Source organism: Litchfieldia salsa, assembly GCF_900104555.1.
Taxonomy (GTDB): Bacteria; Bacillota; Bacilli; order Bacillales; family Bacillaceae_L; genus Litchfieldia; species Litchfieldia salsa.
Map to the genome: position 1 here is coordinate 11,231 of NZ_FNJU01000015.1, position 57,671 is coordinate 68,901.

Here is a 57,671-nt window from a genome sequence, read left to right on the forward strand (position 1 = left end):
TCAAGCTTCGGACAGGAATCTTGCTAGTGAATGCAACCGAGTCTGAACCTGGTCAAGCTTCGGACAGGAACCGTGCTAGTGAATGCAATCTGAGTCAGAACCTTGTCAAGCTTCGGACAGGAACCGTGCTAGTGAATGCAACCTGAGTCTGAACCTGGCCTGACTTCAGACGTAATTGTGAATATAAATGCAAGCGAGTCCGATCTGTTCTGTCATCGGATGGGAATAGTTAATTCAAAGTTATTCAGTTTTTGTATGTCATTAAGGCTATCCACAAGGCTACTTGAGAGTAATCACTTTTGTCCGGATTTATATAACTACCTATGATCACAATTCTTGTTAAACGAATATAATCATATTCATTTAACCATTTAAGAATATTTAAATCAAAATCTGTTTGGGTGTCTACTCTAGGAGTCTTAATTAAAAGAAAATGTCATGATCATACAATCCTCTCACATCATTTTGATGGTTTGTTCATAAAGTGTTATAAGGATAAGAAGGAGGAGATTCAAAAGTGAGAGAGGAAGAGCGTAAGGCACTTGAGTATGCGATCGATGAAATTACTGAAATTGCAGATGGCTTTGGTCTTGATTACTATCCAATGAGATATGAGATTTGCCCAGCAGATATTATCTATACTTTTGGTGCTTATGGGATGCCCACCCGTTTTTCACATTGGAGTTTTGGGAAACAATTTCACCGAATGAAACTTCAGTATGATCTTGGATTGAGTAAAATTTATGAACTCGTTATTAACTCTGACCCGTGCTATGCGTTTTTATTAGACTCAAATTCTCTAATTCAAAATAAGCTAATCGTAGCTCATGTACTAGCCCATTGTGATTTCTTTAAGAATAATTACCGTTTTAGTAATACGAAACGAGATATGGTTGAAAGTATGGCAGCAACTGCAGAACGAGTAAAGCATTATGAACATCTATATGGTACAGCTGAAGTTGAGTCATTTCTAGATGCAGTCCTTGCCATCCAAGAACATATTGATCCCTCTTTAATGCGACCAAAGCTAGCATGGAGTCTGGATGATCTTGAAGAAGAGGAAGATAATGAACAATCGAAATCAGATTCTCCATATGATGACCTATGGTCTTTAGATTCAAGAAACCAGCCTAAGCCAAAAAAAACAAAGAAGAAGAAAAAGCTACCTCCACAACCTGAAAAAGATATCCTGTTATTTATTGAAGAATATAGTCGTGAACTTGAAGATTGGCAGCGTGACGTTCTAACTATGATGCGAGAAGAAATGCTCTATTTCTGGCCACAGTTGGAAACAAAAATCATGAACGAAGGCTGGGCATCGTTCTGGCACCAACGAATCATACGTGAAATGGACTTAACGTCAGATGAAGCGATTGAATTTGCAAAGTTAAATGCAGGTGTTGTTCAGCCATCACGTACACAGATTAACCCTTACTATTTAGGTTTGAAAATCTTCGAAGACATTGAGGAACGTTATGATAATCCAACAGCTGATATGATTGAGCGGGGTGTGAAACCAGGATCTGGTCGAGAGAAGATGTTTGAGGTACGTGAAGTTGAATCAGATATCTCGTTTATTCGTAACTACTTAACAAAAGATTTAGTGATGCGTGAGGATATGTACTTATTCCAAAAGCAAGGTCGTGACTATAAAATTGTAGATAAGGGCTGGGAGCAAGTACGTGATCAGCTAGTGAGCATGCGTGTTAATGGAGGGTTTCCATATATCACAGTCAATGACGGAGACTATATGAAAACAGGAGAGCTTTACTTAAAGCATTGGTATGAGGGCATCGAGCTTGATTTAAAATACCTTGAGAAGGTCATGCCATACCTTCACCAACTTTGGGGTAGACCTGTTCATATGGAGTCGATGATTGAGAATAAAAGTGTTGTGTTTACGTATGATGGGAAGAGTGTTACTAGGAAGTATGTATAAGGATTGGGGAGCTGCTGAGGGATCAGTGGCTTTTTTTTAATGAATCTGATTATTTGAAAGGTTACACTTAAACTAATGGTCAGTAATGTGAAATAAGCAAGTTGAAGATGCTTAGTAGACTAAATACTGCGTAGCTAGGAACATCTAGTTTAATTGACTTTATGAAATGCACTTTTACCATAGAAGCGCGGTAGATTAACATCACACAAACAAGTATAATCGTATTAATAAAATGCTTTTAAAAAGGAAGATTAAATTGAAGAATCAATTTTCAATTGGAGAAATGGCTAAACTACATAATACCACGATTAAAGCCCTTCGATATTATGATGAAATTGATTTATTAAAACCTATACATACGGATGTAAATAACGGTTATAGATATTATTCAACAGAACAATTCGAACATTTGAACACAATCCATTATTTAAAGGAATTAGGTTTTTCTTTAAAGGAAATTAAAGGACATCTGGATCACAGGGATATCGACAGTTTTTTAAATCTATTAGAGGAGCAAAAACGTTTAACGGAAGAAAAAATTAAAGAACTAACACGAATTAACCACAGGTTTCAAAATCGAATCAAGGACATTAAATTGGCGCGAGAATCAAAGGAATTGGGCATTCCATTTATAAAGGAAAAGGAAGAGAGAAAAATAGTAAGATTAATGGAGAGAATTAGTTCAGAACCAGAGCTGGAAGTTTCATTGAGGCGACTAGAGAGCCAGTCCAAAAGAAGTTCTTCTATTTTCATTGGAGGAGTAGGTCTTACTGTAAGTATGAATGATTTACTAATCAACAACTTTACTCAATATAACTCGATATTTATCTTAGCCGAAGAAGATGATATTCAGGGTCCTTTAGTAGCAACTCTTCCAGAAGGAATGTATGCCTGCATTTTTTATAACGGCAATCATAGCGAATCCCCAGAACATTATAGATCCTTATTAAAGTTCATTCGAGATAACGGTTTTGAAGTGAGCGGTGATTCCATTGAAAGAACAATCATTGACCATTATATCTCTCGCAGTAAAGAAGACTATCTGACAGAAATACAAATACCAATAAACTGTTGACCCTCCTCTTACAGGAGGGTCTATATTTTTAGATAGGAAAAATATTAATAGGAGAGATGACTATGTTTGGAACGATATTCAATGTAATAATGATACTACTCGGTAGCATTGTGGGCAGTATTCTCAAAAAAGGGATAAAAGATGAGTATCATAACATTTTAATGCAGGCCATGGGGTTAGTTGCGTTAGGGTTAGGTATTAATGCACTAGTACAACACTTACCTTCCAGCCAATATCCTGTACTATTTATTGTCAGTTTAGCTGTAGGGGGAGTACTTGGTCAAAGGTTGGATTTAGAAGCAAAATTTAATGCCTTAGTTAATAAATATTCAAAGGGTAACTTAGCCGAAGGGTTAGCGACTGCGATTCTGTTATTTTGTGTTGGAACTCTATCTATTTTAGGTCCTATAGAGGCAGCGTTAAACAGGGATTATACGTATTTGCTTGCTAATGGGATGTTGGATGGAATTACTTCAATTGTTTTAGCATCCACATTTGGCATTGGTATTGCTATTTCAGCAATTGTTTTATTTTTTTGGCAAGGTTCTATTTATTTAATTGCTACTTTAATAGGAAATTATATTAATCAAGATCTTTTGAACGAAGTATCGATTATAGGCGGAATATTGATAATAGCATCAGGTTTAAGTATTTTAGGGATTAAGAAATGTAATACCTTAAATCTTCTACCATCCATCATGATTCCTCCTTTGGTATTTTGGGTCATGCATTTATTCGAATTATAATGTTATAAAAGATTTACATTTAATTAGAGAGATGAAATAAGTCATTACTGCGTAGTACAAATCTACGGTTCAATATTTTTTAAGGGCGATCACTTTTGAAGTGATCGTTTTTCGTCAGGCAATCGTGCTGGACTTGCTAGTGAATGGTTACAAGAACGTGGGTTTAAAATTAAAAATATGACAGGCGGTATGAGTGAATGGATGAATAGTTAAGTCAGGAAGCGGAAGAGAAAGTTTTTAACAGATTGACAAAAACAATGGTGAAAAGTTATTATATATGCTATTTTATGAACATAAAAAGATATAATCATAAATATTTTAAAGAAAAAGGGAGAGAATCAGTTGGTTTATAAAATAGTACGTAGTTTGGTTCGTTGGTTTTTGCATTTTCGTTTTAACGTAACAATAAAAGGAAACGAAAATATTCCAGAGGGTGCGGTTATTTTGGCGATGAATCACCAGACAAACTGGGACTCACTCTTGGCTGGGACACACACCCCGAGGAAAATGTATATTATGGCAAAGGAAAGCCTATTTCGAAATAAATTCGCTGCGTGGCTCATTACCGAAATGGGGGCATTCCCTGTGAATAGAGAAAAAGCGGATATTAAATCGTTAAAGCATACATTAAAACTATTAAAAGATAAAAAAATTTTTTCCTTGTTTATCGAAGGGTCCAGAAGCCAAACCGAGGATATGCAAGACCCGAAAAAAGGAATCGGCTTTATTGTCTCAAAAAGCAAAGCACCAGTAGTTCCTACTTACATATATGGGGTGCGAAATAGATGGGGAGGGAACGCAGGAGTTATATTTGGGAGACCGATGTATTTTGAAGGGGAGACAGACTATGAGGAAATATCGAAACAAGTAGCCGCAGGGATACAAAAGTTAAAAGAAAATCTTCCAACATAAATTCTTACAAAGAAAGGAAGCGCCGTATTCATAGACCGCGCTTTCTTTTATTTACCTTTGCCAGTTGTTTTTACTTTCCTCGAACGTAAATAGATGCTTCTGAAAATAACATTTACTGCGTAGTACAATTGACCAAGATTTAAATATACTCAACCATGACTATAGGAAAGTAGTTATATTTTTTGGTGAATGTCTGGAAGAAGAGGGTATGGAAGTATACATAGATGAGGGTTTAATGGATTGATGATTTTGGATAATGAGATCTTAATTTGTATAACAATCTTCAGCAATTAAAGCGCTAATAATTAAGATTGTTAGTTTCATTAATATGTGTTTGAACCTTTACTGTGCAGTAAGTATCTTCGGTTTTCTGTGCCTTTGCGCAAGAATTAATTTAGATACGAGGGAGTATAGTTTAAGTAGGGAAAAAAAATTAAAAGGAATTTGGAAATAAGGACATTTCCAAATTCCTTTTGTCTACAATGGAAATCAGATAAATAACTGTATTTTTCATTTCTTAATCAATTGTTTTTTTTTATTTCATCTAAATAACTGTATACGGTAACTTTTGAAATACCAAGCTTTTCTGCCACTTTATCTACAGATCCCTTGATTAAAAAAATCCCTTTTTCATCCATAAACTTTATTAATTTAATTTTTTCTTTTCTTTTTAACTCTTCGGTTCCGTAATTGGCAATAATGCGATCTATTAAATCGTCTGCGATTTCTACTACATTTTCCATAAGTTCTGCATTTTCTTCTTCAGTTTCTTTTTCTTCTTGTCCAATACCAATAAAATCATCTAAAAATTCCTTAAAATGAATCATGCTTTCCAAATTATAATTAACACAAAGTGCCCCAATAACTTTTTCGTTCGAATCTCTAATTAAAGCAGTAGATGATTTAATTTCCTTGCCATCGTCGGTACGTATTTTATAACCTGCTAAATAATCGTTCTCAAATTTACTAGATAGCAGCACTTGCTTCACCAGGTGATCGAAAGCCTGTCCAACTTTTCTTCCTGTTACATGATTATTAACAGCGTAAATCACTGAGTTTTGAGGAACGGTTAAGTCATGAATGACGACCTCACAATTCCGTCCAAAGGTCTTAGCGATTAAGTTAGCGATTGGGATGTACTTTTTTAACTCTTTATTATTGATGTTCATAGGATGGTCCCTTCTTTATAAATGATATCTATTAATTCGAATCATTTATAACACGAAATTTATATAATTTTTTATACAAACATCTATATTATGTTGACTTTTATATAATTTTTTATATAATTTTAGATAAATACTAATGATTTAATTCAATTTTATATATTTTTTTATATGTTTTCAATTTAAAAATATATATAAGTTTTTTTTTTTGAGTTGAATAGTCATATCATCCTTTGTGATATTTACAATTAACTTAAACGGATTACTACTTCGCTCATCGATTAGTTGCTAAAAAAGTTTATTAAATCTTACTTAGCCAATTGCAGCCATGATTAAACTCACTATCACAAGCTTATCAAAAAATAAAAAGGAGCCGATAAAATGAAATATGTTGAGTTAGATACACCTGCACTTTTAATTGATAGAGAAATAATGATGGATAATCTTCGCTTCATGCAAAATTACGCTAATGAACATAAAGTACATTTACGTCCACATACCAAAACTCATAAAATGCCTAGGCTTGCTAGATTACAAGAAGAATTAGGAGCAGTTGGAATTACAGTAGCAAAAGTCGGTGAGGCTGAAGTTATGGCTAAAAACGGCTTGAAAAACATCTTTATTGCCAATGAGATTGTTGGAAAATCAAAAATTCAACGAATTAGAAAATTAGCTGAGACCATTGATATTTCGTTTGGTATAGATAATATTTACCAAGTCACTGAAATTGAAGAAGTATTCAAAGGAGCAGAGAAAAAAGCCAAGGTTCTTATTGAAATTGAAGTAGGGGAACAACGCTCAGGGATTATTGAAGAAAGTGATTTCAGAACATTATTAGAATACGTAAAGGCTTGTAAACATGTTGAACTTATAGGGATTTTTTCACATGATGGGCATTCCTATAAAGCTGAAAACATTAATGAATGTAAAGAACTTTATCTTGAAAGTGTAAACCGAACCTTGCACTTTGCAAGAATAGCAGAAGAGATGGGAGTTATACCAGAAGTAGTAAGTATTGGTTCGACTCCTCCTTTCATGCTTAATTTCGAGATACCAAACGGGGTTACTGAAATTAGGCCTGGTACCTATATTTTAATGGATTCCTCACAGGCAAACGTTATTGGCACATATGAGCGATGTGCAGCATCGGTCCTTACAACAATCATCAGTAAACCTACTAATGAACGGGTGATTACAGATGTTGGGGCAAAAGGGATTACAGCCCAAACAAGAAATGAGGGTCATACAACAACAAATGGTTTGGGCCGTGTAAAGGAATTTGAAGATGTCTATATTCACGGTGTTTTCGATGAACATGCGATCATTTATAATGAAGATTTCCGTAATCAAGTAAATATTGGAGATAAAGTACAAATTATCCCAAACCATATTTGTCCGGTTTGTAATTTATATGAAAAAGCTTACTTGCTCTCCAAAGGCGAAGTTGTTGAAGAAATCCCTATCGACTGCCGGGCAAAACTGCAGTAAATAAATTGTATACTGTTTCGATAATTAGATTTCTTATAGTTTTGGAATGATGAATCAATTTATTCACAAAAATTAATAATGCAAAGGATGAGTACCAATGATCGATTTAAATGCAATGGGAAACACTGAGCTTCTACTTCTTAACAGGTCTGAAATTGCCTCCATGATATCATCTAATGATTACTTAACGGCAATGGAGAGTGCTTTTAGAAAAAGGTCTGAAGGTAAAGCTCTAGCTCCAGGATTAATGCACGCGGATGTAGAAGACGGAGAATTTCATATTAAGAGTGGCGGACTTAAACTTGACAAGACGTATTTTGCGCTGAAAGCAAATGGCGGATTTTTCGGAAATCGTACCAAATTTGGCTTACCAAACATTATCGGATTGATTATTCTGTTTGATGGTTCAAATGGAAGACCCTTATCCATTATGGACTCAACTGAAATCACCTCAAAGCGTACTGCTGCAACAACAGCAGTGGCAGCAAAATATCTTGCCCGTTCAAACTCATCGACAGTCACTATTTGTGGCAGTGGAAACCAAGCGAGAGTTCAGCTGAGGGCTCTTATGAATGTCATTTCTTCTATCTCTCAAGTATACGTATGGGGAACTAATCAGAACAAGATAGAAACATTTTCGAAAGAAATGTCAGAGGAGCTTAAAATGAACATTGAGGCTACTGATAATTTAGCCGATGTTGCACCTAAAAGCGATATTATTATTACTTGTACTTCTGCAAAAAAATTCTTTCTGAATAAAGAGTATGTTCGCCCTGGGACCTTCATTTCAGCAGTTGGTGCAGACAGCCCAGATAAACAAGAACTTGACCCACAACTTTTGGCAAGTGGAAAACTAGTTGTGGACATTCTAGAACAATGTGCACATGTAGGAGAGCTTCATCATGCTATTGAGGCAAATCTAATGTCTGCTGGGGATGTTTATGGAGAATTTGGGGATATTGTTTCTGGTAAAATTGAAGGACGAACAAATTCTGAGGAAATTATCATTTTTGATACTACAGGTAGTGCGATTCAAGATACAGCCGCTGCAGTCGCTGTATATGAAAAGGCTATATCACTTGAAAAAGGAAAACTTTTAAATATTTACGAATAATATTTAATAGAAAATTAGAGCTTTAATAGTTCCAATATTAAGAGAACTGTTTATAGAATATTTTCCAGTGAACAAAAAACAGCACGTATCGTTGTACGAACTAATGAATAACATTTTGGCTTCAAATTGTTATTGATGCAATTGTATATATTTAATTATTTTTTCCTATCTTGTAAAAAATAGTTAATGTCATTTAAAGGGGGATTAACGATGAAACAATTTATTTGTAACAATTGTGGGAATAAGCATGATATTACACCAACTATATGGAAATGTGAATGTGGGGGAGTATTAAATATTGTAAAAGATACCCCAAAAATTGATGTTGCAGATTGGAGAAACTATCCAAACTCGTTATGGCGCTATTATGAAACCATGCCATTCGCAAAGGATTCAAAGATATGGGAATCCGTGACAATGGGAGAAGGCCAATCTCCTTTAATCGTTCTTGACCCTTTAGAGCCTAATACGTATGTAAAAGTTGACTATATGATGCCCACACTATCCTTTAAAGATCGAGGAGCAGCTGTACTGATGACGAAGGCTAAAGAATTAGGGGTATCAAAGGTCATTGCTGATAGTAGTGGTAATGCAGGAACTGCGATTGCAGCTTATGCAGCACGTTGTAATATTGCCTGTGATATTTATCTAAGCGACGAAACATCCCCGAAAAAAATTGCTCAAGTCAAAGCTCATGGTGCAACGATTAAAGAAATTCGTGGTACACGAGAAGACATTGCTGCTGCTGCCCAAAGAGCAGTAGAAGAAGAAAATGTATTTTACGCAAGTCATGTGTATAATCCATACTTTTATGAAGGAACGAAAACATATGCCTATGAAGTTTTTGAGCAATTAAAAGGTGCTCCTGATACATTAATTATTCCAGTTGGTAACGGTACACTTCTACTTGGTGCATACTATGGTTTTAAAGAGTTATTGGAAAATGGATTAATAGAAAGAATGCCGAAAGTTATTGCTATCCAAGCAGCAAATTGTGCGCCTCTTGTAAATGCCTACAAACATGGTGAGGTAACAGCGAAACCTATTACGAACGAAGGTACTTTAGCGGAAGGGATCGCCATTGCAGCTCCAGCACGTTCAAAACAAATTTTAGAAGCTGTACAGGAAACAAATGGTACATTTATTGATATTCAAGAAGATGAGATTCTAAGTGCACGGGAGAAACTTAGTGATAAAGGCTTTTATGTTGAAGTGACATCTGCGGTCAACTATGCGGGGTACTTGAAATATGAAAAGGGACAAGATGAAAAAATTATTATACCTCTTTGTGGTGCAGGTATAAAATCAAAATAAACTAAGAGGGCTATCTAGATGTTATAAAGGATTAGAAGAGATAGTATTAAAAGCATGTAAAAAGAACATCTTTACGAAACGAAGGCTGGGCATCGTTCTGGCATCAACGAATCATACGTGAAATGGACTTAACGTCTGGTGAAGCGATTGAATTTGCGAAGCTGAATGCAGGAGTTGTTCAGCCTTCACGTACTCAGATTAATCCTTACTACTTAGGCTTAAAGATTTTCGAGGACATTGAGGAACGTTATGATAACCCAACACCTGAAATGATCGAGCGGGGTGTAAAGCCAGGTTCAGGTCGAGAGAAAATGTTTGAAGTACGTGAAGTGGAATATCCGGAACTATTTAACAAAAGATCTAGTCATGCGCGAGGATATGTACTTATTCCAGAAGCAAGGTCGTGACTATAAGATTGTTGATAAAGGCTGTGAACAAGTACGTGATCAGCTAGTGAGCATGCGTGTTAATGGGGGATTCCCATACATCACCGTAAATGATTGAGACTATATGAAGACAGGGGAGCTTTACTTAAAGCATTGGTATGAGGGAAGAGCTTGATTTGAAATACCTTGAGAAGGTTATGCCATACCTTCACCAGCTTTGGGGAACCTGTTCATATGGAATCGATGATTGAGAACAAGGGTGTTGTGTTTACGTATGATGGGAAGAGTGTGACTAGGAAATATGTTTAACGATTGGGAAGCTGCTGCAGCATAATGTTCGATTAACTAAGAATATAAACGAGAATGAAAAAGCAATCGTTGTTAAACTCAGACCATTCTTTCACAAGGAAAATTTAGTGGAGATAATATTGAAAAAACAACAATCCAAACATCAAAGAAAAGAATAAATAACTAAAATAACGATTGACACCAATAATCGTGACGGAATATTAACAAAACTTAAGAAATAGCCCTACTCATTTATCGATCGAGTAGGGCTATTTTTTTTAGCACTATCCTGCCATCTTTCGGCATTCATCTGCACATTGTCTACAAATCTGAGCACATTCTTGACAATGCGTATCTTGAAATTTTTCACATTCAGTTGCACAAGCTTCACAAATTGCAGCACACATATTGCAATGTTGTTTGGCAAAATTACTATTACGGGACATAAACGCAACTGCTTGAAGACATGATTCTGCACAATCGTTTAGTGTTTTAATACAATTTACACGTGCTTGAACATCTGGTTCTTGTAAACAAGCTGTAAAACATTCTTCACATGCCTGAACACATTTAATACAAGCCTGGATACAAGCTTCAAATATGTTTGGTGATGTTGATAATACTGACATTTCTACTCCTCCAATAACCTAATTATAATTCTCACTGACTAGTTTTACTCAAATCATTAATAATATCCTTATTAAAAACTTTTAGAAATCCATTTGACTCTGTATTAAGGTACAGGGTTTATACTCTTGGTAAGGAGGGAATTTGAAATGGAAGGATTAACAATAAGTAAGGTAGCAAAACAGTCAAATATAAATCTAGAAACAGTCAGATACTATGAGAAGCGAGGTCTAATTCCTGAACCACCAAGAAGTGAATCGGGTTATCGAATCTATTCAACTGACATAGTTGACCGGATTAAATTTATTAAGAGAGCGCAAGAATTAGGTTTTACGTTGAACGAAATTGAGGAATTATTGCTTATATCAGAAGGGGGACATAATGCGCTTACGGTTAAAAATTTTACAACTGAAAAAATTAAAGAAGTAAATGAAAAAATAAATGACCTGATTCAAATAAAAAATACATTGGAAGATTTATTGAGAGATTGTCCGGCGGATGGGACGCCTACGAGCAAGTGTCCTATTATTCAAGCACTAAAAAAGGAAGGAGAGGAGATAAATGAGTGATATTAATAAGAATATTTCTCTCCAAGTAACGGGAATGACGTGTGCTTCTTGTGTAAATAGGATCGAAAAAAACATATCGAAATTACACGGAATTTTAGAAGTAAATGTGAATCTTGCAAACGAAAAAGTAAATATACAATATAATTCAAATGAAACCTCTCTTGATGAGATTAGTAATGCTATTGAAAAATCAGGTTATGGTATCCAAACAGAAACAGTCACGATGCCAATTACCGGTATGACATGCGCAGCTTGTGTAAATCGTGTGGAAAAGGGGCTGAACAAGGTTGAAGGCGTAATCAAAGCTAATGTGAATTTAGCAAATGAGAAAGCAAAGATTGAATATTTACCAGATGTGACTAAAACAGATCAGTTAATAAAGGCTGTAGAAAAAGCTGGATATGAAGCCAAACTGGAAGAAGAGTCAAAAACCGAAAACGTGGAAGCAAAAGAACGTGAATATAAGACGCAGCGACGTAAATTTATTATAGGAGCTGTATTATCATCTTTCTTCTTAATTATGATGCTCTCCGACTTTGCACACTCATTTGGTTTACATTTACCTTTTTCATTTCACATTCATCCTTGGCTACAGTTTTTACTTGCTACTCCTGTTCAATTTTATGTAGGTGGACACTTTTACAGAGATGCATATAAAGCCATTCGGGGTGGAAGTGCAAATATGGCTGTTCTTGTAGCGTTAGGGACGTCCGCTGCTTACTTTTATAGTCTGGTCTTAACCGTGATGGGAAGTAATGGACCATTATACTTTGAGGCTTCGGCGATTATTATAACCTTGATTGTTCTTGGTAAGTTAATGGAGGTAAGAGCGAAGGGGCAAACATCGGAAGCAATTAAGAAGTTAATGGGACTACAAGCAAAAACAGCACGAGTCATACGGAATAACGAAGAAATGGATGTTCCTTTGGAGGATGTTTTACAAGGAGATATTATATTCGTCCGGGCGGGAGAAAAGATTCCTGTTGATGGAGAAGTCATAGAAGGAAGTAGTTCGGTTGATGAGTCGATGTTAACTGGTGAAAGTATGCCAGTTTCAAAAGATATAGGTGATACAGTTATAGGAGCAACCATTAATAAACATGGTTCGTTTAAATTTAAAGCAACAAAAGTAGGAAAAGAAACGGCGCTCGCACAAATCATTAAATTGGTTGAAGAAGCGCAAGGATCGAAGGCACCGATTCAACGATTAGCTGATCAAATATCAGGGGTATTTGTTCCAATCGTCATTGTAATTGCTACCCTTACATTTGCAATTACAGCCTTCTTTGTAGGCTTTACGCCAGCTTTAATCAGTGCAGTAGCAGTATTAGTTATTGCTTGTCCTTGTGCATTAGGTTTAGCTACTCCCACAGCAGTAATGGTTGGTACCGGTAAAGGTGCAGAAAATGGAGTTTTAATAAAGAGTGCGGAGCATCTAGAAAGTGCTCACCGATTAACAACGATTGTATTAGATAAAACTGGAACGATTACAAAAGGTGAGCCTGAAGTAACTGATATCATTTCCATTGGTGATATGAAGGAAGATGAATTACTTCAATTGGCAGCAAGCGCTGAAAAGGGATCTGAACATCCATTAGGTGAAGCGATTGTGAATGGAGCTAGAGTAAGAGGTATAGAGCTCGAAGAAGTTAAACAATTTACTGCAATTCCTGGACATGGGATTGAAGTTAATATTGGAGACCGAAAGATATTAATTGGAAATAAGAAATTAATGACCGAAAATGATATTAAAGTTAACAGCATATTAGAGCAAATGGAAAACTTGGAGAACCAGGGTAAAACAGCGATGTTAGTTGCCATCAATGATGAATTAAAAGGATTGATTGCTGTTGCTGACACCGTAAAGGAAACGTCTGCTAAAGCAGTTGAAAAGTTAATGGAACTAGGATTAGAAGTAATCATGATTACAGGAGACAACAAAAGAACAGCACAAGCAATAGCAAATCAGGTTGGTATTACCCATGTTCTGGCTGAAGTCCTTCCTGAGGATAAATCAAGAGAAGTAGAAAAGTTAAAAAATGAAGGTAAAATTGTTGCGATGGTTGGAGACGGAATCAATGACGCTCCAGCACTAGTTGCAGCAAATATCGGAATTGCGATTGGTACTGGAACAGATATAGCAATGGAAGCCGCCGATGTTACCTTAATGAAAGGTGATTTAATGGGAATTGTAGATACGATTAAGCTCTCAAAGGCAACGATGAGAAAGATTCGCCAAAACTTGTTCTGGGCATTTGCTTATAATGTTTTATTAATTCCGGTTGCAGCCTTTGGATTATTAAATCCAATTTTAGCTGGTGCAGCAATGGCGTTCAGTTCTGTTTCGGTTGTAACAAACACTTTGTTTTTACGTCGATGGAAGCCAAATCATGTGTAACAATATAAAGGTCTGCTAATAAGTAGACCTTTTTTTAACGGTTAAGAAAGTATAAGATTTCGAACTCAGTTTTAGTGTCTAGCTCCAGGCGCCATCGGCTCGGGGTCATAAGCCAATCCATCCAGAAGGTTAAAAAGCAACCTTCAAGCTGGCTCGTCTTATGCCTGTTGCCGATAGGAGGGCGCCTTGCGCTTTTCCTATTTCTCCATATTTTCTCCAAACTTTTTCTATAAAATAAACCTATGAAACAAAAAGAAATGGTGACCTGGAAATGTATGAATTTTTTAATCAAATTAGTAATTTGTTAACCCAACCTTTTTTAAACCTTGCCCGTAGTTTTGAAAGTATTCCAATTTTGTTTGCTTTCTTATTAGGGATTGTTGGTGCTATGGCGCCTTGCCAGTTTACAGGGAATATTGGGGCTATCACCCTTTACGGGAATAAATCACTACAAAAGGGGCTCGCCTTGAATGACGTTATCCTTTTTACTTTAGGCAAAGTCGTTGTATTTTCCGGATTAGGGTTATTAGTGTGGTTTTTTGGGAGAGAGTTTCAAGCTGAAATGACATTATTTTTTCCTTGGTTTAGAAAAATAATTGGTCCTATGTTTATTTTGGTAGGGGTAGTTGTGTTAGGGATAATAAAAATGAAGTGGACATTTTCTATCCTAGAACTTCCAAAGAAATTCTTTGAAAAAGGAAAACTAGGTTCTTTTTTAATGGGTGTAAGTTTTTCATTAGGATTTTGTCCGACGATGTTCGTCTTATTTTTTATAACATTAATGCCAATTGTACTTTCTACTTCATATGGAGTTGTTTTACCTAGTCTTTTTGCTGTTGGGACATCTTTACCGTTGTTTCTTGCGCTGTTTTTAATTTGGTATTATGGGGCAAGCGGTGCAATTTTGAAAAAGGGTAGAAAAGTTGGTTTGGTGATTCAAAGGATAGCGGGTGTTATTATGGTTATTTTAGGGACTTTGGATACAATTACCTATTGGACAATATAACTTCTTCATACTTTCTTCAAATTTAAGTGGTAAAAATAAGATTGTAAGAAAGCAGGATTGTTATGAAAAAGATTATATTTATAGTTATAATGGCATTTATTTCAATATTTAGTTTTATCAATCATACTTTTGCTCACAATGGTGTGGAGGAACATTCAGAAAATATTGCTTTATCTAGTGAGTGGAATTATCTTTTAGCAGGGTTGTTAGTCATCATTTATGGATTATTTCATTTTCGGTTTTATAAAGAACAAGGTTTGAAGAAATTATACTTTTTCTTTTTATCACTTCTTGTGTTTTATCTAGCTTTAGGAAGCCCTTTACACGTACTGGGTGATCATTATTTATTTAGTGCTCACATGTTAGAACAATCATTGGTGTATTTAGTTTTACCGCCATTACTTTTATTAAGTTTACCAGATAGACTAGCAGAACCCATTTTCTCTTTTGGGTTAAAGTACAAACTACTAAGCTTTGTAAAAAAGCCGTTGATACCATTGTTACTGTTTAATGTTTTATTTTCGTTTTATCATATTCCACTCATGTTTAATGCGGTAGTTTCAAATAACCTTTTACACAATCTAACACATTTTCTATTAACCGTTACAGCCATATTTATGTGGATACCACTACTTCCAATCGTTAAAGAATTAGATCGTTTATCGGATTTACAAAAACTTGGCTATATATTTGCTGCAGGAATCTTACTGACCCCTGCCTGTGCTCTTATTATTTTTTCAGATACGGCATTCTACTCTGTTTATAGCAGTGCGCCACAATTATTTTCATATCTTCCTCCAATAGAGGATCAGAAAACGGGAGGAATCATTATGAAGGTTGTTCAAGAATTGGTATATGGAACAATGATTGGTTATATTTTCTTTAAGTGGGCAAAAAAAGAACGATTAAAAGATGAATTGTCTACTACATCCGTAACAGGAGTTGTAAATCAGTGAAAAAAGAAAAAGTTCTTATCGTTGATGATGAATGGAATATGAGGCAATTACTAACTATTCAACTTTCTTCTCACTTTGAAATAGTTACGGCTGGAAGTGGTAGGGAAGCCTTGGAGTATTTAAAAAATGAAGTGGTTGATTTAATTATTTTGGATTTAATGATGCCAGACTTGGATGGTTGGGAAGTTTGTAAAAAAATAAGAGAAACAAGTCAGCTCCCAATCCTTATGTTAACAGCAAGGGGCGATATCAAGGATAAAGTTAGCGGGTTTAATGTTGGGGCAGATGATTATCTCGTAAAACCATTTATTCCGGATGAATTATTGGTCAGATCAAAAGCCTTAATAAGAAGATCCTCTGTTCCAAATGGTTCAACACTACAGTCAGAGGGAATGATTGAGGTCGCTGATTTAAAAATGGATCAACATCAAAGACAAGTTTTTATTGGAGATCAACTATTAGAGTTGACACCAAAGGAGTATGATTTGATTCAACTTTTTTTATTAAATCCAAAAACAATTTTTAGCCGTGATATGCTCCTTGATCACATTTGGGGAATTCATGATGTGCTGGATATTCGTACAGTCGATTCACATGTGAAAAATGTAAGAGAAAAGTTTAGAAAAAACGACCTTTCCTTTAACCCGATTAAAACGGTTTGGGGAAAGGGATATAAATTCCAGGCTCCTGAGGAAATAAAATGAAATGGAATCGTATTGTCATAAAGTTAGGTGCAAGTATCTTAACGATTATCCTAATAATATTACTTCCGCTTGGTTTTATTATGAACCAACTATTTTCTGGCTTTTATTACAATAAAGTTCAAGATCAATTAAATGATTTATCGAATCGATATGCCAATACAATCACGTCAGTTGAAGACCAAGATATCCTTCAAATGTTTGAGGTTCTTGCAGATATGACCGATCAAGAAATTATCATTGTAAATGAACAAGGAACTGTTGTTGCAAACTCAGGACTTCCGAGCTTACCTAAAGGGTTAGAAATTCAAGAGGATGAGCTTTCTAGATTTATTAATAACTCTGTGGTTCAGAACGAACTGTACGATGAACAAACAGATAAACGTTATCTTAGTGTTGGAAAACCAATCATTTTAGATGATCAATTTATTGGTGGAATCTTTGTATTAGCTTCTGTTGAAGAAATGTACCAGTCAATCGATATGATAACAAATTCAATCATATTAGCTGGTACAGGCGCAATATTCTTAGCGATTGGATTTACATTTATTGTGTCAAGAAAGCTATCCAATCCATTACTTGAAATGGAGAAAGCGACTCGTAAGATTGCCAAAGGTGATTTAAATACAAGAGTCTCAGTTGCTTCAAAAGATGAGATTGGTTCACTTTCAAATGCGATTAATGACCTAGCATTTGAATTACAACGTTACCGTTCAAGCCGTAGGGAGTTTTTCGCAAACATTTCACATGAGTTACGAACACCTATTACGTACTTAGAAGGCTATGCCAATGTAATAGAAAATAAGCTTTATAAAACAGAAGAAGAAAAAAATAAATATTTACAGATTATCCAGCAAGAGGCTAAGCGAATGTCTAGTTTAGTCAACGATTTATTTGAACTGTCTAAATTAGAGGAAGGTAGACTGAGTTTACAGTTTGAAGAAATTGATTTAATTGAAGTGGTTGAAAATGCCGTTTCAAAAACCAAAATAAAAGCTGAACAAAAAGGGTTAACAATCGGATTTAGTCCAACTTATCAAATTCCGAGTATCTATGCCGATGGGTTAAGAATGGAGCAGATTCTTATTAATTTAATTGAAAACGCCATTCGCTATACGAAACAAGGGTCTATCATGATCTCTTTATCAAGTGATAATGACAAAGTCATTGTCAGTATTGAAGATACTGGAATTGGAATTCCTAGCGACGATATTCCGTATTTATTTGAAAGATTTTATCGTGTGGAAAAATCACGCTCAAGAGAGCATGGTGGGACAGGACTTGGTTTAGCAATCGTCAAACAACTTGTTGCACGTCAACATGGAAGCATACAAGTGAAAAGTGAAGTTGGGAAAGGAACGTGCTTTGAATTAACATTCCCAATTTATAAGGGGGAATAACGTAAAGATGAGAAAAATTGAAATTCTTTTGTCAGTTGTTTTGATTGCTGTAGGTATTGGATGTCTGACTATGTCTGGGTCGATGCTTTTCCAAGAGGATCTAAGTTTCTACTTTGAAACATTTATTAAAATTTGCTTATGGATGGGACTTCCAATTCTAATTGCTGGGGTCATCTATCTATTAATGAAAAGGAAAAGGAGATAAAAAAATATGAATTTTAGGGGAATATTTTCAATTTTACTAATTTCTATTCTTTCACTCCCAATGGGCGTTTTTGCTCACGGGACGGAAGAAGAACATCAACAAGAGGTTGCAACAAGTACATTTCTAACGTATGGAACAGTTACTTTCGCTATATTATTGCTTATTGGACTTGTTAGTTTATTTGTGATTCACAAGCAATTAAAAGGAATCAATGTAAAAAAACAAGAAGGGCGTCAAAAGAAAGATAAACTTTCCAAGTTATTAAAAGTAGGGCAATGGACTTCTGTTTTATCACTGATTGCTTTACTTATAACAGGTGGTTTTTTAATTACTTCAGGTGAAAATCCCAATGATGAATCAGTTGAGTTTATGCATATTCACGGTTTAGGCATTACAAATGATGGATCCGAAATTTATATACCAGCACATGATGGTTTAAAGGTTTACAAAGAAGGAAAGTGGGGACAAGGAGAAGGAGAACAACACGATTACATGGGATTTTCAATGGTTGATGATGGTTTTTACAGTAGTGGACACCCAGGTCCTGGATCTTCCTTGAAAAATCCATTTGGTGTGGTAAAAACGACAGATATGGGTAAGAACCTTGAGATATTAGATTTATATCAAGAAATTGATTTCCATGGTATGGCTGTTGGATACAATTCTCATGCAATCTATGTCATCAATCCAGAACCGAATTCAAGAATGGATGAAACAGGATTACATTACTCAACAGATAATACAAAAACTTGGACAAAAGCTGAGATGGAAGGGATAACTGGGCAAATTTCATCAATAGCAGTACACCCAACAGAAGAAAATATCGTGGCTTTAGGAACAAGTGAAGCAATTTTTGTTTCGAAAAATTATGGTCAAACATTTGAAAAAATGGCGGATACGCCAACAACAGCTGTATCTTTTTCACCAAACGGTGATTTATTAGCTGGAGGTTATACAAATGAGATTTCTTTATCAGTATTTAATATAGATACAAAGGAAGAAACAGTTATTTCAATCCCAGCTCTAAGTGGAGAAAATGCAGTTGGATATATCGCAGTTAATCCTCATCACGAAAGCCAAATTGTATTTACAACTTTTGAAAAAGATATCTATCTTTCAGAGGATTTAGGAGAAAACTGGGTCCAATTAGCTGATAAAGGGATAGGTATTAATCAGCAACAAACTAATCATGAATAGGGAGTGGTAGTAATGATGCGTATGGGTATGATGTTAAACATGTTATTTTATATTGTCGTGATTGGATTTGCGATTTACGGGTTTCTATTACTTGTTATGAAGCCCTTTGAAAATAAAGCAAATAATGCTCTATCAATATTAAAAGAACGATTTGCTCGTGGAGAGATTGATGCTGAAGAGTATAAAGAAAAAATGAAGGTTTTAAAAAATTAAAAAATAAAAAAGTGGGATCGTATTTTTCGTTCCCACTTTTTTCATGTTTGACAATTGTGGACGTGATTTCCTGACGACATTCCATACTTTCTCCATAATTTTAGTTTATGATTACTTTAGAAAAAGAGAGAGGGATGAAAAAATGGAAACAATTCAACCGCTTAATCGGATAGCATTTGAAATAGGACCCTTTACTGTATATTGGTATGGAATCATTATCGGTTTAGGGCTTGCTTTAGGATATATTTTAGCTACAAAAGAGGCAAAGCGTTTAAGATTAGATAAAGATATAATTGCAGATTTGTTGTTGTGGGCAATACCTATTGCTTTAATATGCGCTAGAATTTATTATGTCATGTTTAAATGGGACTACTTCTCTAATAATCCAAGTGAGATCATTGCTATTTGGCAAGGCGGAATTGCCATTCATGGAGCATTAATTGGTGCGACAATTACTGCTATTGTATTTGCGAAAAAAAGAGGAATCTCATTTTGGATACTGGCTGATATAGTAGCTCCTAGTATAATTTTAGGGCAAGCAATCGGCAGGTGGGGAAATTTCATGAATCAAGAAGCCTATGGTGGACCTGTAACACGAGAATTTCTTGAGAACTTAAACATGCCAACTTTCATGATCAATCAGATGTTGATTGAGGGACAATATTATCACCCCACATTTTTGTATGAATCGATTTGGAATTTCACCGGATTTATCATATTACTTCTACTAAGAAGAATAAATCTTCGTCAAGGTGAACTATTTTTATCTTATATTATTTGGTACTCAGTCGGACGTTTCTTTGTAGAGGGGATGAGAACCGACAGTCTCATGCTAACGGAGACTTTAAGAATGGCACAGTTAATTTCAATTTTATTAATAGTAGGTAGTGTGATTGTCTGGTATTTAAGAAGAAAGAATTTAAAATTAATCAAGTAAAGTTAAAAAAAGTAGGGCATCTCCATATTTTCTTCAAATTTAATCCCTATAATAACAGTATTAAGTTGAAAGGAGTGTTACTAAAATGAAAAAGAAAATTGCATTTGTTTCATCTTTTGCATTAGCAGCATTACTTGTAATAGGTGAATTTACTTATGCAGAGCAATCTGATGGAATGATGAACATGATGAATGGGAATGGAATGTCAAAAATGATGGAAGCTATGAATTCTCCAGAAGGACAGGAAATGATGAAAGTTTGTGGAGAATTTATGGAATCAACGAATGATGGAGAAGTGAAAGACACTTCCTTATAAACATGTTAACAAAGGACCTTCTGTATAATAAATGAAGGTCTTTTCTCAAAAAAGAGGAGGAAATTCCCTTGGAATGGTTACTGTACCTATTATGCCCTTTAATGATGTTGTTTTGTATGAAAGGAATGTTTTCAAGTGGTAAAAAGGATGGTCATACAAAACAATCTTTAACACCTTCTGATGAAATGAAAACATTACAAATACAGATACAAAATCTTCAGGAGCAAAATAGTAAATTAATGGAAGAAATGAAGTCTATTAAACAAACTCCTTCATCAATGTAATCCCTATTTCAAACAAAAGTGAAAAAGAACAAAAGGTATCATCATAATCAGACGACCTAAGATGGTTGTCTTTTTTTGTTTACTCGTCCATATTTTCTTCAAACTTTTCATTTATAGTTTTACAGGTAAGTCATGTGGTTGTGGGTTATAATAGTGAACAATATGTTTACATAGTTTTTTAGAATTTATGTTAGGTTCCTTTATAAGTTTTCACAAAATCATTGAACACTAGAAGGAAGGTTTTTTTGTTGTTGAAAAAGAGTTTAAATATAGTAATGTTTCTTTTTATCCTTCATTTCATTATTCCTACCACCACTGGGTATACCCATTCAACTTTGGAAAAAACGCACCCAGTAGATAGAGAAAAGGTAACTGAGAGTCCTTCGACGATTGAGCTTTGGTTTGAAGACCCTGTTGTCTTACATGCTGATTCTATAACATTACTAGCTAATAACGGAAGTAAAATAGAACTAAATCAAACTAATGTAGATGCAGGTGATAAAACACATATCATCACAAGTATTCCTGAGGAACTTCCTTCTGGAAAATATAAAGTAAATATTAACGTAATTGCATTAGATGGGTTTGTCATCCAAGAAAAAATAGGCTTTGAAGTGATAAAAGAAAAAGCGACACAAAAAAAGGAAGAAAAATTAAAGATTGTGAAGTATTCACCCGATGATGGTGAGATTGTAACCGGATCTCCACAAAAACTTAATCTTTGGTTTAATCAACCAGCTGAAATAACAGCTATTGGACTTTTTGATAACCTCCAACAACCCATTTTTTTATCAGAGCCCATGGTTAATACAGAAGATCCAAATCACATCATTGTTGAGATTGGTGAGGAATTATCCAAAGGAACTTACCAAGTAACTTGGTATGCCCATCCTGTAGGAGCTGATATTAACGAACCGGATATCCTTGATGTGTTTTATTTTGCTGTTGATGAATTTACCCCAATCCAACAATTAAACAAGGGTGAACCAACTAACCCATTTTGGTTTAAAAGTGCGGGGCTAAAGCAACTAGGATATTGGGTGGTGTTTATAGGCATTTCACTATTGTTTGGTGGAACTTTTCTGGTATCAATAATCGCTAGACAAAGTGATTCTAAAAAATGGTTTAGGATTACCTCTATCTTACTTTTAGTTGTAATCATTGGAGAGGCAATTATTCTTATCTTGCAAAAACAAGAATTAGAAAACCTATCATTGAGACAATTTTTATCAGTCAAGTTTGTATGGATTCCTATCCTACAAATTGTATTAATCACTTTTGGGTTAATTTATAGTAAAATAAGACTTTTCTTCTTTGGAGTAACATTATTATTAATTCCATTTATAACAGGACATGCATCGTATCCGCGTTATGGTGGTTACTTAACGATCCTAGTTAGCGCACTTCATCTATTTGCAGCATCTATTTGGATTGGTGGGTTATTTGGATTAATCACTCTTCCAAAAAAAGAAGAGATGAAAGAATGGTTGAATGATGTAATACCTAAATACTCAAGATGGGCACTTATTAGCACAACGGTATTAATTGCAACCGGTATTTTTATGACTTATAGTTACATTCCTTCTTTCTCAACTGGTAGCTTTGTCAAAAGCGAATGGGGAAAAGCCATTTTGATTAAAAGTGTTTTAACGCTAATGGTAATTATTCTCGGATATTTACAAAGAAAAACAATTAAACGTTTAACAAGCAAAGCTTTCTCTACGATTATAAGAAGGTCAAGAGTTGAAATGATTTACGGTTTACTTATATTGTTATTTGCTTCATTACTAGTGGTTTCTACACCAAGTGCTGCAGAACAAGGGGTTTACCCAATATCTAAACAAGATCAGGATAGAGAATTGAATGTGAACTTCTCACCGCTGTATCCTGGATTGAATGTTTTAACAATGGAATTTGGTACAAAGGATATTGAAAAGGTAGAAGTAACTCTATCAATGCCACCTAACTATAATGTGACTTATAATGCATTTAAAGTTAAAGATAACGTCTTTAAAATTACCGGAAATCTCCTTCATGCTGCAGGGACAATGGCGATGCAGGTTAAAGTTATAGAAACAAATGGGGAAGCAGAAGTCTTTGATTATAGGATAGTTATACCTGGGGAAATGAGGCTTAACGAATAACTATTTAACGAAAGATTTAGTCATGCGTGAGGATATGTAATTCCAAAAGCAAGGTCGTGACTATAAAATTGTAGATAAGGGCTGGGAGAGAGTACGTGATCAGCTAGTGAGCATGCGTGTTAATGGGGGATTCCCATACATCACCGTAAATGATGGAGACTATATGAAGACCGGGGAGCTTTACTTAAAGCATTGGTATGAGGGAATTGAGCTTGATTTGAAATACCTTGAGAAGGTTATGCCATACCTTCACCAGCTTTGGGGAAGACCTGTTCATATGGAATCGATGATTGAGAATAAAAGTGTTGTGTTTACGTATGATGGGAAGAGTGTGACTAGGAAATATGTATAAGGATTGGGAAGCTGCTGAGGGATCAGTGGCTTTTTTAATGAATCATAATTGAGGTTATAGAAATTGACAATAAAACGAGTAGGTGTTAAGTTTACCTTACGACCGTTCGGGAGGTAAGTGTAATGACGACATTAATTCAAATCAAAGAAGTATCTTTAAAGCACTTTGCAAAAGGTGGATATGAAGGTGCATCATTGGCGAATATTGCAGATGATGTAGGGATTAAAAAACAGTCTATCTATACTCACTTTAAAGGGAAAGACGAGCTTTTTCTACAGTTATGTAGCGATGCAAGCGAAAAGGAAATTGTATTTGTTTATAATTTTATAGAGAGTAATAAGAACCGACCAATAAAGGATTTCTTATATGACTTTCTATTGTTAAGCATAGATCGATACGAACAAAGTGATTCTAATAAATTTTGGATTCGGACAGCATTTTTTCCACCTAGCCATCTTAATGAAAAGGTGACGAAAGTTTCTTATGATTTTCTTGATAAGTTAGAAGAACTTTTAATTCCGATTATAAAAAAAGCTATGGTTGAAGGAGAAATTTGTACAGTCATTAGTGAAATAGAGGTTACAGCGGCTTTTTTAGGAATATTCGATGGAATAGTGGTTGAAATGTTATACGGAGGCCCTGAACGCCTAAAGAAGAGATTCAATGCTTCTTGGGATGTTTATTGGCGAGGGATTTCGATGTAATTAAAAGTGATGGGGTGTTATAGAATGAATAGAAATTGGATACTAGTTATAATTGCTGGTTTTATTGAAATAGTGTGGGCAATCGGATTGAAACATGCGAGTAACTGGCTTTCCTGGGTTGGTATCGCTCTACTCATCTATGTATCTTTTGTTTTACTGATAAAGGCACAAAGGAGTTTGCCTGTTGCTACGGTATATGCTACTTTCACTGGTATCGGGACAGCTGGGACAGTTGTTGTGGAGATGGTGGCTTTCGGAGTGGCCTTTAGTTGGATGAAAGTATTTTTTATACTAATCCTGCTGACTGGGGTAATAGGCTTAAAACTTGTCACAACTGAACCAGATATGAAAGAAGGTGCAGCGTAAAATGGCTTGGATGTATCTTATGCTGGCGGGAGCTTTTGAAGTAGTCGGAGTTATAGGTATGAATAAAGTAATCAAAGACAAAGACTTGAAATCATACTTGATTGTGTTCCTTGGTTTTATATGTAGCTTTAGCCTTTTGAGCCTAGCTATGAAATCTCTTCCTGCTGGAACATCTTATGCCGTGTGGACAGGGATTGGTACTGTGGGTGGAACACTAGTTGGAATGTTGTTTTATGGGGAATCAAAGGATTGGAGAAGGATTTTTTTTATAGGATTGATTATAGTAGCAGTAATTGGACTGAAAACGTCTACTTAGCCTCTGCAACTATTGACTCAACTAAAGAGACTATGTTTTGACGTTTTTAATCTCAAAAGCAAGAAGTTTGTGGACATACAAGTGCAGACTACTTATGTAGTCTGCACAGCCTCAGCCAATTAGTAACCACCATATCCACCGCCGACATATGAAGTTCCAACGATGATTAAAAGGATAAATAGGACAACAATTAGCGCAAAACCTGCACCATAACCATATCCACCTGCACTCATATCTAACACCTCCTTTATATGAGGTTAAGTTATAATATGAATAGTTTATTAAAATGGATTGGACAGTTGAATCAATAACCTTGTTATTTTTTATGTGAGGGAAGGAAGCCCAACATTAGATAGTAAAGAACATTATAAAAATCAAAATTCGGAAATATAAGCAATCTGAACATTAAATCCTAAATTAGATGTATCCAGTTTATCCCTTCCTGAAGATGATGCTTTACAAAAATTATTAAAAAACTATCTATTTTTAAAGACATTTCCACAGGAAATCATCGCTAAGACTCAATTTGGCTTAGAAGGAGTGTTATACAGTCAGTTATATTGGTTTTCGTTTTACAAACACCAATATACAGACCGTGTGGGCTATTCCGCACAGCAGGGCTTGAGCAGCAAGTCTTTCAGCTCATGGATACAAAAAAAGGATTCGAGACTGATTCTCTTATATGTATGTTGGTGCTTTTACTTATTATTTCATTCTAGTTAACAGAGAGGTTATCGCAACCTGAAATTTTGAATTAATGGTTTGATAAGATTAAAATTCTTCATAAGTTGAAGGGTCTTGATTATTGATCCTTCCATTAGGCTTTGTTAACTCTGCGATTGAGTTCATATCTGATTGAGCAAGAGCAAAATCTAAAAAATAGACATTAACAAATGTGATTTCAATACAATCACAATGTTTATGTCTATTTTTTTTATTAATTTTAGAGTACAAAGAGGGTATGATAGTGTTATAAAAAAGAGGATAGAGAGAGGATTTTTTAATGAAAAATCTGTTTACAATAGGAGAAATGGCAAAACTGCATAATATGACCATGAAAACACTGAGATATTATGATGAGATTGGATTGCTAGAGCCCATCCAAATTGATGAAAGTAATGGGTATAGATACTATTCAACCGAACAGTTTGAACAACTAAATACAATTCAGTATTTAAAGAAATTAGGGTTTTCTTTGAAGGAAATCAAGGGCCACCTAGACCATAGGGATATTGATGGTTTCTTGGATTTATTAGAGAAACAAAAGAGATTAACAGAGCAAAAAATAAAGGAACTAGAACAAGTTAACCGGAGATTTCAAAATCGTATCAACGATATTAAATTAGCGAGAGAGAAAGTGGAATTAGGTGTAGTGAGAATAGTAGAAATGAGAGAAAGGACAGTAGTAAGATTAATGGGGAAAATAGGATCAGAACCAGAATTAGAGGTTTCATTAAGGCAACTGGAGAATTTGGCAAACATGAATTCTTCCATTTTCATTGGTGGTGTCGGCCATACAGCAGAATTGAATGATATTATAAATAATAAGTTTGATAAATATAACTCTATTTTCATCATAACTGAGGAAGAAGATATCCAAAGCACTTTAGTAACAACCTTCCGTAAAGGGACCTATGCTAGTATTTATTACAGGGGCTTACATAGTGACTCAGTTCAGTATTATAAAATTCTACTTGATTATATCAAGGAAAACGATCTTCGAATAATAGGGGACTTCATCGAAAGGACCATCATTGACCATTACATATCAAAAAATAAAGAAGATTATCTTACAGAAATACAAATTCAAGTTTCCTATTGACCTTCCCCTTAGGGGAAGGTTTATTATTTGTATTGCTATTTGAAAACGACTTCCTATATGTAATTTTTCGAATAAATCATTTTACTAAAAGGAGAGAAAAAAATGACTACTATAAATAATAAGATTTGGTCACTTTCATTTATTTTCGTATTGATCTCGAATGCGTTAGTTTTTATGATTTTTGAAATGCTATTACCGACCCTTCCCTTATTTGTCACAGCTCTAGGAGGAGGAGCAAGCCAAGTCGGTTTAGTAACAGGGATTTTTATGTTATCAGCCATTTTAATCCGGCCATTTGCGGGGATTCTTGCAACTAAGTTTGATAAGAAAATACTTTTAATATTAGGAATTATCATTATTGCTCTATCTACAGGTGCCTATTATCTCTCTAGTAGCATATCAACGTTATTACTTGTTCGTTTGATTCATGGAGCTGGATTCGGTTTAGCAACAACGTACTTTGCCACACTTGCTGCTGAAATCATTCCTAAAGATCGTAGGGGGGAGGGGATTGGCTATTTTGGTGTTGGAGAAACAGTAGCTATCTCTGTAGGTCCAATGATTGGAATTATGACACTAGAATTATATGACTTTCAACGATTATTCTTTGGAGGAATGGCTGTTCTTTTCTTAGCTGATATCATGGCCATTTTTATCAAAAGAGCACCTAAAGGAAAAGAGATAGATAAACAAGTAAGTGGGAAATTTAAACTATTGGAGAAACGAGTTTTGTTTCCTGCTTTGCTTATCTTCTTAATTGGAATTTCGGCAGGAGGAATTATGTCTTTCTTTGCTTTGTATGCGATAGAGAGGGAATTTACACAAGTAGGACTTTTTTTCTTAGTAATTGCAGCAGCAAGCTTTCTCATTCGTTTACTATCGGGAAAGTTGTTTGATGTATACGGGCCATCAATTATTCTAATTCCAGGCTCCATTTTGTCGATTATCGGATTTATTATCTTGTATGTAGCAGCCAGTGATATCATGTTTTTAATCGCAGCTCTTTTTTATGGATTTGGATTTGGTGCGATTTTCCCAGCCATTCAGACATGGTGCATGAATTTAGTAGGGGAACATGAACATGAGGATGCAATGGCAACATTCTTCAACTTTTTTGACTTAGGTATTGGAGGAGGCTCCTTTATCCTTGGTCTATTTGCCACAGTGGCATCATATCAAGCAGTATACCTAGTCGCATCAATTGTGTATGGTGTGGTTCTAGTTATCTATGTTGTTTACTTTGTTGGGAAAGGGAAGTTTAATAAACATTACGGCAAAAGTATCCAAGGGGATAATCAAGCAATCTAGAACAAAAGTTAGTTTTGGTATGGAACCACTAAAGTAAAAAATAGGTTAGCAATGCTTTGCTAGCCTATCCTCCTTTATGCGTATGTATAGCCACCGTACCTTATAGTAGATCTTCTAATTTTGTATCTGAATAAATGGCGATCAGAATGACAGATTTTGTATCTCCAATATTTTTTATGATATGTGGAACACTTGCATTCCAGCTAAAAGAATCACCTTCTTCTGCGATGATAGAGTCTTCACCTTGTTCAGCTAAAACTTTTCCTTCTAGTACTAGATGACATTCTTCTCCTTCGTGTGCATGAGGTTCATCTTCTCCGATCGCAAATCCAGGAGGCGATTCAACAATCATCATTCGTAATGGACCTTTTGAGGTTATATGCTCAATTTTTAAATTTTTTAACGATGAGGTTCTTCTAGCATCTTTTCGAACGACTTGCATGTGCTGTTTTTTGTCTAATAGTAGGTAGGGTAGTGGCACCTTCAGAAATTCTGCTATGGTATTTAATGTGTTAATGGAAGGTGACGTATTATTATTTTCAACATTACTTATAAAGCCTTTTGATAGCCCTGTACCTTCACACATTTGTGCAATCGTAATTTTTCTTTTATTTCTAATTGAACGAATTTTGGTTCCTATATCCAACCTATTCACCTCTATATGTTTTCTATTTACGAGACATATGATAATAGTAGCAAAATCATTGACAGTCTACAAGTCTCTTGTTACCATATAGGAAACCAATATTCTTATGAGGAAACACATTTTTTCTTGTTTGTCTTTATGTATTTTAATATGAATATTTTTTTCTTATTAGGTTATGATTTGCTTTCTGTCTAGATAAACCTGTCCGTATAAAACATGATAAGAAATAGGTAAGGGGAAAAAGTAGTTGTTATGAAGAAGGTATTGGTTTATAAAAAATATATTTTTAGGAGGAACTATAATGAAAGATAAAAAAAATATTGGTGCACTATTACTACGAGTGGTATTAGGAGTTATCTTTATAGGACATGGTGCTGAGAAATTTCAAGGTGGAATTGGAAATATTGCTGGATGGTTCGATAGCATTGGATTGCCTGGCTTTTTGGCTTATATTGTTGCAAGTATTGAATTGGTTGGTGGGATTGCGATTCTTTTAGGTTTTGCCACTCGTATTATAGGAGGTCTGTTTGTCTTAGTGCTATTAGGGGCAATTGTGACAGTTCAATTAGCTGCAGGTTTTATTGGAGGTTACGCGTATGATCTTGCATTACTGGCAATATCTGCGTACTTCTTATTAAACGGAAGTCAGCTTTATTCTATAGATTATTATATTTCAAAAGCAAGAAGCAAATAATAATTTCTATTAAAGGGGGGAGACCTATCGGGTTGTAAAAGATGAAAAATATGATGATCATATCGGTAATTATCATTTTTACTATTGTAGTAACACTATTTTTATTTCTAAAAAAGGAAGGGAGAGACGATGATATGAGTATGGAAACTTATACAGGAGTCATGGAACCTAGAATTGGATATTTGGAACTGCAAGTCTCTAACCTTGATCAATCATTAACTTTTTATGAGGAATTAATAGGGTTTCAAGTATTAGAGCGAGATGAAAAAACGGCAAAGCTTACAACAGATGGTCTGGTTCCACAACTATTACTGATAGAAGAAGAAACATATGTTGAAAGACCGCTTAGATCCACGGGTCTATATCACTTTGCGATCCTCGTTCCTACAAGAGAGGATTTAGCTTTATCCACGAAACATTTAATAGAAAGTGGTTATCCTGTACAAGGAGCTGCGGATCATCAGTATAGTGAAGCGTTATACCTAGCAGATCCAGATAATAACGGAATTGAAATATATGTGGACAGAGATCCGAAACAGTGGATAAGAGATGACAATGGTGGGTATGTCGGAGCCACTGACCCATTAAATTTTGAGAGCTTATTCGCTGAAATAAATGAAAATACTTGGACTGGTCTACCTAGCGCAACAAGAATAGGTCATATGCATTTACAGGTATCAGATATAGAGGAGTCCGAAATATTTTATGTAGAAATTCTTGGATTGAATATTGTGGCCAAGGAAAATCATATGCTTTTTGTATCAAAAGATGCCTATCACCATCACATTGGGATGAACATTTGGGCAGGAAAAGGGTTATCTGCACCTCCGAAGCATGCATTAGGATTAAAATACTTTACCCTTCATTTTACGGAAGAAGAGTATAAAAGTGCAAAGGCGAATCTTGATCATTTAAACTACAACTATTTGGAGAACAGTCAAGAAATTACTGTTGAAGATCCAGCTGGTAATACTATTAAATTATTAATTAAAAGAGATTAGAACGGTTTTTGATACTTTCTTCATAAAGTAGTTTAAAAAAATAATAAGAAATAATGAAAGAGTCTAAATTATGCGTGCTGTATATTTTAGGCTCTTTTGTCACATTAGTGAAGAAAGAGAAACATTCTTCCTGTCGTTTTAAAAAAGCAAAAGTGTTGACAAAATGTCAATTTAGAGATAAATTTCAATATGTGGTGTTTGTCGCAGATATGTTTAAATGAAAAAAGTTGTCACTTTTTAGTTAGGGTAGACAAAATATTTTAAAAGGATAAAACAATGTTGGAAAGAGAAGAAATACGGATTGATTATACATTGCTATTTATTTTGCTTTGTCTTTTTATGGTTAGCTTATTTGCCGTATATAGTGGTTCTGGTCAATATCAAACTGAAGATCCGTTCTATTTTGTAAAAAGACAAGCTATTTGGTACATAATTGGAATTGCTGTAATGGTAGCTGTAGCGAGCTTTGATTTCGAGTTGTTGGAAAAGTGGGCAACCCCACTTTATGCAATCGGACTCGGTTTATTAATTCTTGTTCACTTTTTTGGAACTTTTAAAAATGGTTCTAAAAGATGGATTAATCTTGGAATGTTTGAGATTCAGCCATCCGAATTTATGAAAGTCTTTTTAATCCTTTTTGTCGCAGTTCTCTTGAATAAAATAGGAAAAAGACAGCTTTCAATGATGGAGAGTATTCCAATTACGATAAAGATTTGTGGTGTAACAGCCATCCCGTTTTATTTAATTCTAGTGCAACCAGATTTAGGCTCTGCCCTAGTGATTGCCTCGATAGCATTCACTTTAATAATAGTCTCAGGCATATCCTATAAAATAATAGCTTTGTTTTGTTCAGGTTTTTTAGGTCTCATTGCGTTTTTAATTTATTTTCATAATAACTATTTTGATCTTTTTATAAAATTGATCAAACCACACCAATTGGAAAGGGTTTATGGCTGGCTAAACCCTTATGATTATGCTTCAAGTTACGGTTATCAATTGATACAAGCAATGATGGGAATCGGATCTGGTCAGTTAAATGGGGCAGGGTTTAATAATGGAAGACAAGTACAAAGTGGTAGAATACCAGAGGCGCATACTGACTTTATTTTCGCTGTGATTGGGGAAGAATTTGGATTCATTGGTTCTAGTATTTTAATAAGTTTATATTTTATATTAATATATCGAATGATTGTTATTGCTTTAAACACGCATAACTTATTCGGAATCTATATTTGTTCAGGTGTCATTGGATTATTTGCCTTCCAAGTTTTTCAGAATATAGCGATGACAATCGGTTTAATGCCTGTGACTGGTTTAGCGCTACCGCTCGTGAGTTATGGTGGCAGTGCTCTACTTACAAATATGATTGCTATTGGTTTACTGTTAAGTGTGAATATAAGATCAAAACGCTTTATGTTTAGTAACGAATGAAGCAGGGGTCGGGATTGAAAGGAATCATTCCAAAAGTTGGATACAAATAGGGTCATTTGTTTTTCAACCTTCAGAAGCAGTAAAGCTAATCATGATCATGTACTTTGCCCATATTTATGCAAAAAAACAAACGTATATACACCAATTTAAAACAGGAGTTCTACCACCTCTACTTATTTTAGCGGTCGTCTTTTTATTAATTTTAAAACAACCAGATTTAGGTACAGCAATTTCGATCTTGTTACCTTGTGCATTTATCTTGGTATTTTCCGGTGCACGAGCCATTCATTTATGTTTATTAGGTAGTATCGCTGTCACGGGAATAAGTTATTTTGCCATAACCACACCATATCGATTCAAAAGGATAAGCTCCTTTATAAATCCATTTGCCGACCCTCTTGGTGATGGTTATCAACTCGTGAACTCATTCATCGCAATATCTTCTGGAGGGGTATGGGGTAAGGGGATAGGTAACAGTACACAAAAATTAGGCTATCTTCCTGAAGCCCATACCGATTTTATTATGGCTATTATTTCAGAAGAACTAGGGATTTTAGGAATAATCCTCGTGTTCTTTACATATTTGTTTATCTTATTTCGTGGAATAAGAATTTCCTTAACTGGAAAAGACGATTTTGCCAGATTGCTAGTCATTGGTTTAACATTGCAAATCACTATGCAAGCGATTTTAAATTTAGGCGCTGTATCAGGGTTACTTCCTATTACTGGAATTACTCTTCCGTTTATTAGCTATGGAGGATCTTCCTTTGTTATAATGATGATTTCCGCAGGGATCATTGTAAATGTCTCATCATCTACCAGTAAGTAACCCATTGAAAGATTGGGGACATCGAGCTACTAACAACAAGAGTAACCTTATAGAATCAGAACAGTTAACACCCCCAATACGAGATGCATAAGATAGTTTAATTTTGTAGAAGGGATTGATTAAAATGTATTATTGCCCCCATATGTACCAACACCAATATCAGAATTATAGTAATGCACCAATGTATAACTATGTAAGACAAACAGGTTATTCAAGTAATATTAATAATAATTATGCTTATCAAACTAGTTTCCTACATCCATCAAGACAAAATAACTTAAAGGATTTTGGACCAAATCCATTTGTGGTAAATATTAATGAAGTGACGAAGAAGAATGATACGTTTCGTACGGCTTTGTGGACGGGCAACAACTTACAAGTCACATTGATGAGTATTAATGTTGGTGAAGACATAGGTTTAGAAAAACATCCTAACCTTGACCAGTTTTTACGAATTGAACAAGGGAAAGGAATTGTACAAATGGGCAAGAATAAAGAAATTTTAAATTATGTGAGAGATGTTTATGATGACTTTTCCATACTAATACCTGCTGGAACATGGCACAACCTTACCAACACGGGTAATGTACCGTTAAAGCTTTACTCAATTTATGCTCCTCCACAACATCCCCGTGGCACTGTACATGTAACAAAAAGTGACGCGCGTTAGCAGCAGAAAGACCATTATAGATTAATCAAATTGAGATGCTACTGAGGAATCAGTGGCTTTTTTTCGGTTTTATTATTTATGATTATCTAGTTTTAAATAGGCAAATTATTTAATTTCATCAATATGAATAATTTGTGTCATCTATATAAGAAACTGAGAAATACAAAGAAAATAAAAGAAATTTACATATGTTATGCGCTTACATTCAGTTTTAATAATGCTGTATTTTGTGGTATGATGCACTTGTTTACAACGGTCCGACTTTCATGAGAGTTGAAAGTCATTTTTTAAAAAATAGGAAGAGGTGTTGTTTTGAACTTACAGACAATTAAATCGGAATGGTTTGGCAATATTAGAGGAGATGTCCTTGCGGGTATTGTGGTTGCGTTAGCCCTTATCCCTGAGGCAATTGCCTTTTCAATTATTGCTGGAGTAGATCCAATGGTAGGACTTTATGCGTCTTTTTGTATCGCTGTGGTTATCGCATTTGTAGGTGGAAGACCTGCAATGATCTCAGGAGCAACAGGAGCAATGGCCCTATTAATGATCACATTGGTGGCTGATCATGGTTTACAGTATCTATTCGCAGCAACCATTCTAACAGGGATTATTCAAGTTGTATTTGGTGTGCTTAAATTAGCGCGATACATGAAGTTTATTCCACGTTCGGTAATGGTAGGATTTGTCAATGCCCTTGCCATTCTTATCTTTACCTCGCAGCTTCAACATTTTGTTGGAGAATCATGGCAGATGTATGCAATGGTTGCAGGAGCTTTATCAATTATTTATATTCTTCCACGATTTACAAAAGCGATCCCATCGCCGCTAGTTGCCATTATTGTGATTTCGCTTATCGCAATTTTCACAGGTAGTGGTGTGCGTACTGTAGGAGATATGGGGGAATTAACTCAAGCATTGCCATTATTCGCTATTCCAATGATTCCAGTAAACTTTGAAACTTTAGCGATCATTTTTCCTTATTCACTAGCTTTAGCGATTGTTGGTTTATTAGAATCGCTTCTCACTGCACAAATTGTGGATGACATGACTGATACAGATAGTGATAAGAATAAGGAAAGTCGTGGGCAAGGAATTGCCAACATCGTGACAGGTTTCTTTGGCGGAATGGCTGGTTGTGCTATGATCGGGCAGGCAGTTATTAATGTAAAATCAGGTGCAAGAGGAAGACTCTCATCCCTTGTCGCTGGTGTATTCTTAATGTTTCTAATTCTAGTATTAGGTGGACTTGTCGTACAAATTCCAATGGCTGCCTTGGTCGGTGTGATGATTATGGTATCAATCGGAACATTTGACTGGTCGTCTTTAAAAGCTTTTACGAAGGTTCCTCTTACAGATTCTGTCGTTATGGTTGTAACCGTGGTGACCGTTGTTGTAACACATGACTTATCAAAAGGTGTTTTTGCAGGAGTTATCTTAAGTGCCATTTTCTTTGTGGCTAAGATATCAAAAGTACATGTAAGTAGTGTACTGGATCAACAAAGTTCGAAACGTGTGTACCAAATTCGAGGGCAAGTATTCTTTGCATCTGTAACTGATTTACTGAATAGCTTTGACCTTAAAGAAGAGATTGAAAAAGTGGAAATTGATTTTACTCAGGCACATGTATGGGATGACTCAGCAGTTGCTGCAATTGATAAGATTGTTATTAAATTTAGAGAAAATGACACAGATGTAAAAATTATAGGGCTTAATGAACCAAGTTCGTCTCTAGTAAAGAAACTTGCAATTCATGATAAGCCAGGAGCAAAACTTTCTGGCCACTAAAACTTGAGTCGGAGAAATCCGGCTCTTATTATATATATGAGGAGGAAAATAAATGTTCAAGAAGATTTTATTAGCTTCAGATGGTTCGGAACATGCAATTAGAGCAGCGGAAAAAGCGGTATATTTGATTTCTGCAACAACAGACTCAACCATTGAAATTATTTATGTGATAGATGCAAGTACATCTAAAGCAGATGTATTACACAGCACGAATCCAGAACTAAGTAGGAAGCAACGTTTGATAAAAACAGAAGAGATTATAAATCAGTCAAAAATTGAATATAAAGTGACAGTTCTCCATGGAGAAGCAGGACCAACGATTGTTGATTATGCAAATAAAAATGAGTTCGATCTTGTTGTAATAGGAAGTAGAGGACTAAATACTCTACAAGAAATGGTACTTGGAAGTGTAAGTCATAAAGTAGCAAAAAGAGTAGAATGTCCGGTATTGATTGTTAAATAAATCTTAAAGATGGAGAAAAACTATGAACAATGAAATTATTAAATCTATACGTAAAAAATATAATATGACACAACGAGAGTTTGCGAAAGTATTAAATTGTAGCTTTGCACTCATTGCTTTAGTAGAAGTGGGGAAACGTAGAGTAACTGAAAACCTAGAAAATAAGGTGAAAAGTACCTTTCAAATCGATGATAAACAGCTGGAAGCTATTACATTATCTATTAAAGAGTCAAGTAAGGGCATTCAGAATTATCTTTAACAAAGGCTGTTTTCTTATAGATTGTTGCTTTTAAAAGCCGCAGGCTGAATACACTCCGCGTCCGGCGGGTGACCAGTGAGCCTCCTCGTCGCTTATGCTCCTGTGGGGTCTCACTTTGGCCACTGGTCCCGCAGGAGTCTACGTGTATTCAGCCTGCTTGTAACTACCATTCCAAAGTTTTTTATGTCTAAAACAACAAACATTGAGAAAACAGCCTTAACAAATAATACTCTCATGGTTAAATGATCGTGAGAGTATTATTTGTTAGAGTATTATTTTCCAAGATATCTATAAAGAGTAGACTTACTTATCCCAGTTTCACCTTTAATCTGTGAGAGGCTAAATTCTTTGCTTCGATACATGAAAATGGCACGTTTTACATTTTCGTCCGGTAGTCTTGGTCTACCGGTAATGATCCCTTTTTGTTTTGCCTCATTTATCCCAATCTTCGTTTTTACACTTATTAAATCAGATTGGAATTCAACCAAATGTTTAACGATCATTTTGTAGCTGCCTTCCAATTTCTTGCTTGTATCAATACCTTCTTTTAAAGATTGTAAGTATCCTCCTTTAATTTCTATAGCATCTAAGAGTTCGACTAGATGCTGAGGTGAATCAGCAAATGTAGAGAGCCTTTGAACGATGATGGTATCACCTTGACTGAGTGTTCTTAACATGTCATTAAGGGCCATTCTATTTTTTGACAAAGAGTGTTTCTCAGTGATGATTTTTTCACAGCTTGATTGTTTAAGAAGAATAATTTGTTTTTCACAATTTAAATCGACAAAGTCAGGTCTGATATATCCAATTAGCATAGATTAAATTCTCCCGATTCTCTATTTTTCTATGTTTATAATACCATATTTAGAGAGAGTGGTATTAAAAAGGTTCATTTTTGGGACGATTTATGATAGAATCTTTTTATTGTCTTTAAAATTAATAGAAATTTAATGGTTTTCAGCCGACAATATAAATAACAAAAAAGAAGGAAGGTACAATGAAAAAACTAAGCCTAACTAAAATGAACATAACAAATAACTATTCATTCTTTTTCATTAGTGCGATTATCCTACTGTGGTTTAAGACATATTTTATTCAACTAACACAATTTAACCTAGGTATAGATAACTCAACACAACAGTTTCTATTATTTTTAAACCCACTAGGATCAGCTGTTTTGTTTTTAAGTGTTGCATTTCTCTTTAATGGGAAGATGAGATTTATTGCATTAATAATAATCGATTTTCTCATGTCGTTCTTATTGTATGCAAATGCCCTATATTATCGTTTTTTTAATGATTTTATAACATTACCAACATTAACCCAGACTCAAAATTTTGGAGATGTAAGTGGGAGTTTAACCACTTTATTAAAACCTTTTGATGTTTTATTTTTTGCTGACATCATTCTACTACTAGGTTTGCTTATCTTTAGCTTTAATAGATTAGAAGTTAAGAAGACTTCCCCTAAGAAGATAATAGCTGTGGTGATATTTGCCTTATCAGTATCTGGTATTAATTTAGCAATAGCTGAAGATGATCGTCCCCAATTATTAACAAGAGGATTCGACCGAAACTATATCGTGAAATATTTAGGGATGTATAATTATACCATTTATGATGCTGTTCAAAGTTCAAAGGCTTCTGCACAGAGGGCCTTAGCTGATAGTGATGATATGACCGAGGTTATTAATTATACTAGGTCTAACCATGCAAACCCTAATCCAGAATACTTCGGAATTGGAAAAGGAATGAACGTCATTTATGTTCACATGGAATCGATACAGAATTTCCTGATTAATTATGAATTACATGGTGAAGAAGTTACACCATTTTTAAATTCCTTAACAAAAGAAGCGAATACACTTTACTTTGATAATTTTTTTCACCAAACAGCTCAAGGTAAAACAGCTGATGCTGAATTCATGGTTGCAAATTCTTTATATGGATTACCACAAGGTGCTGCTTTTACAACGAAAGGCTTAAACACATACCAATCTGCGCCTGCTATCTTAGGACAACAAGGTTATACTTCTGCTGTACTTCATGGAAATAAGGGAAGCTTTTGGAACCGAGATGAGATCTATAAATCTTTGGGTTATGATCATTTTTATGATGCGAGTTTCTTTGATATGAAAGTAGAAGATCTAGCTGATTATGGTTTAATGGACAAACCATTCTTTGAGCAATCAATGCCATATTTGAACGCTTTGCCACAGCCTTTTTACGCTAATTTCATAACTGTTACTCATCATTTCCCGTTCACTATTGATGAGGAAGAGGCAACGATTGCAAAGCATACAACAGGTAATAAGACAGTCGACAATTATTTCCAAACAGCAAGGTATGCAGATGAAGCTTTAGAGCAATTTTTTGCTTATTTAAAGGATGCAAATCTTTATGATAATTCAATTATCATTATGTATGGTGACCATTATGGAATCTCAAATAATCATAATAAAGCAATGAAAGAAGTTATTGGAAAAGAAGTTATACCTTTTGAAAGTGCTGGCTTGCAGAGAACGCCTTTATTTATTCGAGTACCTGGAATGGAAGGGGCAGTAAATCACGAATATGCAGGACAAATTGATTTATTACCAACCTTGCTACACTTGCTCGGGATTGAGACAAAAGAATATATTCATTTTGGAACAGATTTACTTTCAGATGAGCATGATGACATTATCCCATTTAGAAACGGTGATTTTGTAAGTTCACAAGTCTCAATGGTTGATATGACATTCTATGATTCAAAAACTGGGGAACCTCTAGAGGATGATCGGATGGAGGAAGCTAAAAAATATCAGTTAGCAGCAGAACAAAAGCTGAAGTTATCTGATAATGTGGTTAATGGTGATTTACTACGATTCTATACTCCAGAGACATTTATCCCTGTGGATCGTTCGAAGTATAACTATAAAGTAAGAAATGAAGAAACAATTGAAGTAAGAACTGAACAATAAGATTTAATATCAATCAAAGCCTGTTTGAATATATACAGTCTTTGATTGATTTCAACTATCGTGGGAAGCTACTGGGAATCAGTGGCTTTTTCATTTGTCCAGTAGTTCATGTGGTTATGTATATTCTAGTACGGAAAATTACTCCTTAGTGTCTTTTCCTTATTCGAGTAACTAGGAAGAGTAAAATAAGCGGAGATAATTCGGTTAAATTTAGAATAGAGTTCGTTTCGGGCTAAATAAGGGAAGGTTTTCCGGTTATTCTAAAACAAAATCCTTCATTTTCGATTTGTTCGCTTAAATAGCCGGATTTTCTCCGTCTGTTTAAGCTCTTTTTAATTATAATTACTAATTAAGCGAAGTTTTTCCGTCTATTTATCAGCCTGCATATTAATAAAATTGACATTAAAACGACACCGTAAATGAAGAAGTTCCCCCGTATACCTTTTGCTACTCAGAAAAGAATTGAATCTTTACAATACCTTTACAATGAATCTATTGATATTAGCAAATAAGTAAACTATTATATAAGTAGATGTTTATATGTGGTTTATTTGTTTAGCGAATAAAATACAAAATAGGTAAAACACTAGTTCATATAATCTTTTTTATCGTTTAAATAAGTATATTATTATGTGTTTATTTTAAGATGGAATTAGGAGGTGTCTTTGTGGAAGTATCAACGATTGAATTGGAGAAAGCTGCAACAGTCTTGAAACTATTAGGTGATAAAACACGTTTAACAATGGTAAAGATATTAGACTCTAATGATTGTTGTGTATGTGAGTTTGTAGAAATTTTCAAAACAAGTCAGCCAGCTATTAGTCAACATGTCAGGAAGTTGAAAGATGCTGGAATTGTTCGAGAAACGAGAAAAGGGCAGTGGATCATATACTCACTTAACAGAGATAGTGATTATTATCCATTTACCCAAGACTTATTGAAACATCTACCTAACCAAGATTATAAGTTATTTGAATTAGCGGAGCAGGGATTACGTATCTCATGTGATTAATAGGGGGAAAAGTTGTGACATCTGTATTATTAGCATCAGGTATTTTTTTAGTAACACTTATCCTGGTTATATGGCAGCCTAAGGGATTATCAATCGGCTATTCTGCTTGTGGTGGGGCGATTCTCGCATTACTAGTCGGAGTCGTAGATTTTAATGATGTTATTGACGTAACATCCATTGTTTGGAACGCAACTTTAGCATTTATTGCGATTATTATCATTTCTTTAATTCTTGATGAAATAGGATTCTTTGAATGGTCTGCTCTCCATATGGCAAGAGCAGCAAAGGGAAATGGTGTACGAATGTTTATATACGTAGCCATTCTTGGAGCACTTGTCGCGGCATTTTTCGCTAACGATGGAGCTGCACTTATCTTGACACCGATTGTTTTAGCGATGGTAAGAAATTTAAAGTTTGATGAGAAAATGGTTTTTCCGTTTATCATAGCGAGTGGATTTATTGCGGATACTACGTCTTTACCGTTAGTCGTTAGTAATCTTGTAAATATTGTTTCAGCTGACTTTTTTGGAATTGGGTTTGTAGAATTTGCTTCAAGAATGATTATTCCTAACTTCTTTTCTTTAGGAGCTAGTATTTTGGTTTTATATTTATATTTTAGAAAAAGCCTGCCTAAACAGTATGATTTATCACACTTAAAGAAACCAGTTGAAGCGATCCGTGATGAAAAGATGTTTCGACTGTCATGGTATGTTTTAGGAATCTTATTAATTGGATATTTTGCAAGTGAATTTATCGGGGTTCCAGTTTCAATTATTGCTGGAATTGTAGCGATTTTCTTTTTATTGATGGCAAGAAGAAGTCCGGCTGTTAATACTAAGACCGTTATAAAAGGTGCTCCTTGGGCGATTGTCTTCTTTTCAATAGGAATGTATGTAGTTGTTTATGGGTTAAGAAATGTTGGGTTAACGAATGTGTTATCAGACCTTATTCAACTTACAGCTGATCAAGGGTTGTTTGCAGCCACTATTGGAATGGGTTTTATAGCAGCGATTCTTTCTTCTGTTATGAATAACATGCCAACAGTTATGATTGATGCTTTAGCAATTGCAGACACTGATACAAGTGGTGTTATACGAGAAGCGCTAATCTATGCTAACGTTATTGGATCTGACTTAGGACCAAAAATTACACCTATTGGCTCTCTTGCAACATTGCTTTGGTTACATGTTTTATCTCTTAAAGGGGTAAAAATTTCATGGGGAACTTATTTTAAAGTAGGTATTATTCTAACCATTCCAACATTGTTCATTACACTTGTTGGTCTATATATTTGGTTACTTATTATTCATTAAGGATTTTTTACTCACTAAACAATGACGAAGGAGAAATTGATTATGTCTAAAAAAACAATCTACTTTTTATGTACAGGAAATTCTTGTAGAAGCCAAATGGCAGAAGGGTGGGCAAAGCAACACTTGGGTAACGAGTGGGAAGTAAAAAGTGCGGGTCTTGAAGCACATGGATTAAACCCTAATGCTGTTAAAGCAATGAAAGAAGCTGGGATAGATATTTCAAATCAAACATCTGACACGATTGATCCAGAAATCTTAAACAACGCTGACTTAGTCGTTACACTATGTGGGCATGCAGCAGATCACTGTCCAGTTACTCCACCACATGTAAAACGTGTCCACTGGGGATTTGATGATCCAGCAAAAGCTGAAGGTTCGGAAGAAGAAAAGTGGGCATTTTTCCAACGTGTTCGTGATGAAATCGGGGAGAGAATCCATCACTTTAAAGAAACAGGTAAATAATAAAAAAAGGCTCTTTTCGCAAAGTTTGTTGGTATAGAAACAGAGTATTGAAATGGTAGAAACAAGCAGGATGAATACACGTAGACTCCTGTGGGACCAGTGGCCAAAGTGAGACCCCGCAGGAGCATAAGCGACGAGGAGGCTCACTGGACACCCACCGGACGCGGAGTGTATTCATCCTGCGGCTTTAAAAGCAACAATTTATACGAAAACAGACTGAAAATAAAATAGCCAAGAGAGAAATCTCTTGGCTTTCCTTATTTAAAAGATATAAGTATATGCCTATTTACTAAAACGGAGGTATTTATAATGAGCAAAGTTGAAATTTTCGATCCGGCAATGTGTTGTCCAACAGGTGTGTGTGGACCAAGTGTTGACCCTGAATTAACAAGAGTTGCTTCTGCGGTATTCACACTAGAGAAAAAAGGTTTTAATATCAAACGATATCAACTAACAACAGACCCCGCAAAATTTGTAGAGAATAGTGAAGTAAATAAAGTATTACATGAAAAAGGTCCTGAAGGATTACCTGTCATTCTACTAAACAATCAGCTAGTTAAAGTAGCTGGTTATCCATCAAACGAAGAGCTGGCACAATGGTTTGATCTTACACCTGAAGAGTTAAATGAAAAGCCTAAAGCACGCCTTCCTATTAATTTAAAAAAACAGTAATTAGAAAGAAGGAAAATATATGTTTCAATCTTTCAATCCTATAGATTCAATAAAGACTCCATTCATATTTTTAACAGGGAAGGGTGGAGTAGGAAAAACATCAACTGCTTGTGCAACGGCCGTAGCATTAGCTGACAGTGGAAAAAAAGTACTATTAATTAGTACTGATCCTGCTTCAAACCTCCAGGATGTGTTTGGAATTGAATTAACGAATGAACCAACATCAGTGCAAAGTGTAGAGAATTTATTTGCGAGTAATTTAGACCCTGAAACCTCTGCTAGAGTCTACCGTGAGAGTGTTGTCGGGCCTTATCGGGGGATCCTTCCTGATTCAGTTGTAGCTACAATGGAAGAACAATTATCTGGAGCCTGTACTGTTGAAATTGCTGCATTCGATGAATTTTCAGGTTTGTTAACTCATACTGAAATTCTCAACCAATATGACCACGTTATATTTGATACCGCACCAACCGGTCATACCTTAAGATTACTTCAACTTCCAACAGCATGGAATGGCTTCTTAGAAGAAAGCACCCATGGAGCATCATGTTTAGGTCCATTGTCAGGGTTAGCTGATAAAAAGGATCTTTACTCAAAGACGGTAGATGTACTTTCTAATGCGTCTAAAACGACATTAATACTTGTTACTAGACCTGATGTTTCATCACTCATAGAAGCAGACCGAGCATCAGGAGAGCTAAAAGAGATTGGTATAAAAAATCAATTACTCATTGTTAATGGTCTTCTACAGTCATATCTGGAGGAAGATGAAATATCAGGAGCATTTTATCACCGTCAGAGGAATGCATTGAAGGAAATCCCAGAAAATTTAAAACAGACAGTTATTTACTCCTTACCATTTGTTTCTTATTCATTAACAGGGGTAGAAAATTTGCGTTATTTATTTAAGCAATATTCCGTACCATCTTCTGACATGGTACATGAAAATGATATGATTTACCTCCCAAGATTAAGTGACTTAATCAACGACTTTTCTGCTACAGGTACGAAGCTTATTTTTACGATGGGAAAAGGCGGTGTTGGGAAAACAAGCGTCGCGTCTGCCATCGCAGTTGGATTGGTTGAAAAGGGGCACCGTGTTCATTTAACAACAACGGACCCTGCAGCACACTTAGATTATCAATTTCAAAGTGATCAGTTAAATAAGAATTTAACCATTAGTAGTATTAGTCCAAAGGAGGAAGTAGAAAATTATAAAGCAGATGTTATAGCTAACGCAGGAAAAGAGTTAGACGAAGAGGGGCTAGCTTATTTAGAGGAAGATTTAAACTCACCTTGTACCGAAGAAATTGCCGTTTTCAGAGCATTTGCAGATGTTGTGGCTAAGTCAGAGGATGAAATTGTGGTCATCGATACAGCACCAACAGGACATACGTTATTGCTACTAGACGCAGCACAATCTTATAGTAAAGAAATAGCTAGATCAACAGGGGAAGTGCCTGAAAGCGTAAAAAAACTACTTCCTCAAATTAAAAATCAGGAAGAAACCTCGGTTGTTATTGTGACACTAGCAGAAGCAACCCCGGTTCTTGAAGCTTCCCGATTACAAGAAGATTTAAGACGCGCAGACATCTTTCCGAAATGGTGGGTCATTAACCAAAGTTTGTATGCAACCAATACGAAAGATCCGGTCCTAAGTGGCAAAGCAAGATCTGAGCAACAATGGATTCAAGAAGTACATGAAAAATTAGCTGGGAATTGTGCTCTAATTCCATGGTTTGATGAGGAAAAGATAGGATATAGCAAGATAAAAGACTATATTAATTAATCGTTACTTGTTAAAAAGAATGACTCATTTGGAGGTATTTAAATGACAGAAAAGAATTACCATGAACTTATAAAAGATCGAATTTTTATCGGTGGAGCAAATGATGTTAAGGAAATGATGCAAAATGAAAAAGTAGATATTATCTATGACCTAAGGGCTGAATCATCAAACGAAGCCTTGGATTATAATCGAGTACATAGCCCAATCGTTGATGACGCAGATCAGCAGGATGAGTCAGTACAAGAATCAATTAATCATGTTGTAAATGCTTATAATGAAGGGAAGAATGTATACTTTCATTGTCAAGGGGGGAGTAACCGTACAGGGACAGTTGCCATTGGAACATTGATATCACTAGGAAAAGCAAAAAACATTGAACAAGCTGAAGAAATGGCTAAAGCGGCTCGACCTAAGATCAATATAAAACCAGAGATGAAGGAAACGTTAAAAAAAATTTTTCCCAATGCTTAAAAAAACTTAATAATAGATGTAAAAGTAAATACCTCATTCAATTTTTTGGATGAGGTATTTTAAGATAATAATCCTTAGAGAATTGATCAATGATAATTTCTTATGAGAGGAAGAGTAGAGTATAGATGGATGTTATAATTCGTGAAGCAGTACAAGACGATATTGCTTCCATTCAAAAGATTTATAATCAAGGAATTGAAGATCGGATTGCGACCTTGGAAACCGAATTGAAGGATTCTGCATTTATGCAAGACTGGTTTGACAAACATCAGGGAAGATATCAAGTAATCATTATAGAGTACAACAATAGAATCCTCGGGTGGGCCTCCTTGAATGTCTATAATCCACGTGAAGCGTACAAAGGTGTGGCTGATTTATCAATATATATCGATCGTGATTATAGGGGGAAAGGACTTGGTGGAAAACTAATTGATGTGATTGAAGGGATTGCTGTCAAAAACCTATTTCATAAAATTGTTTTATCAACCTTTAATTTTAATAAAGTCGGCCAAGCACTCTATCGGAAAAAAGGGTATAGAGAAGTAGGGGTTTTTAAGAATCAAGGTATATTAGATGATAAATTCGTTGATGTGATGGTTATGGAAAAACTACTATAGCTTCAAAAGAGTTAATTAAGCAACAAAGAGGCTGTCCTTCGCAAGTGCCAGGCACTTAGGGGACAGCCTCTTTGGTAAATCGGGTAAAGAATTTATTATTTTGTAGAAAACTGCTCACTGATTTGTTGGAGTTGTTCACTCAATATATTTAAGCTCTCAGCAGAAGTTGCAATGGTACCGATAACTCCTCTTTGTTCTTCGACAGAAGCAAGCACTTCCTCAGAAGAGGCTGCTGTTTCCTCTGAAATGGCAGAGATATTTTGTACAGAATCTATGATTTCTTTACTATATTCTGTCACTTGGTCTGTTTCGGTTGTTAGTAGCTCAATTGCTTTTATAATCCTAGTGATTGAATCTGAAATTTGATTAAACTGATCTTCAGTTTCAAGTACAGCTTTGTTAAGATTTGAGGATATTTCTGTTGTATTATACATGGCTAGTACGGTATTTTCCGTCTCAACTTCAACTCTCTGTATCGTTGATTGAATCTCTCTTGTTGAACGGTTTGTTTCCTCTGCTAATTTACGCACTTCGTCTGCAACTACTGCAAAACCTCTGCCATATTCCCCGGCTCTTGCTGCCTCAATGCTTGCATTAAGGGCTAATAGATTGGTTTGTTTCGCTATGTTATCAATGGTTGTTATAACAGTAGCGATATCCTTGATACTATTATATAAGTTAGTAATACCAACACTAATTTGGTCATTCGCTTTAATAGATTCTTTATTTGACTCTTGTAAAAAAGTTACCTTCTCCTTGCCTAGGTGGATCGCGCTAGAAGAATGAGTAGTTAATGTAACCATTTCTTTATTTTGTTCGTTCATTTTATCAATTGCAACCACTAATTCTTCGGTTTTATGACTTGTTTGCTCTATATCAGATGCCTGTGAAACTGAACCTTTTGTAATTTCGCTCATCGCACGACCAACCTCTTCACTGGTTGCACTTGTTTGCTCAGATAATGCTGAAAGCTCTAATGCAGATTGAGAAACTTTTGAACTCATATCCTGCATATTTTCAATAATGTGTTTTAACTTATAAATCATTTGATTAAACGTTCTAGCTAATTGACCAACTTCATCTTTTGATTCTGGCAAATTGCGATTTAATAATTTCCCTTCAGAAATTTCAAGAGCAGCTTCTGTAACTGCCTCTAATACCTTGAATTTCTTTTTTGTGCCAAAATAAAAGACAACTAAGCCAAGAAGTGTGATCGTGAGTGAAGTAATAATAATCATAAGCTGTAATTTATTTAAGGATTCGTAAAATTCCTCTTCATAAGCGCCAACCCCTACATTCCAGTCCCATGGTTCAAAATATGACATATATACAATCTTATTTCTTTCATTGGTTTCACCAGTATTTGCCCATCCATACTCATAGTATCTGTCTTCTGGTTGAGCCGCTTTTGCAGCTTTAACAAGTTCCTGAATGACAAATTCTCCGCTAGAATTTTGGGTATCGGTCTTATTTTCACCAATGGGCATGAAAGGGTGAAGTTGTGCCCCATGATTCGAATCAAAAGCCATTGTGTACCCATCTTCTTTATATAAAAATGAGGATTTACTGAAATCTCGAGTAGTGATTCCTTCGGATGTCACAGGAGGACCTACTAGAATATTTCGTGCTTCTTCCTGAGCATCTTCAAGTGAGAGCAATCCATTCTCCACATTAGAATTTAATAACTCTAATGTGGATATCGAGTTATGAACGATATGTTGTAAATCAAGTTTTCCGCTCTCTACTAGTTCTGCTTTTGCAAAAGCATAGCTTATGAAACCGAGTGTACTTGTAGAAAATAAAATTAAGACAGTGATGAAAATTAACATTTTAGTTGAGATTTTATTTAGTGACAAAGCAAATCCTCCTCAGGGTTATGAATGCTATCAATTTATATATCGGTCTATTCAATAAAAAGTTAAGCGTTTTCTTTTTTATTTATTTGAATAAACTATAAATTGAAATTTTTTAGGAATATATGCCAGAAAATAATAAAAAATAGAGTACATACTATTACTCATTCTAGGTTTAAGAAGTTTGTCTTACTATTTTTTGAAATTATTTTTTTCAAGAAAGGTATATTATTTTAATGCTAACAAAAACTATACTGTCCAAAAAAGAAAGTTGAGAGAGGAAGGGATTTACTTGACAAAGGTACTATATATTACTGCTCATCCACATGATGATACTCAATCTTATAGCATGGCAGTAGGAAAAGCGTTTAAAGACACATATGAGGAAGTTAACCCTAATGATGAAATCGTACACCTTGATTTATATCGTGAAGATATTCCTCAAATTGATGTTGATGTCTTTAGTGGATGGGGAAAACTTCAAACTGGGAAGGGCTTTGATGAACTATCTACCGAAGAAAAAGCGAAAGTTGGTCGTTTATCAGAGCTTTGTGAACAATTTATTAGCGCAGATAAGTATGTATTCGTTACTCCACTGTGGAACTTCTCATTTCCACCTGTAATGAAAGCCTATGTGGATGCTGTATCAGTTGCAGGAAAAACATTCAAATACACTGAAAATGGTCCAGTTGGTTTATTGAATGATAAAAAAGCTCTACATATCCAAGCGCGCGGGGGAATTTATTCCGAAGGACCTGCTGCTGAAATGGAAATGGGGCATCGTTATTTAAGTATTATGATGCAATTTTATGGTGTTCCTTCATTTGAAGGTCTTTTTGTAGAAGGACATGCTGCAATGCCTGACAAAGCAAAAGAAATCAAAGAAAATGCAATTGCTCGAGCTAAGGATTTCGCGCATAACTTTTAAAATAGACAAAAGACGTTGAGCTGATTCTCAACGTCTTTTTATGTACCCTTGATGATTATTTAATAATGTTTTCAATAATTTCGTTAGCAGCTCGGATACCGCTTTCAACTGCTCCGTTCATGTAACTCGCGTATTTTATTGAGGTATGTTCACCAGCGAAGTGGCAATGGCCTTCCTTTTCCTGTGGTACACTCATGAATTTTGTGAATTGACCCACTTTACGATAAGAATAAGATCCTCTAGTCCACTCATTATCCTTCCATTTATCAATTGTAAACCTCCCATTAAATGAGTCACTACTACCTGGAAAAGTACTTTCTAATTTATGAATCAAGGTTTGGTAATGGTTAATCACCCCATCCTTATTTAAAAACTGGTCTACTGAATTCCCACCTAATAGCTGAAATAAAATACCGCTTGTTCCTACCTGTTCTCTTGAACTCTCATAGGTACATTGAAAGCTATTCTGATTGGAAAATATTGTCCCATTACAATTGTATAATTTCCAGAATCTGTTTTTAAATTGATAATGTAACTTTGCGTTATTTCCCATTCCAAGTTCTTGAATAGCCTTATCCTTTAATGGTCTAAATCCAGCCTTGCTATAATCAACATGGCGAAGAATGGAAAAAGGAATGGCAATGATGACTATGTCAGTGTTTATCTCTTTTACAGACGAACCTATATTAAAAGTCAATGTGTAGCTATGATTGTCATTCTGTTTAATTTCGGTAAGTTGATGATTAAGGTGTAATTGATTGCTTAAGGTATGAGACAGTTTAGTAACAATAAGGTCATTTCCTCCATGAACTCGATATCTCTGGTCTGCTAATCCGTGAAGATTAAATTCGTTCCCGTTAAGAGAGCCTAAAAGAGTTGCTAAGTTTAAAGCACTTTGTTCAGAGCATTCAGCTCCATTTTCAATTGTATAAGCAACATTGAGAAGTTGTCCTAGCTTAGATTCTAATCCTCCTGGGATGTTAGTAGAAATCCAATCAGAAATTGACATATTATCAATAATCCTATTTTGTTTTGAGAAATCAAAAGGAGAATTTGCAAAGTCTCTTCTAATGCTTTGACTAATTTTGAAGAAATCTTGGCTTGCTTCTTCTTGGCTATACAAGGAGTGGTTAATAAGAAATAATGGAGTACTAGCTTCTTGATCTTCAATTAAATCAACTAATGACAGATTCAGTTCTTCTATAAGCTTAATGATGGAAGTGTGACTTGAACTTATAAATTCACCACCACGTTCTATATGTTGATTCTCATCAAATTGATTACGCTCTGTCAAACATCTTCCACCCGTACGCTCACTTGCTTCATATATTTCTGCATGTATTCCCCTTTTGTATAGATGGTAAGCACTTGTTAATCCTGCTAATCCTCCTCCAATGATACTAATCCGTGGAATGTTTTTGTTATTAACAAGAGAGGGAGTCTGTTCAGTTACTTTTATTTGATGAGGGGATGATTTGACGTTATAAACTAACTTATTTTCTAAAATATCCTTTTTGCCAAGGAAGTGATTAAGCTCTTCCAACATATGAGAATGTACCAATAGTCAATACCTGCCTTTATCTCTAACAATGTAAACATCCTCCATTATTATGATGTAATTCACCCTGATTTAAACAAGCTTATTTTCTCTACTAAAAAGAAGTGTGATGTGTCTCACAACACCTTCCCTTTAGAATGTTAAGATAAGGAATGTAAACAGGTTATCTTAAACATAAGTCTTAATAAAAGGGCAGGAGATAGATCATGAAAAAAGTATTAATTGATGAGTTTATAGAATTTAATGAAGAAAGATTTACAAAACGAGTGATTTTTAAAGAAGATGAAAGTACGGTCTTTGTGTTGAATTTCAAGCAGGGTCAAACTTTACCTACTCATAAACATCTTGGAACAAATGTATATCTATTGGTACTTGATGGAGAGGGTTCATTAATAATCAATGGAGAAAAACATACGATTAAGAAAAATGAATCAATACTATGTAATGGAGAAGATGAATTTGCTTTTGAAAATGATGGACCTTCTAATGTGAGTCTATATGTTATGCTAAATAAAATACCTGATAAGAGATACTCAGAAGACATATAAAAAATGTACCTATGGAATATTCCAGTTCTTCAAAATGGAAAATCCATAGGTTTTTTTATTTCTGCTACCTTCTAGTTAAAAAGTAACGTATCTTTGCCGATATATCTTATATAAACCTTTTGAAGTTTAATAATAGGAAGTTTGGTGTGCTTTTGAGACCTAATACAAATACAAATTCTCTATTTAATATATATAAATCTCTTTTTGATAATAATACTGATCCATGTTATGCGATGGATTTAGAAGGTACCTTCTTATTGTTTAATCAATCCGCAGTGGACATGAGCGGGTATACGAGTGAAGAAGCAACTAAGATGTCCTTTGTGTCGATTATAGATGATGAATATGTAGATACAAGTATGAACTATTTCAATAAAGTATTAGCGGGTAATCGGGTTAAATTTGAAATGGCCATGAGGCATAAAAATGGTAAAAAGATTGAGTTGTCTGTAACATCTGTGCCTTTATTTGATCATGAAGGACAAATATGTGGAATTGTTGGGATGGCAAAAGAGATCACCGAACAGAAAAAACTAGAAACACTTTTAGCGGGTCAAAACCAAGTTCTTGAAATGATCGCAAAAGGTTCTAAGTTCACTGATGTATTAGCTAGTATTATTTTTCTAATCGAGAGTGTGTCTGAAGAATCATTATGTTCAATACTTCTTGTCGATAAAACTGGTGAAAGGCTAGTTCACGGATCATCACCAAATTTACCCGATAAATATAGTACCTATATAAACGGTATTTATATAGGTCCAAATGCTGGGTCATGTGGAGTAGCTGCACATTCCAAGAGGACGGTTATCGTTTCTGACATTGCTACTGATCCACTTTGGAGTGACTATAAGGAGATCGCTCTTCAATATGGACTAAGAGCTTCATGGTCTTCTCCAGTTTTTGATAATCAACAGGAAGTACTAGGTGTTTTTGCCATGTATTATAAGTATCCAAGTGTTCCTACTGAAAGAGATAAAGAACTAATCAATGAAGCCACACATCTAACTAGTTTAGCTATTCAACACTACAAAGCAGAAGAAACAATTAACTATATGGCATTCCATGATGACCTAACAAACTTACCAAATAGAAGACTATTTAGTGAGAAAGTAAAAGAGGCCATTAGTCGTCATAAAGACGGTAACGGACGTATGTTAGCCTTAATGTATCTAGATTTAGATCGGTTTAAGTTAATTAATGATTCACTTGGACATAATGTCGGTGATGCGTTATTAAAAGAAGTGGCTTATAGAGTAAGAAAATGTTTACGTGATACTGATATTGTATCAAGGCAAGCTGGGGATGAATTTACAATTTTATTACAAGATATATTAAAAATAGAAGTAAGTTCTATCGCTCAACATATTATTGAATCATTAGCCAAACCCTTTATGGTAAAAGGTCATGAGATTTTTATTACCCCGAGCATTGGAATTAGCTTTTATCCTGTGGATGGGGGAGATGTGGATGATCTTATTACGAAAGCTGATATTGCCATGTATCAAGCAAAAAAAGAGGGTAGAAATACTTATCAGTTTTATGATGTGAAACTCGATAAGAAAACTTTTGAAAGGCTAGAAATAGAAAATGAGCTTAGAAAGGCTATAGATAGAGACGAATTTTCACTTCACTATCAACCTATCTTAAATCTTTGTAAGAATCAGGTAACTGGTGTAGAAGCATTGATACGCTGGAATAACGAAAAATTGGGAACAGTTTCTCCTGCGCAGTTTATTCCAATTGCTGAAGAAACTGGGATGATTATTACAATTGGAGAGTGGATTTTCTCTACCGCGTGTAAACAATTAAAAAAGTGGGAAAACGAAGGATTTGCACTATCAATATCAGTTAATATTTCTATTCGCCAATTCTATCAGCCTAATCTCATTCCAATGATTGAGAGTATTCTAAAAGAGACCAATGTTAGCCCAGAGTACTTAACAATAGAAATCACTGAAAGTATGACAATGGACGTTGAGACTGCAACGAACATCTTACAAGATCTGAAGGAACTTGGTGTAAATATTTCGATTGATGACTTTGGGACAGGATATAGTTCTTTAAGTTATTTAAAATCTTTCCCTATCGATTATTTAAAAATTGATCAATCCTTTATTCGTGATATAACAAAAAGTAAGGGTGATGAAAGCATCGCAACAACGATTCTCCTTATGGCACATAATTTAGGGTTAAAAGTCATTGCAGAAGGTGTAGAAACAAAAGGTCAGCTTGAAATGTTGAAGAAACATCGATGTGATGAGGCACAAGGATATCTATTTAGCAAACCATTGCCAGTGGAGGAGTTAGAACAATTTGATAAATTTAAAGAAACTAAAACCACCACATAATAAATTAACTTGTGGTGGTTTTTACGTTTATGTAAAGAAAGATTGCGTATATAAGGGTTTATGTGTTAATTAACTATGACAATTGCTTTATTTAGTACCGACTAAAGGATAATTGTGGTAAAATTTTCTTATTGATGTACCGTCAAGAATGATAAGTGGATTGTTGAATACGGTAAGGAATTAAAGTGTATGATAGAAAAACTAACTTTTAATCCTATAAAAAGAATCTTTATAGGTTTTTTTATTTTTAGGAAAAACTACTATAATAAAATTTAAAACTAGGAAATGAGGAGGGCTGAGATATGGAGCTTCAAAATCTCACTTTACATACTGACAAGTATCAAATAAATATGATATATGCACATTGGAAGATGAATCGTCACAATAATATACGTGTTTTTGATGCTTATTTTCGAAAGAATCCTTTTCATAATGGATATTCTGTGTTTGCTGGTCTTGAGAGAATCATCCATTATATTAATTCACTACGGTTTTCAGAGGATGATATTGAGTATCTAAAGACTCAACCAGAAAATTATGATGAAGGGTTTCTTGATGAATTAAGAAATTTAAAATTTACAGGTACACTTTATTCAGTTATGGAAGGTGCAATCATTTTTCCAAATGAACCAATCATTAGGGTGGAGGCAAGAATTTTTGAAGCTCAATTAATTGAAACGGCTTTACTAAACTTCATGAATTACCAGACGCTAATTGCCACAAAAGCATCAAGAATAAAGCAAGTTGCCCCTGATGATCTTTTCTTTGAATTTGGAACAAGAAGAGCACAGGAAGCTGATGCTGCAATATGGGGTTCAAGAGCTGCTTATATTGCTGGATTTGACGGAACTAGTAACATGGAATCAGGAAAACGTTTTGGGATACCATCAATAGGAACACATGCTCATTCCTGGGTGATGGATTTTGAAAGTGAGATTGAAGCGTTTAGAGCATATGCCGATGTGTTTCCCGATAAGACCGTACTTCTAGTGGATACATACGATACACTAAAGTCAGGGATTCCTAATGCCATTAAAGTAGGGCAGGAATTAGAAGCAAAAGGTTATAAGTTAAAGGGAATCCGCTTAGATAGCGGTGATCTCTCCTATTTTTCAAAGAAAGCTAGGAAGATGTTAGATCAAGCTGGTCTAGATTATGTGTCAATCATTGCAAGTAATGACCTAGATGAAAATGTTATTTTAGATTTGAAATTCCAGGGGGCTAAAATTGACTCTTGGGGAGTTGGAACTCAATTAATTACTGCAGCTGATAATCCTTCACTTGGAGGGGTTTATAAGCTAGTCGCTAGGAAAGAAAAAGAACGCTATGAACCAGTAATTAAGATTTCAGGAAACCCTGAAAAGGTTACAACACCCGGACTTAAAACAGTCTATCGAATCATTAATAAACAAACTAATAAGGCGATAGGGGACTATATAGCTTTCGTAGATGAGGATGTAAAAAATGCGAAGCAACTAAATATGTTTAATCCGATTCATACTTATATACAAAAGACGGTTAAGGAGTTTGACGCTGTAGAAATATTAAAGCCCATTTTCCAAGATGGGAAGCAAGTATACGATTTACCAACTTTAAAGGAAATACGTACATATCATAATGAGCAGCTTAGTTTATTTTGGGAAGAATATTTAAGAAAACTAAACCCAGAGCATTATTCTGTGGTATTAAGTGAAAGTGTATGGAAAGTTAAGACAGATTTAATGGCTTCTAAAAGTTAACATTTGAGAGGAAGGGAGACGTAATGGGAAAAACTATAAAGTTTGATCTACATACTCATAACGAACTATGTGGTCATGCAACTGGTACAATTGAAGACTATGTTCTACAAGCGATTGAATATGGGTTAGATTATATTGGAATATCAGATCATTCACCCTATTTTTTTAGTGAGGAAGACCAGCCATATCCTGGCATCACCATGGCTAAAAGTGAATTCGTTCCCTATATTAATGAAGTCCTTCGATTAAAGAATAAATATAAAGATAAGATTCATGTTCTATTAGGGATTGAAAGTGATTTCTACCCTCACTATATTGATATCTATAGAGAACAATTAATCCGCTATCCTTTTGATTACATTATAGGGTCTGTCCATTATGTAATGGAAGTTAGCATCTTTAAAAAAGGGCGCTGGGAGGGTCTCTCTTCAAGTGAACAGGTCCAAGTGAAGGAAACATACTATGATTTAATTCAACAATCAGCCCAAAGTGGTGTCTTCCAAATACTAGGTCATATCGACGCGATGAAGGGGTTTTATCCTGAATTCTCTCAGATCCAGACAGATGTTGTAGATAAAACCTTGAAAATTATAGCAGATGCAGACATTGCGATTGAAATCAATACATCTGGTAAAACGAAGGATTGTGGTGGTTGGTATCCTTCAGATGATATTCTAGAACGAGCACTATTCCACGATGTTAAAGTAACATTTGGATCTGATGCCCACACAACTGAACGTATTGCTGATGAATTTGATTTAGTAAAAAAGAGATTAAAAGAAATTGGCTTTAGAGAATGGGCCTATTTTGTTGAGAAAAAAAGAAAGATGACAGCCCTTTAAGTAGAAGAGAAGTAACGACTACACTATTTTCGATGTGGTTGTTATTTCTTTTTTGTGTTTGGCAATCTTATTGTTTTCGCTAACTTGGGGATATTAATCATAATGATTAATCGTGTTAGGAGAGATACAATGGATTGGAAACAAGCTTGGTTTGGAAATGTAAGAGGTGATTTATTAGCAGGGTTAGTAGTTGCTTTAGCACTAATCCCCGAAGCAATAGCCTTTTCGATTATTGCTGGAGTTGATCCAATGGTTGGCTTATATGCATCATTTGTAATTGCGGTTGTCATTGCATTTGTTGGTGGAAGACCAGGGATGATTTCTGCTGCTACAGGAGCGATGGCATTGTTAATGATTGATTTAGTCTCTCAATATGGTCTTGAATATTTATTAGCTGCGACCATTCTAACAGGCATTTTGCAAATCATTTTCGGTATCGTAAAATTAGCAAAATATATGAAGTTTATTCCTCGGTCAGTAATGGTTGGATTTGTAAATGCGTTAGCTATTTTAATATTCACCTCACAATTTCAACACTTTATAGGAGAAGGAATTGAGATGTATGCAATGGTAATAGGAGCATTGCTTATTATTTATCTTCTGCCTTATATTACAAAGGTCGTTCCTTCACCTCTAATAGCAATTGTTGTCATTACTCTATTCGCAATAATGACAGAAAGTAATGTGAGAACAGTTGGAGATATGGGGGCCTTAACAAGTGAATTCCCTTCATTTATCATTCCATCTGTACCAGTGAATTTTGAAACACTCTCAATCATATTTCCTTATTCAATAGGTTTAGCAATAGTAGGTTTAGTGGAATCCTTATTAACAGCAACCATTGTAGATGATTTAACAGATACTCCAAGTGACAAAAATGTGGAATCAAGAGGCCAGGGAATAGCGAATATTGCTGCAGGTTTTTTTGGTGGTATGGCAGGGTGTGCTATGATTGGACAATCTGTGATCAATGTAAAGTCAGGTGGTCGTGGCCGACTGTCGGCTTTTGTAGCAGGAGTGGTTCTTATTTTATTAATCGTTTTCTTAGGAGATCTCGTTGCTCAAGTACCTATGGCTGCTTTAGTAGGAGTTATGTTCATGGTGGCGATTGGGACCTTTGATTGGAATTCTGTTCGTACATTAAGAATTATACCCGTCACGGATACTATAGTAATGGTTGTAACTGTTGTAACCGTTATACTTACACATGACTTAGCGATTGGTGTTTTAACTGGGGTCCTACTAAGCGCAGTTTTCTTCGTTTCAAAAATTTCAAAAGTGAATGTGAAAAAAGTAAACAAAGGGAATCAGGTTATTTATGAATTTAAAGGTGAACTCTTTTTTGCCTCGGTATCAGAGGTTATTCAAACATTTGATTATGAAGTTGGAAATGTTCAACACGTCATTTTGGATTTAAGCGATTCCCATCTTTGGGATGATTCAGCTGTAGCAGCAATCGATAAAATCGTTTATAAATTCGAAGAAAGAGGAAAAAATGTTAAAATACTCGGTTTGAATAAATCAAGTTCAGAACTGATTGAGAAGTTGAGTAGAAAATTAAGTACCCATTAAAGGGGAGGTAAACAATGTTTAAAAAAATCTTGTTAGCTTGGGATGGCTCTGAGCATTCGGTTAGAGCTGCAAAAAAAGCAATTGAGATTGCTACGTGTACAGAAGGGTCTCATGTTGTTGTTGTCTATGTAAAAGATACTGATAAATCAAAATCAGAAGTACTCCAGAACTGGAATAGTATCGATATCTCAAGTCCAAAAGAAGAGAAAATAAAGCAGATTGATAAAATGGCAAAAGAATCAAATATCCGATATGAGGTTGAAACACTAACTGGTGATCCCGGTATAGCGATTGTTGAGTATGCGAATAAGCATCAATTTGATGTGGTCGTAGTGGGGAGCAGAGGACTAAATACACTCCAGGAAATGGTATTAGGAAGTGTCAGTCATAAAGTGGCAAAACGTGCTAATTGCCCAGTCATGATTATAAAATGAAAAAAGGAAGGGATTAGATCCGCTTCCTTTTTTCAAGTCAGTCTATTTCAAGTCGATAATTCTTGTAATAATGAGTGGGTTTCTTTTTATTTGTTCGTAAATAAACCCTGAAAGTGCTTCTCTGATCTTCTTCTCAAGCTCGAATTTGCCTAGTGGTGCTTGTACTAAAGAAGTAACTAATGTTTGAATGTCATCCATTAATTGTTCAGACTGTCTTACATAAACAAATCCTCTAGAAATAATTTGTGGCTTACCGAAAGCTACTTTATCTTTTCGTAATAGAAAGACGGATATCATTCCATGTTCAGCCAGTATTTTTCGTTCGTTTAGCACACTTCTACCGATATCTCCAACACCATGACCATCAATATATACTGGGTTTGCTGGAACTTTTCCAGTCACTGCAGCCACATCGTTTCCTTCAGTAATGCTTAAGACATCCCCATTATCAATGATATAAGTATTCTGTTCAGGTACCCCACATTGAATTGCCAGTGTTCGATGCATTTTTTGCATTCTAAATT

55 protein-coding genes and 3 pseudogenes (1 of these 58 cut by a window edge) are annotated in these 57,671 nt (G+C 35.1%); 50 read left to right on the forward strand and 8 right to left on the reverse strand.

Features of this window, described 5'->3' with window-relative positions:
* Nucleotides 1–517: 517 nt before the first annotated feature.
* The 4 genes from BLQ56_RS19885 (at nt 518) to BLQ56_RS19900 (ending at nt 4,672) form a co-directional block, all read left to right on the forward strand.
* Nucleotides 518–1,939 (forward strand): SpoVR family protein, encoded by a 1,422-nt coding sequence (locus tag BLQ56_RS19885; RefSeq protein ID WP_090858702.1) that lies wholly within the window; start codon nt 518–520, stop codon nt 1,937–1,939.
* 256 nt (nt 1,940–2,195) lie between these two features.
* Nucleotides 2,196–3,014, forward strand: coding sequence for a MerR family transcriptional regulator (locus BLQ56_RS19890; protein ID WP_090858704.1), 819 nt, complete (start codon nt 2,196–2,198; stop codon nt 3,012–3,014).
* A 62-nt stretch (nt 3,015–3,076) separates the two neighbouring features.
* Complete coding sequence (locus tag BLQ56_RS19895; protein ID WP_090858707.1) at nt 3,077–3,760, forward strand: DUF554 domain-containing protein; 684 nt, start codon at nt 3,077–3,079, stop codon at nt 3,758–3,760.
* Nucleotides 3,761–4,102: 342 nt separating this feature from the next.
* On the forward strand, nt 4,103–4,672 hold the full coding sequence (locus tag BLQ56_RS19900; RefSeq protein WP_090858710.1) for a lysophospholipid acyltransferase family protein: 570 nt from the start codon (nt 4,103–4,105) through the stop codon (nt 4,670–4,672).
* Nucleotides 4,673–5,193: 521 nt separating this feature from the next.
* On the opposite strand, the gene BLQ56_RS19905 is transcribed toward BLQ56_RS19900, so the two are convergent.
* Nucleotides 5,194–5,841 (reverse strand): helix-turn-helix transcriptional regulator, encoded by a 648-nt coding sequence (locus BLQ56_RS19905; protein WP_090858713.1) that lies wholly within the window; start codon nt 5,839–5,841, stop codon nt 5,194–5,196.
* A 378-nt stretch (nt 5,842–6,219) separates the two neighbouring features.
* Here BLQ56_RS19905 and BLQ56_RS19910 point away from each other — a divergent pair, with 378 nt between their 5' ends.
* From BLQ56_RS19910 to BLQ56_RS19925, 4 genes and pseudogenes are all read left to right on the forward strand, one after another.
* Complete coding sequence (locus BLQ56_RS19910; RefSeq protein WP_090858716.1) at nt 6,220–7,326, forward strand: D-TA family PLP-dependent enzyme; 1,107 nt, start codon at nt 6,220–6,222, stop codon at nt 7,324–7,326.
* A gap of 97 nt (nt 7,327–7,423) precedes the next feature.
* A complete protein-coding gene (locus BLQ56_RS19915) occupies nt 7,424–8,440 on the forward strand; it encodes an ornithine cyclodeaminase family protein (RefSeq protein WP_090858719.1) in 1,017 nt (338 codons plus the stop codon).
* Nucleotides 8,441–8,650: 210 nt separating this feature from the next.
* Entirely contained in the window at nt 8,651–9,754 is a 1,104-nt protein-coding gene (locus BLQ56_RS19920; RefSeq protein WP_090858722.1) for a threonine synthase, read from the forward strand.
* A gap of 65 nt (nt 9,755–9,819) precedes the next feature.
* Nucleotides 9,820–10,449: pseudogene (locus tag BLQ56_RS19925) on the forward strand (SpoVR family protein); the annotation flags it as partial.
* Between the two features lie 263 nt (nt 10,450–10,712).
* On the opposite strand, the gene BLQ56_RS19930 reads toward BLQ56_RS19925, so the two are convergent.
* Nucleotides 10,713–11,057 (reverse strand): four-helix bundle copper-binding protein, encoded by a 345-nt coding sequence (locus BLQ56_RS19930; RefSeq protein ID WP_090858725.1) that lies wholly within the window; start codon nt 11,055–11,057, stop codon nt 10,713–10,715.
* A gap of 147 nt (nt 11,058–11,204) precedes the next feature.
* Here BLQ56_RS19930 and BLQ56_RS19935 point away from each other — a divergent pair, with 147 nt between their 5' ends.
* The 17 genes and pseudogenes from BLQ56_RS19935 to BLQ56_RS20015 all read left to right on the forward strand — a co-directional run bounded on the left by BLQ56_RS19935 (nt 11,205) and on the right by BLQ56_RS20015 (nt 25,119).
* The gene (locus BLQ56_RS19935; protein WP_090858728.1) at nt 11,205–11,624 is read left to right on the forward strand and encodes a MerR family transcriptional regulator; all 420 of its coding nucleotides are present in this window, start codon (nt 11,205–11,207) and stop codon (nt 11,622–11,624) included.
* Entirely contained in the window at nt 11,617–14,022 is a 2,406-nt protein-coding gene (locus tag BLQ56_RS19940) for a heavy metal translocating P-type ATPase (RefSeq protein WP_090858731.1), read from the forward strand. The genes BLQ56_RS19935 and BLQ56_RS19940 overlap by 8 nt, the downstream gene beginning before the upstream one ends.
* Before the next feature lie 271 nt (nt 14,023–14,293).
* Nucleotides 14,294–15,028 carry an urease accessory protein UreH domain-containing protein gene (locus BLQ56_RS19945; protein ID WP_090858734.1) on the forward strand — a complete coding sequence of 245 codons (735 nt, stop codon included), beginning with the start codon at nt 14,294–14,296 and terminating at the stop codon, nt 15,026–15,028.
* Nucleotides 15,029–15,090: 62 nt separating this feature from the next.
* The gene (locus tag BLQ56_RS19950) at nt 15,091–15,984 is read left to right on the forward strand and encodes a cytochrome c oxidase assembly protein (RefSeq protein WP_090858737.1); all 894 of its coding nucleotides are present in this window, start codon (nt 15,091–15,093) and stop codon (nt 15,982–15,984) included.
* The gene (locus tag BLQ56_RS19955) at nt 15,981–16,688 is read left to right on the forward strand and encodes a response regulator transcription factor (RefSeq protein WP_090858740.1); all 708 of its coding nucleotides are present in this window, start codon (nt 15,981–15,983) and stop codon (nt 16,686–16,688) included. Before BLQ56_RS19950 ends, BLQ56_RS19955 begins: the two co-directional genes overlap by 4 nt.
* On the forward strand, nt 16,685–18,085 hold the full coding sequence (locus BLQ56_RS19960; protein ID WP_090858743.1) for a sensor histidine kinase: 1,401 nt from the start codon (nt 16,685–16,687) through the stop codon (nt 18,083–18,085). The genes BLQ56_RS19955 and BLQ56_RS19960 overlap by 4 nt, the downstream gene beginning before the upstream one ends.
* Nucleotides 18,086–18,092: 7 nt before the next feature.
* Nucleotides 18,093–18,290 carry a hypothetical protein gene (locus tag BLQ56_RS19965; RefSeq protein WP_090858746.1) on the forward strand — a complete coding sequence of 66 codons (198 nt, stop codon included), beginning with the start codon at nt 18,093–18,095 and terminating at the stop codon, nt 18,288–18,290.
* 6 nt (nt 18,291–18,296) lie between these two features.
* Nucleotides 18,297–19,487, forward strand: a complete 1,191-nt coding sequence (locus BLQ56_RS19970) for a F510_1955 family glycosylhydrolase (protein ID WP_090858748.1) — start codon at nt 18,297–18,299, stop codon at nt 19,485–19,487.
* A 12-nt stretch (nt 19,488–19,499) separates the two neighbouring features.
* Nucleotides 19,500–19,700, forward strand: a complete 201-nt coding sequence (locus BLQ56_RS19975) for an SHOCT domain-containing protein (protein ID WP_090858751.1) — start codon at nt 19,500–19,502, stop codon at nt 19,698–19,700.
* A gap of 142 nt (nt 19,701–19,842) precedes the next feature.
* Nucleotides 19,843–20,637: a prolipoprotein diacylglyceryl transferase gene (lgt, locus tag BLQ56_RS19980; RefSeq protein ID WP_090858754.1), complete on the forward strand. Its 795-nt coding sequence runs from the start codon at nt 19,843–19,845 to the stop codon at nt 20,635–20,637.
* Nucleotides 20,638–20,722: 85 nt separating this feature from the next.
* A complete protein-coding gene (locus BLQ56_RS19985) occupies nt 20,723–20,953 on the forward strand; it encodes a hypothetical protein (protein ID WP_090858758.1) in 231 nt (76 codons plus the stop codon).
* A gap of 68 nt (nt 20,954–21,021) precedes the next feature.
* Nucleotides 21,022–21,237 carry a DUF2933 domain-containing protein gene (locus tag BLQ56_RS19990; protein WP_090858761.1) on the forward strand — a complete coding sequence of 72 codons (216 nt, stop codon included), beginning with the start codon at nt 21,022–21,024 and terminating at the stop codon, nt 21,235–21,237.
* Between the two features lie 275 nt (nt 21,238–21,512).
* Nucleotides 21,513–23,381 carry a copper resistance protein CopC gene (locus tag BLQ56_RS19995; RefSeq protein WP_139163128.1) on the forward strand — a complete coding sequence of 623 codons (1,869 nt, stop codon included), beginning with the start codon at nt 21,513–21,515 and terminating at the stop codon, nt 23,379–23,381.
* Nucleotides 23,380–23,733: pseudogene (locus BLQ56_RS20000) on the forward strand (stage V sporulation protein R); the annotation flags it as partial. The gene BLQ56_RS19995 and the pseudogene BLQ56_RS20000, both read left to right, overlap by 2 nt.
* 122 nt (nt 23,734–23,855) lie before the next feature.
* Nucleotides 23,856–24,437 (forward strand): TetR/AcrR family transcriptional regulator, encoded by a 582-nt coding sequence (locus tag BLQ56_RS20005; RefSeq protein WP_090858768.1) that lies wholly within the window; start codon nt 23,856–23,858, stop codon nt 24,435–24,437.
* Between the two features lie 24 nt (nt 24,438–24,461).
* The gene (locus tag BLQ56_RS20010; RefSeq protein ID WP_090858771.1) at nt 24,462–24,803 is read left to right on the forward strand and encodes a DMT family transporter; all 342 of its coding nucleotides are present in this window, start codon (nt 24,462–24,464) and stop codon (nt 24,801–24,803) included.
* A 1-nt stretch (nt 24,804) separates the two neighbouring features.
* Nucleotides 24,805–25,119 carry a DMT family transporter gene (locus tag BLQ56_RS20015; RefSeq protein WP_090858774.1) on the forward strand — a complete coding sequence of 105 codons (315 nt, stop codon included), beginning with the start codon at nt 24,805–24,807 and terminating at the stop codon, nt 25,117–25,119.
* Nucleotides 25,120–25,238: 119 nt separating this feature from the next.
* Here BLQ56_RS20015 and BLQ56_RS20020 read toward each other — a convergent pair whose 3' ends face one another.
* Nucleotides 25,239–25,352 carry a YjcZ family sporulation protein gene (locus BLQ56_RS20020; RefSeq protein ID WP_090858777.1) on the reverse strand — a complete coding sequence of 38 codons (114 nt, stop codon included), beginning with the start codon at nt 25,350–25,352 and terminating at the stop codon, nt 25,239–25,241.
* A 770-nt stretch (nt 25,353–26,122) separates the two neighbouring features.
* Here BLQ56_RS20020 and BLQ56_RS20025 point away from each other — a divergent pair.
* Both BLQ56_RS20025 and BLQ56_RS20030 read left to right on the forward strand, forming a co-directional pair.
* A complete protein-coding gene (locus BLQ56_RS20025; RefSeq protein WP_090858780.1) occupies nt 26,123–26,941 on the forward strand; it encodes a MerR family transcriptional regulator in 819 nt (272 codons plus the stop codon).
* Between the two features lie 102 nt (nt 26,942–27,043).
* The gene (locus BLQ56_RS20030) at nt 27,044–28,249 is read left to right on the forward strand and encodes an MFS transporter (RefSeq protein WP_090858783.1); all 1,206 of its coding nucleotides are present in this window, start codon (nt 27,044–27,046) and stop codon (nt 28,247–28,249) included.
* Between the two features lie 100 nt (nt 28,250–28,349).
* On the opposite strand, the gene BLQ56_RS20035 is transcribed toward BLQ56_RS20030, so the two are convergent.
* A complete protein-coding gene (locus tag BLQ56_RS20035; protein ID WP_090858786.1) occupies nt 28,350–28,895 on the reverse strand; it encodes a helix-turn-helix domain-containing protein in 546 nt (181 codons plus the stop codon).
* A gap of 301 nt (nt 28,896–29,196) precedes the next feature.
* Between BLQ56_RS20035 and BLQ56_RS20040 the strand changes: the two genes are divergently transcribed.
* The 8 genes and pseudogenes from BLQ56_RS20040 (at nt 29,197) to BLQ56_RS20075 (ending at nt 36,027) form a co-directional block, all read left to right on the forward strand.
* Nucleotides 29,197–29,589: a DoxX family protein gene (locus tag BLQ56_RS20040; protein WP_090858789.1), complete on the forward strand. Its 393-nt coding sequence runs from the start codon at nt 29,197–29,199 to the stop codon at nt 29,587–29,589.
* Nucleotides 29,590–29,630: 41 nt separating this feature from the next.
* Nucleotides 29,631–30,590, forward strand: coding sequence for a VOC family protein (locus BLQ56_RS20045; RefSeq protein WP_090858792.1), 960 nt, complete (start codon nt 29,631–29,633; stop codon nt 30,588–30,590).
* Between the two features lie 279 nt (nt 30,591–30,869).
* Complete coding sequence (gene rodA / locus BLQ56_RS20050; protein ID WP_090858890.1) at nt 30,870–32,021, forward strand: rod shape-determining protein RodA; 1,152 nt, start codon at nt 30,870–30,872, stop codon at nt 32,019–32,021.
* Between the two features lie 4 nt (nt 32,022–32,025).
* A pseudogene (locus tag BLQ56_RS20055) lies at nt 32,026–32,850 on the forward strand (FtsW/RodA/SpoVE family cell cycle protein); the annotation flags it as partial.
* Nucleotides 32,851–32,974: 124 nt separating this feature from the next.
* Nucleotides 32,975–33,520, forward strand: a complete 546-nt coding sequence (locus tag BLQ56_RS20060) for a cupin domain-containing protein (protein ID WP_090858798.1) — start codon at nt 32,975–32,977, stop codon at nt 33,518–33,520.
* 312 nt (nt 33,521–33,832) lie between these two features.
* Nucleotides 33,833–35,305 carry a SulP family inorganic anion transporter gene (locus BLQ56_RS20065; protein WP_090858800.1) on the forward strand — a complete coding sequence of 491 codons (1,473 nt, stop codon included), beginning with the start codon at nt 33,833–33,835 and terminating at the stop codon, nt 35,303–35,305.
* A 52-nt stretch (nt 35,306–35,357) separates the two neighbouring features.
* On the forward strand, nt 35,358–35,768 hold the full coding sequence (locus BLQ56_RS20070) for a universal stress protein (RefSeq protein ID WP_090858803.1): 411 nt from the start codon (nt 35,358–35,360) through the stop codon (nt 35,766–35,768).
* A gap of 22 nt (nt 35,769–35,790) precedes the next feature.
* Nucleotides 35,791–36,027 carry a helix-turn-helix domain-containing protein gene (locus BLQ56_RS20075; protein ID WP_090858806.1) on the forward strand — a complete coding sequence of 79 codons (237 nt, stop codon included), beginning with the start codon at nt 35,791–35,793 and terminating at the stop codon, nt 36,025–36,027.
* 272 nt (nt 36,028–36,299) lie between these two features.
* Here the strand turns inward: BLQ56_RS20075 and BLQ56_RS20080 are convergent, their stop codons facing one another.
* Nucleotides 36,300–36,842 carry a recombinase family protein gene (locus tag BLQ56_RS20080; protein WP_090858808.1) on the reverse strand — a complete coding sequence of 181 codons (543 nt, stop codon included), beginning with the start codon at nt 36,840–36,842 and terminating at the stop codon, nt 36,300–36,302.
* Between the two features lie 182 nt (nt 36,843–37,024).
* Here BLQ56_RS20080 and ltaS point away from each other — a divergent pair, with 182 nt between their 5' ends.
* The 8 genes from ltaS (at nt 37,025) to BLQ56_RS20120 (ending at nt 45,325) form a co-directional block, all read left to right on the forward strand.
* A complete protein-coding gene (gene ltaS, locus BLQ56_RS20085; protein WP_090858811.1) occupies nt 37,025–38,989 on the forward strand; it encodes a lipoteichoic acid synthase in 1,965 nt (654 codons plus the stop codon).
* Between the two features lie 667 nt (nt 38,990–39,656).
* Nucleotides 39,657–40,001, forward strand: a complete 345-nt coding sequence (locus tag BLQ56_RS20090; RefSeq protein WP_090858814.1) for an ArsR/SmtB family transcription factor — start codon at nt 39,657–39,659, stop codon at nt 39,999–40,001.
* A gap of 14 nt (nt 40,002–40,015) precedes the next feature.
* Complete coding sequence (locus BLQ56_RS20095; RefSeq protein ID WP_090858816.1) at nt 40,016–41,314, forward strand: arsenic transporter; 1,299 nt, start codon at nt 40,016–40,018, stop codon at nt 41,312–41,314.
* Between the two features lie 42 nt (nt 41,315–41,356).
* Nucleotides 41,357–41,776: an arsenate reductase (thioredoxin) gene (arsC, locus tag BLQ56_RS20100; RefSeq protein WP_090858821.1), complete on the forward strand. Its 420-nt coding sequence runs from the start codon at nt 41,357–41,359 to the stop codon at nt 41,774–41,776.
* A gap of 309 nt (nt 41,777–42,085) precedes the next feature.
* On the forward strand, nt 42,086–42,448 hold the full coding sequence (gene arsD / locus BLQ56_RS20105; protein WP_090858824.1) for an arsenite efflux transporter metallochaperone ArsD: 363 nt from the start codon (nt 42,086–42,088) through the stop codon (nt 42,446–42,448).
* Nucleotides 42,449–42,467: 19 nt separating this feature from the next.
* The gene (gene arsA, locus BLQ56_RS20110; RefSeq protein WP_090858827.1) at nt 42,468–44,237 is read left to right on the forward strand and encodes an arsenical pump-driving ATPase; all 1,770 of its coding nucleotides are present in this window, start codon (nt 42,468–42,470) and stop codon (nt 44,235–44,237) included.
* A 42-nt stretch (nt 44,238–44,279) separates the two neighbouring features.
* Nucleotides 44,280–44,708 (forward strand): protein-tyrosine phosphatase family protein, encoded by a 429-nt coding sequence (locus BLQ56_RS20115; protein WP_090858831.1) that lies wholly within the window; start codon nt 44,280–44,282, stop codon nt 44,706–44,708.
* A 125-nt stretch (nt 44,709–44,833) separates the two neighbouring features.
* The gene (locus BLQ56_RS20120) at nt 44,834–45,325 is read left to right on the forward strand and encodes an arsinothricin resistance N-acetyltransferase ArsN1 family A (RefSeq protein WP_090858833.1); all 492 of its coding nucleotides are present in this window, start codon (nt 44,834–44,836) and stop codon (nt 45,323–45,325) included.
* Nucleotides 45,326–45,420: 95 nt separating this feature from the next.
* Here BLQ56_RS20120 and BLQ56_RS20125 read toward each other — a convergent pair whose 3' ends face one another.
* The gene (locus BLQ56_RS20125; protein WP_090858836.1) at nt 45,421–47,181 is read right to left on the reverse strand and encodes a methyl-accepting chemotaxis protein; all 1,761 of its coding nucleotides are present in this window, start codon (nt 47,179–47,181) and stop codon (nt 45,421–45,423) included.
* A 289-nt stretch (nt 47,182–47,470) separates the two neighbouring features.
* Here BLQ56_RS20125 and BLQ56_RS20130 point away from each other — a divergent pair, with 289 nt between their 5' ends.
* Nucleotides 47,471–48,106: an FMN-dependent NADH-azoreductase gene (locus tag BLQ56_RS20130; protein ID WP_090858839.1), complete on the forward strand. Its 636-nt coding sequence runs from the start codon at nt 47,471–47,473 to the stop codon at nt 48,104–48,106.
* A 55-nt stretch (nt 48,107–48,161) separates the two neighbouring features.
* On the opposite strand, the gene BLQ56_RS20135 is transcribed toward BLQ56_RS20130, so the two are convergent.
* Nucleotides 48,162–49,667 (reverse strand): flavin monoamine oxidase family protein, encoded by a 1,506-nt coding sequence (locus tag BLQ56_RS20135; protein WP_090858842.1) that lies wholly within the window; start codon nt 49,665–49,667, stop codon nt 48,162–48,164.
* A 203-nt stretch (nt 49,668–49,870) separates the two neighbouring features.
* Between BLQ56_RS20135 and BLQ56_RS20140 the strand changes: the two genes are divergently transcribed.
* The 6 genes from BLQ56_RS20140 to BLQ56_RS20165 all read left to right on the forward strand — a co-directional run bounded on the left by BLQ56_RS20140 (nt 49,871) and on the right by BLQ56_RS20165 (nt 57,147).
* Nucleotides 49,871–50,212, forward strand: a complete 342-nt coding sequence (locus tag BLQ56_RS20140; protein ID WP_090858845.1) for a cupin domain-containing protein — start codon at nt 49,871–49,873, stop codon at nt 50,210–50,212.
* 152 nt (nt 50,213–50,364) lie between these two features.
* A complete protein-coding gene (locus BLQ56_RS20145; RefSeq protein ID WP_139163129.1) occupies nt 50,365–52,560 on the forward strand; it encodes a bifunctional diguanylate cyclase/phosphodiesterase in 2,196 nt (731 codons plus the stop codon).
* A 302-nt stretch (nt 52,561–52,862) separates the two neighbouring features.
* Nucleotides 52,863–54,299 carry a nicotinate phosphoribosyltransferase gene (locus BLQ56_RS20150; protein ID WP_090858850.1) on the forward strand — a complete coding sequence of 479 codons (1,437 nt, stop codon included), beginning with the start codon at nt 52,863–52,865 and terminating at the stop codon, nt 54,297–54,299.
* Between the two features lie 23 nt (nt 54,300–54,322).
* Nucleotides 54,323–55,141, forward strand: coding sequence for a histidinol-phosphatase (locus tag BLQ56_RS20155; protein WP_175490398.1), 819 nt, complete (start codon nt 54,323–54,325; stop codon nt 55,139–55,141).
* A 129-nt stretch (nt 55,142–55,270) separates the two neighbouring features.
* A complete protein-coding gene (locus BLQ56_RS20160; protein ID WP_090858853.1) occupies nt 55,271–56,713 on the forward strand; it encodes a SulP family inorganic anion transporter in 1,443 nt (480 codons plus the stop codon).
* Between the two features lie 14 nt (nt 56,714–56,727).
* A complete protein-coding gene (locus BLQ56_RS20165) occupies nt 56,728–57,147 on the forward strand; it encodes a universal stress protein (protein ID WP_090858854.1) in 420 nt (139 codons plus the stop codon).
* Nucleotides 57,148–57,189: 42 nt separating this feature from the next.
* On the opposite strand, the gene BLQ56_RS20170 is transcribed toward BLQ56_RS20165, so the two are convergent.
* Nucleotides 57,190–57,671, reverse strand: the 3' portion of a protein-coding gene (locus BLQ56_RS20170) for a ribonuclease J (RefSeq protein ID WP_090858856.1). It continues 1,177 nt past the right edge of the window; 482 of the gene's 1,659 nt are visible here — the last part of the coding sequence; the start codon falls outside the window, past its right edge — the gene reads right to left on this strand; its stop codon occupies nt 57,190–57,192.

Excerpts from the sequence above, each read along its gene's own strand:
- BLQ56_RS19910 (WP_090858716.1), top strand. The coding sequence starts at position 6,220 with ATGAAATATGTTGAGTTAGATACACCTGCACTTTTAATTGATAGAGAA.
- BLQ56_RS20120 (WP_090858833.1), top strand. The coding sequence starts at position 44,834 with ATGGATGTTATAATTCGTGAAGCAGTACAAGACGATATTGCTTCCATT.
- BLQ56_RS19895 (WP_090858707.1), top strand. The coding sequence starts at position 3,077 with ATGTTTGGAACGATATTCAATGTAATAATGATACTACTCGGTAGCATT.
- BLQ56_RS19985 (WP_090858758.1), top strand. The coding sequence starts at position 20,723 with ATGAAAAAGAAAATTGCATTTGTTTCATCTTTTGCATTAGCAGCATTA.
- BLQ56_RS19950 (WP_090858737.1), top strand. The coding sequence starts at position 15,091 with ATGAAAAAGATTATATTTATAGTTATAATGGCATTTATTTCAATATTT.
- BLQ56_RS19995 (WP_139163128.1), top strand. The coding sequence starts at position 21,513 with ATGTTTCTTTTTATCCTTCATTTCATTATTCCTACCACCACTGGGTAT.
- BLQ56_RS20025 (WP_090858780.1), top strand. The coding sequence starts at position 26,123 with ATGAAAAATCTGTTTACAATAGGAGAAATGGCAAAACTGCATAATATG.
- BLQ56_RS19960 (WP_090858743.1), top strand. The coding sequence starts at position 16,685 with ATGAAATGGAATCGTATTGTCATAAAGTTAGGTGCAAGTATCTTAACG.
- BLQ56_RS19935 (WP_090858728.1), top strand. The coding sequence starts at position 11,205 with ATGGAAGGATTAACAATAAGTAAGGTAGCAAAACAGTCAAATATAAAT.
- ltaS (WP_090858811.1), top strand. The coding sequence starts at position 37,025 with ATGAAAAAACTAAGCCTAACTAAAATGAACATAACAAATAACTATTCA.
- BLQ56_RS19920 (WP_090858722.1), top strand. The coding sequence starts at position 8,651 with ATGAAACAATTTATTTGTAACAATTGTGGGAATAAGCATGATATTACA.
- BLQ56_RS20160 (WP_090858853.1), top strand. The coding sequence starts at position 55,271 with ATGGATTGGAAACAAGCTTGGTTTGGAAATGTAAGAGGTGATTTATTA.
- BLQ56_RS19965 (WP_090858746.1), top strand. The coding sequence starts at position 18,093 with ATGAGAAAAATTGAAATTCTTTTGTCAGTTGTTTTGATTGCTGTAGGT.
- BLQ56_RS19915 (WP_090858719.1), top strand. The coding sequence starts at position 7,424 with ATGATCGATTTAAATGCAATGGGAAACACTGAGCTTCTACTTCTTAAC.
- BLQ56_RS19970 (WP_090858748.1), top strand. The coding sequence starts at position 18,297 with ATGAATTTTAGGGGAATATTTTCAATTTTACTAATTTCTATTCTTTCA.
- BLQ56_RS19905 (WP_090858713.1), bottom strand. The coding sequence starts at position 5,841 with ATGAACATCAATAATAAAGAGTTAAAAAAGTACATCCCAATCGCTAAC.
- arsC (WP_090858821.1), top strand. The coding sequence starts at position 41,357 with ATGTCTAAAAAAACAATCTACTTTTTATGTACAGGAAATTCTTGTAGA.
- BLQ56_RS20075 (WP_090858806.1), top strand. The coding sequence starts at position 35,791 with ATGAACAATGAAATTATTAAATCTATACGTAAAAAATATAATATGACA.
- BLQ56_RS20165 (WP_090858854.1), top strand. The coding sequence starts at position 56,728 with ATGTTTAAAAAAATCTTGTTAGCTTGGGATGGCTCTGAGCATTCGGTT.
- arsD (WP_090858824.1), top strand. The coding sequence starts at position 42,086 with ATGAGCAAAGTTGAAATTTTCGATCCGGCAATGTGTTGTCCAACAGGT.
- BLQ56_RS19930 (WP_090858725.1), bottom strand. The coding sequence starts at position 11,057 with ATGTCAGTATTATCAACATCACCAAACATATTTGAAGCTTGTATCCAG.
- BLQ56_RS20030 (WP_090858783.1), top strand. The coding sequence starts at position 27,044 with ATGACTACTATAAATAATAAGATTTGGTCACTTTCATTTATTTTCGTA.
- BLQ56_RS20150 (WP_090858850.1), top strand. The coding sequence starts at position 52,863 with ATGGAGCTTCAAAATCTCACTTTACATACTGACAAGTATCAAATAAAT.
- BLQ56_RS20115 (WP_090858831.1), top strand. The coding sequence starts at position 44,280 with ATGACAGAAAAGAATTACCATGAACTTATAAAAGATCGAATTTTTATC.
- BLQ56_RS20060 (WP_090858798.1), top strand. The coding sequence starts at position 32,975 with ATGTATTATTGCCCCCATATGTACCAACACCAATATCAGAATTATAGT.
- BLQ56_RS20040 (WP_090858789.1), top strand. The coding sequence starts at position 29,197 with ATGAAAGATAAAAAAAATATTGGTGCACTATTACTACGAGTGGTATTA.
- BLQ56_RS19945 (WP_090858734.1), top strand. The coding sequence starts at position 14,294 with ATGTATGAATTTTTTAATCAAATTAGTAATTTGTTAACCCAACCTTTT.
- arsA (WP_090858827.1), top strand. The coding sequence starts at position 42,468 with ATGTTTCAATCTTTCAATCCTATAGATTCAATAAAGACTCCATTCATA.
- BLQ56_RS20045 (WP_090858792.1), top strand. The coding sequence starts at position 29,631 with ATGAAAAATATGATGATCATATCGGTAATTATCATTTTTACTATTGTA.
- BLQ56_RS20140 (WP_090858845.1), top strand. The coding sequence starts at position 49,871 with ATGAAAAAAGTATTAATTGATGAGTTTATAGAATTTAATGAAGAAAGA.
- BLQ56_RS20155 (WP_175490398.1), top strand. The coding sequence starts at position 54,323 with ATGGGAAAAACTATAAAGTTTGATCTACATACTCATAACGAACTATGT.
- BLQ56_RS20070 (WP_090858803.1), top strand. The coding sequence starts at position 35,358 with ATGTTCAAGAAGATTTTATTAGCTTCAGATGGTTCGGAACATGCAATT.
- BLQ56_RS20005 (WP_090858768.1), top strand. The coding sequence starts at position 23,856 with ATGACGACATTAATTCAAATCAAAGAAGTATCTTTAAAGCACTTTGCA.
- lgt (WP_090858754.1), top strand. The coding sequence starts at position 19,843 with ATGGAAACAATTCAACCGCTTAATCGGATAGCATTTGAAATAGGACCC.
- BLQ56_RS20020 (WP_090858777.1), bottom strand. The coding sequence starts at position 25,352 with ATGAGTGCAGGTGGATATGGTTATGGTGCAGGTTTTGCGCTAATTGTT.
- BLQ56_RS19940 (WP_090858731.1), top strand. The coding sequence starts at position 11,617 with ATGAGTGATATTAATAAGAATATTTCTCTCCAAGTAACGGGAATGACG.
- BLQ56_RS20010 (WP_090858771.1), top strand. The coding sequence starts at position 24,462 with ATGAATAGAAATTGGATACTAGTTATAATTGCTGGTTTTATTGAAATA.
- BLQ56_RS20080 (WP_090858808.1), bottom strand. The coding sequence starts at position 36,842 with ATGCTAATTGGATATATCAGACCTGACTTTGTCGATTTAAATTGTGAA.
- BLQ56_RS19975 (WP_090858751.1), top strand. The coding sequence starts at position 19,500 with ATGATGCGTATGGGTATGATGTTAAACATGTTATTTTATATTGTCGTG.
- BLQ56_RS20015 (WP_090858774.1), top strand. The coding sequence starts at position 24,805 with ATGGCTTGGATGTATCTTATGCTGGCGGGAGCTTTTGAAGTAGTCGGA.